Source organism: Mycobacterium sp. IDUB_39 (assembly GCF_055419205.1).
Genome location: NZ_JBVAXF010000003.1, coordinates 568,517 through 624,702, shown reverse-complemented (window position 1 = coordinate 624,702; position 56,186 = coordinate 568,517). Strand labels below are relative to the sequence as shown.

Genomic DNA, 56,186 nt, shown 5'->3' with positions numbered 1-56,186 from the left:
GTGGCGATGGGCATCACGGCGCTGGCGACGGTCGCCTGCGAGGCGGCGGGACTGCTGAGCCTGGACACGGTGCGGAACGTGAAGGAGGTTGACTTCATCTTCCAGGTGGGGCCGCTGTCATTCGTCGTCGCGCTACTCGCGGGCGCGGCTGGAATGCTCTCCCTGGTGTCGGCGAAGTCGGCCGCGCTCGTTGGCGTGTTCATCTCGGTCACAACCGTTCCGGCGGCGGGGTTCGCGGTCGTGGCAGCAATTCTCGGGGACTGGGACGTGGCGGCGAAGTCCGCGGCCCAACTCGCCGTCAACCTCGTCGGGATCACTGTCGCAGGCGTTCTGGTGTTGGTGATTCGACCCCGCGGCCGGCTTGTCCCGCACTCGGCCCCGAGATAGCGGGGGTCGGCCGTGCACCAGCGTGGGCGCGCCCGACATTGCTGATTCGCGCCGGGTGCGTACCGTTCTGCGGTGATGGTGCTTCGAGCTAGCGGCTCTTCCGAGCCGAACCCCGTCGGTCGCCGTGCCGTGGCACCCGCCACCGAGGACGTCCTGACCGGCTACCAGTCCGCGCGGGCGCAACGCGCGCTGTTTGACGTGCGCGGCGGTTCGGGCAGCGGATACGACGAATTCGTCGACGAGGCAGGCGATGTTCGGCCGGCCTGGGCAGACGTCGCCGAGTGCATCACCGAGCGCGGACGCGGCGGCCTCGCCGTCTTGCGCACCACGGTGCGTCAACTGGTCGACAACGACGGCATCACCTTTGGCCACTCCGACCAGCACGGTTCGGCGATCGGCGGTCGCGGCGACGACGACGCGGGAACCCCCGGTCCGTGGCACCTGGACGCTCTGCCGCTGGTGATCTCGGCGGCCGACTGGGATCAGCTGGAGTCGGGTCTGGTGCAGCGGTCTCGACTGCTCGACGCCGTACTCACCGATCTGTATGGAGCACGCCGGTCCATCACCAGCGGTGTGCTGCCCGCCCAATTGCTCTTCGCCCACCCCGGCTACGTCCGCGCCGCACGTGGCATCGAGGTGCCGGGACGCCACCAACTGTTCCTGCACGGCTGCGATGTCAGTCGAAGCGGATCTGGGGCCTTCCTCGTCAACGCCGACTGGACGCAGGCGCCGTCGGGGGCGGGTTACGCCATGGCCGACCGTCGTGTGGTGGCGCACTCCATCCCCGACCTCTACGAGCGGATCGGGCCGCGGCCGGTATCGCCGTGGGCACAGGCCCTTCGTCTGGCACTCATCGACGCGGCGCCGGAGTCCGCTGAGGAGCCCGTGGTGGTGGTGCTCAGCCCCGGCATCCACTCTGAGACCGCATTCGACCAGGCCTACCTGGCCAGCGTGCTGGGCTTCCCGTTGGTGGAGAGCGCCGATCTGGTGGTGCGCGACGGGAAGCTGTGGATGCGCTCGCTGGGCACGCTGAAACGCGTCGACGTCGTCCTGCGAAGGATTGATGCGGAGTACGTCGATCCGCTGGACCTGCGTCCCGACTCGCGACTGGGTGTCGTCGGGTTGGTCGAGGTGCTGCGACGCGGTGCGGTCACGATGGTCAACACACTCGGCAGTGGCGTCCTGGAAAGCCCTGGGCTGCTGCGATTTCTGCCGGAGTTGGCCGAACTGCTGCTGGACGAGACGCCCACGTTGGGCACCACGCAGGCGTACTGGGGTGGTATCGACCTGGAGCGAGCCCATCTGCTGTCGCACCTGTCGTCGTTGGTCATCAAAAGGGTCGACGGTGGCGAACCGATTGTCGGACCGGCGCTATCGGCGGCCGGGCGGGCGGACCTGAGTGCCCGCATCGCAGCGACACCGTGGCGGTGGGTGGGCCAGGAACTGCCCGAGTACTCGTCGGCGCCCACCGACTTCGACCCGGGTGGGCTGTCGGCGAGCAACGTCGGCATGCGCCTGTTCACCGTGGCCCAGCGCGGCGGATACGCCCCGATGGTCGGCGGGCTCGGTTACCTCGTCGCGCCCGGTCACGCCGGCCACGAGCTGCAGACCGTTGCGGCCAAGGACATCTGGGTACGTGCGACTACCCGCATCACGGCCGAGCGCACTCCGACGCCGCCGGCCGATCTGCTTGAGCTGGATGTCGCCGCCGGGGCGGCTCCGGCGCTGGATGTCGCCGCCGGGGCGGCTCCGGCGATGACGCCGAGTCCGACCCGCGCCGTCAGTTCGCCGCGCGTGTTGTCGGATCTGTTCTGGCTCGGCCGCTACGCCGAACGGGCCGAGGCGATGGCACGCCTGCTCACCGTGACCCGCGAGAGATACCACGAATTCCGGTATCGCCGCGAGATGGCGGGAAGCGAGTGTGTGCCGGTACTCCTGACCGCGCTGGGTGAACTGACCGGAACCGACACCGGCGCCGACGGTGACGACGCCGATATGGTCGCGACGGCGCCCACGACGCTGTTGTCACTGACCGCCGACCGACACCGTGCCGGCGCACTGGCGCAGTCGGTCGAACGTCTCGGCCTGGTGTCACGGGCCGTGCGCGACCAGATGTCCAACGACACGTGGATGGTGCTGGCAGGGGTGGAGCGGGCGGTGCTGCATCCCGCAGGCGGCCGGCCCGACTCGCAGACCGAGGGGGAGACCTACCTGGCGGCGGCGCACAGCCAGACGCTTGCCGGCATGCTGGCGCTGTCAGGGGTCGCGGCCGAGTCGATGGTGCACGACGTCGGCTGGACGATGATGGACATAGGCAAGCGCATCGAACGAAGCGCGTGGCTGACGGCCCTGCTCGGCGCCACACTGACCACGGTGCGCAATCCCGCTGCTGAGCAGACGATTACGGAGTCGACGCTGGTCGCATGTGAGTCGTCGGTGAGCTACCGCAGGCGCACGCTCGGTCAGGTCAGCGTGGCCGCTGTCGCCGACCTGCTGCTCTTCGATGCCGAGAACCCGCGGTCACTGGCCTTCCAGTTCGAGCGCCTGCGCACCAACTTGCGGGCACTGCCGTCATCGTCGGGATCGACGCGTCCCGAGCGGCTCACCGAGGACATCGCGGCGCGCCTGCGCCGCGTCGGCCCCGAGGGGCTCGAGGTCGTCACCGCCGATGGCAGGCGTGCCGAGCTGGCCGACCTGCTCGACGGTCTCTCGGCGGACCTGCGTGAGCTGTCCAACCTCATCACGGCCGCCCACCTGTCGCTGCCCGGTGGCATGCAGCCGCTGTGGGGACCCGACGAGCGAAGGGTCATGCCGTGAGTCTCACCGACGGACCATCGCCCGGCGCCGCCCGTGGTTACGAGATCACCCACCGCACGACCTACCGCTACTCCGACGACGTCACCAGCTCCTATGGCCGGGGGTTCCTGACGCCGCGCGACTCCACCGGGCAGCGGTGCCTGTCACACCGACTGCACATCGATCCCGAGGCCGCCGACAGGTCCACCAGTCGTGACGGCTACGGAAACGTCAGCTCCTACTTCCATGTGAGCGAACGACACCGGACGCTTTCCATCACGAGTCACTCGGTGGTGGAGGTCGACCCGCCGCCCGCCGAGTTGTACGGCGCCGGTTCGGCCGAGGCGCCGTGGGAGATCGCCCGACCCGTCGGTCCCGACGGCGCCCTGGCCTCCGAGTTCACCCTCGATCTGCAGCCCCCCGAGATCACCGAGGAGTTGCGGGCCTACGCCGCACCCAGTTTCATCCCGGGCCGGCCACTGATTGAGGTACTGGCCGATCTCAACTCGCGAATCAACACGGATTTCGCCTACCGCTCGGGCTCGACGACGGTGTCCACGCGGGTCGCCGAGGTTTTGGTGGCTCGGGAGGGGGTATGTCAGGACTTCGCCCGGTTGGCGATCGCCTGCCTGCGCGCCAATGGTATGGCCGCCAGCTATGTCTCCGGATATCTCGCGACGGATCCGCCGCCTGGAAGGGAGCGCATGGTGGGTGTCGATGCGACACACGCGTGGGCCGCGGTGTGGACACCTCAAAACCAGTGGCTGGGGCTGGATCCGACGAACGACCAGATGGTCGATGAGCGCTACATCGTGGTTGGCTTCGGCCGGGACTACGCCGACGTGCCGCCACTGCGGGGCATCATCTACACCGACTCCACGAGCAGCGTCATCGACGTCTCGGTGGACGTCGCGCCGTTGCGGGAAGGTGTCCGAGGTGCGTGACTTCACCTGTCCCAACTGCGGTCAGCGGTTGACGTTCGAGAACTCGATCTGCCTGAACTGTCGCAGCAAACTGGGCTTCTCGATCGACGACAGGGCCCTGCTGGTGATCGTGCCGGGACCGGAGAGCGAACACGCCGGGGCGGTGGATGAGAGTCAGTACCGGCTGTGTGCGAATCTGCATGTGGCCGAGTGCAACTGGCTGGTCAAGAAGGGGCCGGTCGCGGCGCTGTGCACGTCGTGCGCGTTGACCAGAACCCGCCCCAATGACGGGGATCGAAAGGCACTGGCCGCCTTCGCCGACGCCGAGCGCGCCAAACGCAGGCTGATCTTCGAACTCGCCGAACTCAAGCTGCCGATTGTCGGCCGAGCGCAGGACCCGGAGTTCGGGCTGGCCTTCGACCTGCTCTCCAGCGAGACCGAGACGGTATCCACGGGGCACCACAACGGGGTCATCACGCTGGATCTCGCCGAGGGCGACGACGTCCACCGCGAGCAGTTGCGCATCGCACTGTCCGAGCCGTACCGGACGCTGCTCGGCCACTTCAGGCACGAGATCGGGCACTACTACTTCTACCGGCTGGTGGACGGATCGGCCGAACAGACCGCGCGTTTCGTCGAACTGTTCGGCGACCCCAATACCGACTACCAGAGCGCATTGGACCGCCACTACAGCCGGGGTGCTCCAGTCGGTTGGGAGAGGGATTACGTCTCGTCGTACGCCAGCATGCACCCCGCGGAGGACTGGGCCGAGACGTTCGCCCACTACCTGCACATCCGCGACGCGCTGGATACCTCCGCGGCCTTCGGGTTCGCCCCGGCGGGTGCCACCTTCGACCGACGGGTACTGGGCCCCAGCGGATTCGACACCATCATCGAGATGTGGCTACCGCTGTCGTGGGCGCTGAACATGGTGAACAGGTCGATGGGCAGGGAGGACCTCTACCCGTTCGTGCTCCCGCACGCGGTGCTCGAGAAGATGCGCTTCATTCACACCGTGATCGACGAGATGGCCTAGCCGTCAGGGCGGTCGCCTGGCCGCGACACTCCGACAGGGGCCCGGTGTTGACCTCGAGCAAACGGTAGAGCAGCATTTCGCTCCATGACTCGTACTCTTGGCATCCGCGTCGGCGCCGGGCTGTTCGTCGGTGCCGCGGCGCTGTCGCTGACTGCCTGCAGTGCCACCATCAAGCCGGAGGGCGCCGCGCAGTCGATAGTCGATCTGGTGTCAAAGCAGACCAAGTTCAAGCCAACCGACGTCACGTGCCCCAATGACGTGAAGGCCGACGTCGGCGTCGAGTTCAACTGCACCTTCACCGGGCCCGAGAACACGCCCTACACCGCGCACATGAAGATCCTCAAGGTCGAGGGCGAGCAGGTCGTCTTCGATATCAACACCGAGCCCGCGGGGTAGCGCTCAGCTGTCATGCTCCGCCGGCGAGGGCGCGCGTCCCGCCACACCGGCCGTCAACAAGTCGCGCGCCTGCCTGCTGCCATCCAGCGCCCGGCTGATGCGTTCGGTGATCTCCCAACCGTCGCCGGCGCGCCGCAGCCGGAAGTGGTTGGCACCCGCACGATAGACACGAAAGCCCTTGTCGGCCCTGACGAACAGCGCCGAGTCGCACACCGCGACTGCGACGTCGCCGTTCACGGTGACCACCGCCGGGCCGAGAAAGTGGCAGCAACCGTGCTCGATGAGCCGCTGATGGTCGTCGGAGCGCACCATCGCGGCGACGTCGGCGCGACTGTGCATCGACCAGCCCGCGACCTGGTAGCCGCCGTCCACCGCCCACAGTGCTGCCGTCCCATCGGCGTCGCCGGCGTCCACGAGCGGACCATAGGCCGCGATCATCCGCTCGATGGCGCGTTCGTCCTCCAAGCGACGCAGCCGCGCCTCGAGTTCGGCGAACCGGTCGTCTTCGGTCATGATGCCCGTCCTTGCAGGTTGTCGGATATCTCGCGCAACGCCGCCAACTGATCGCAGTACTGTGACGCTGACTGGGCAGTGATCGCACAGGTTGTGGTGGTGGCTCCGAGGTCGACGAGCTGCGAAAGCCTGCGTGCGGCCTCCTCGGGTGCGCCAATCGGGTCCAGCGGCCCGCACGGCAGAGCAATGTCGAATCCGGGCGGAAGGTCAACGGCGGAAAGTAATTCCGCGGTTTGCCTCGCGCTCAGCCCGAACGGCATCCAGCCGTCGGCGAGCGTCACCGCGCGGCGCAGTGACCGCCGGGTCCGGCCGCCGACCCAGATCGGTACGTGTTGCTGGACGGCACACGGATCCATCACGACCGAGTCGAAGGCGTAGAACTCGCCGGCGAAGACGGGTCTGGTGGTCGACAGCGAGGATCGCAGTGCCCGCAACGCATCGTCGGCGCGCGGACCCCGATCATCGAACGACGCACCCAGGAGACCGAACTCGGCGGCCAGCGAGCCGACCCCGACACCCAGCGTCAGCCGGCCCCCGCTGAGCCGGTCGAGCGTGCCGTAGCGCTTCGCGATCTCGAGTGGGTGGTGGTAGCCGAGCACCACGACAGCGGTGAGGAGGCGGATGCGGGTCGTGCGCGCGGCGAGATAGGCCAAGGTGGCCAAGGGATCCCAGTACGTCGAACCGCGTTGCCCTGCGTCGTCCTCGGGCACGATGACGTGCTCCGGGCAGGTCAGGTAGTCGAATCCGAGGGCGTCGGCGGCCTCGGCGATGCGCACGATGTCCTCGACCGCACCGTCGCGCTCCCAGGCCGATGCGGCCCCGGGTAGTTGCATGACGACCGGTGTCGAGAGTCCGATCCGCATCAGCCGGGACCGATCAGCCGCTGCATGAACTCGTGGGTTTCCAGGACCACCTTGGCCCGGTCGGGATTGTTGCGCCGGGCAACGTCGCGGTCGTTGCCTGCCGCCACGAACACCGGCCCATTGGCCAACTGTGCGAGGCCTTCGCGTGCGACGTCGGCGGGGTCGGCCACGCGCAGCCCAGGCACGTCGAAGTTCAACCCCACGCGTTCCATCGCGGGTGTGCGTGTGACGCCGAGGACGAGTTCGAGCACGTCCACGTCGAACTCACGCAGCTCCAGCCACAGACTCTCGGCGAATATTCGGCCGAACGCCTTCACCCCGCCATAGACGGTGTGCCGCACGGACCCGAGATAGCCCGCCATCGAGCCGACGAGAAGCAGACCGCCACGCCGCCGCTCGCGCATCGGCCCGCCGAAGTGCGACACCAGGCCCATCATCGTCGTCACGTTCAAGTCCACGACACGGCCGAAGTCCGCCGGGGTGGCGTCGAGGAACTCCGCACTGCACGTGTTGGCACCTGCGTTGTAGATCAACAGCCCGACTTCGAGGCCCGCGGTCGCCGCGGCAACCTCATCGCACGCCGACGGGGCGGCCAGATCGACCGACAGCGTGCGGACCTCGACACCGGCCTGCCGGCAGCGGGTCGCCGTGTCCTCCAAGGGACCGGCCTTGCGGGCGAGGAGCACGAGGTTGATACCCGCCTCGGCGAGCAGCCGGGCGAACTCGGCGCCCACGCCCTCGGATCCGCCCGCGATCACGGCCCAGGGCCCGTACTTGGATGCGTCAATCACCCCACGATCGTCGCGCACCGGGAGATCGGGCGGCACATCGGGCGCGCCGCGTGTGTGGTCAGCCCGTCAGTCGCAGGTAGGCCCGCCCCCGCGGGGACAGTCGGTACCCGACGTCGAGGCTGATCGTCAGCCCGAGACCCTTGAGTTGGCGTACCCGGCGTTTGAACCTCGGGACATCCAAGCCGAGGCGTGCGGCCAGGTCGGGGGCGCGGACTGCCTCGTTGTCGGAGATGAGCCGCAGGTACTCGCGTGTCCACGGCGCGCCGCCGCCATCCCAGCGGTCCAGCCGGGAGGTGATGGTGTCCACGTCGGCCGAGTTCAGGTCGTCGTCGGCGGCCAGCTCGGGGCGTTCGTCGGGAGCCAGAAACGACACCGCGATCGCATAGGTGTGCCTGGCCGGCCTGCGGTCGAGGTCGGCCTGCGCCGCCTTGGCACTGGGATAGCCCGCGGCCTTGGCCTGAACTGCCGTTACACGATGGGAGCCGGGAAACTCCGCGATGTCATCGATGCGGATGGTGCCCACCGGAGTGCGCTGCGTACCACCGACTTTGGCGCGCGGCGCGTCCCATCGGCGCAGCACCAGCGTGATGGTGCCGTCGACGATGCCATCGGCGGTCGCCCGGTTCAACAGCATGCGCTCGATGGTAGGGAAGGGGGTGTGGCGGTGCCCGACTTCGGCGCCGATGGTCCATAGGATCGTGCGGTGGCAGATCGATACGGCTCCGACATCCTCGCCCGCGACCCGCACGGTCCCAAGCGCACGCGGTCCACCGAACGCGTCATCGAGATGGGTCTCGTGGTGGAGGACGTGGCGACCGGGTACGTCGGCGCCGTGGTGCACGTCGAGTTCGGGCGGATGCAGCTCGAGGATCGCAAGGGCAGGCGCAAGTCCTTCCCGGTCGGCCCGGGCTACCTCATCGACGGCAAGCCGGTCATCCTCAACCCGCCGCTGCGGCGACCCCCGCCGGCCGCGCCGACCAGGACCGCATCGGGATCGGTCGCCGTGCACGGGGCCAGGGCGCGCACCGCGCTCCCCAGCCGGATCTACGTCGAGGGCCGCCACGACGCCGAACTCGTCGAACAGGTGTGGGGCGATGACCTGCGCATCGAGGGCGTCGTGGTCGAGTACCTCGGCGGCGTGGACGATCTCGTCGGCATCGTCGCGGAGTTCCGGCCAGGACCGGGGCAGCGGCTGGGCGTCCTCGTCGACCACCTGGTGGCGGGGTCCAAGGAGGCCAGGATCGCCGAGGCCGTGCGCCGGGGTCCCGGCGGCGAACACACCCTCGTGGTGGGGCACCCGTTCATCGACATCTGGCAGGCGGTCAAGCCGGCCCGGATCGGCGCCAAGGCGTGGCCCGTCATCCCGCGCGGTATCGAGTGGAAGCACGGTGTCTGTGAGGCGATGGGCTGGCCACACGCGCAGCAGGCCGATATCGCCAGGGCGTGGCAGCGGATCCGGGGGAGTGTGCGCGACTGGACCGACCTCGAACCCGATCTCATCGGCCGCGTCGAGGAACTCATCGACTTCGTGACGCAGCCCGCCTCCTAGGCGGCGTGGTAAGCCTGAACTGTGTCTGACGGACTGTTCGACGTCTCCGATCCCGACCCGGATGTGGCCGCGGCATCGTCGACGTTGTCGCCGCTCGCGGTCCGTATGCGCCCCGCCGGGCTCGACGAGGTGGTCGGCCAGGACCACTTGCTGAGACCTGGTTCACCGCTGCGGCGTCTCGCTGAGGGCTCGGGCGCGGCGTCGGTCATCCTCTACGGTCCGCCCGGCACCGGGAAGACCACGCTGGCATCGTTGATATCGCATGCGACCGGCAGACGCTTCGAGGCGCTGTCCGCGCTGTCGGCTGGGGTCAAGGAGGTCCGTGCCGTCATCGACGTCGCCCGGCGCGCCGCGGTGCACGGCGAGCAGACCGTTCTCTTCATCGACGAGGTCCACCGGTTCTCCAAGACCCAGCAGGACGCGCTGCTCGCCGCGGTGGAGAACCGCGTGGTGCTGTTGGTGGCGGCGACGACGGAGAACCCGTCGTTCTCGGTCGTCGCGCCGCTGCTGTCGCGGTCACTGATTCTGCAGTTGCAGCCGCTGGCCGCCGATGACATCCGCGCCGTGGTGCAGCGTGCGATCGCCGACCCGCGTGGTCTGAACGGCACCGTCGACGTCGACCCCGACGCCGTCGAGCTGGTGGTGCAGTTGGCCGCGGGTGACGCGCGGCGCGCGCTGACCGCACTCGAGGTGGCCGCCGAGGCGGGTGATCGAGTCACGGTCGAGGTCATCGAGCAGTCCCTGGACAAGGCGGCCGTGCGCTACGACCGCGACGGTGACCAGCACTATGACGTCGTCAGCGCGTTCATCAAGTCGATCCGCGGCTCGGATGTCGATGCCGCACTGCATTATCTGGCCCGGATGTTGACTGCGGGGGAGGACCCCCGATTCATTGCCCGTCGGTTGATGATCCTGGCCAGCGAGGACATCGGGATGGCCGATCCGACGGCGCTGCCGACGGCCGTCGCCGCCGCGCAGACCGTGCAGTTGATCGGCCTGCCGGAAGCGCAGCTGACGTTGGCGCACGCCACCGTGCACCTGGCGACCGCGCCGAAGTCCAACGCGGTGACCACGGCGCTGTCCGCGGCGATGGGGGACATCAAGGCGGGTAAGGCCGGGCTGGTCCCGCCGCATCTGCGCGACGGCCACTACTCGGGCGCCGCTGCCCTGGGCAACGCGCAGGGGTATGCGTATCCGCATGACGATCCCGGTGGTGTTGTGCCCCAGCAGTATCCACCCGATGAGCTGGCCGGTGTCGACTACTACCGGCCGACGAGCCATGGCATCGAACGCGAGATCGGCTCCCGGCTGGAGAAGTTGCGCGCGATCGTGCGACGGGTCCGCCGCTAGGCCATCACCCATCCCGCCGAGACTGCTGTGAGATCGCGGTCTGTGCGGCTTTCGTGATCTCACAGCAGTCTCGGCGATGGTCTTGACACGTGGTGACGTTGCTCCTACCGTTGTAATCAACTAAATGGTTGATCAACGATCGGGTTGAATTTGAGTGATGGCGGAGATGTCGAGAGTGGTCTGGACCGGGCCTTCCTGGCTCTGGCTGACCCGGTTCGGCGCGCCATCGTGGCGCGGTTGTCCCGCGGGCCGGCGACGGTCAACGAGTTGGCCGAGCCTTTCGACATCACGAAACAGGCGGTGTCCAAGCACATTCAGGTGCTCGAGCTGGCAGGCCTGGTCACCCGCAGCCGGGATGCCCAGCGCAGGCCGGTGCACCTGGACCCGGCCGCCCTCGAGCGGCTGACGTCGTGGATCGACCGCTACCGCCTCGACGCCGAACGCAACTATCGCCGCCTGGACGACCTATTGGCGGCAATGACGACCGAAGAAGTGAATGAAGTGAAGAGAAAGGCAGGATCACGATGACGAACGCACTGCACCTGGTGGCGCCGGTGGACACGCTGGCCATGGAGTTCACCCGCGAGTTCGCGGCACCCAGGGACGCGCTGTTTCGCGCGCACGCCGAACCCGATCTGGTCAAGCAGTGGCTCGGGCCCCACGGCTTGGAGATGACCATCGAGCACTGGGATTTCCGTACCGGTGGCGGCTACCGATACGTGCACTCCAGTGCGGAGGGAGCCTTCAGCTTTAACGGGGTCTTCCACACCGTTCGCGAGAACGACCTCGTCATCCAGACCTTCGAGTTCGAGGGTGCGCCCGACATGGTGAACATCGAGTTCATGTGGTTCACCGATCTCGGTGACGGCCGCAGCGGGCTGCGGGGCCGCTCCATCTGCCCCAACACCGAGGCGCGCGACGCGCTGTTGGCATCGGGCATGGAGGGCGGCATGACGCAGAGTTTCGAACGTCTCGACGCCCTTCTGGCCTGACGCCCCCGCCGCGCGCCGGGTGTCAGCGGCGCAGTAGTCCAGTGCGCCGGCGCCCGGTCGCGGCGGACACCAGTGCGACGCCCAGCGCGGCCACAACTACCTGCACCAGAAGTTCGAGCCAGTCGATACCGCCGGTGACGGTGGGAATGCCCATGGCGCGCGCCAGTGCTGTCCCGAGGAACGCTGCGACGATGCCGACGAGCACCGTGACGAGCACGGAGATGTGCTGCTTGCCCGGCACGACGAGGCGGCCAAGTACGCCGACCACGATGCCGATGAGTATTGCGGTGATGACACCGGTAATGGTCATGTCTTCCTCCAGCGGATGAGTGGTGAGAGTGCAATACCCATGCGGCGTCGGGATAAACAGAGACGTCAATTGACTCGCCGGCCGTACGCTCGTCGGTGTGCAGACCGATGTGCTCGAGGTGGACACGACGCGGCGGCGGACGGTGGATGTGACCGAGGAGGTGCGGTCCTTCTGCGCCGGCCGCGGTGACGGCCTGTGCAACGTCTTCGTGCCGCACGCGACGGCCGGCTTGGCCATTGTCGAGACGGGCGCCGGATCCGATGACGACATGGTCGAGGCGTTGGAGCGTCTGCTTCCCCGTGACGACCGCTACCGCCACGCGCACGGTTCGCCGGGCCACGGCGCCGACCACGTGCTGCCCGCGATAGTCGCTCCGTCGGTGACGTTGCCTGTGCAGGGCGGCCGACTACTGCTTGGCACCTGGCAGAGCGTCGTACTGGTCGACCTGAACCGCGACAACTCACAACGTTCGGTGCGGTTGAGCTTCGTCCGGGGCTGAGGCTTCCCCGCTGCGGCACGCGGGGGACCAGCGGTTCGTTGGCCTGGCAGCGCCTCTTCGGGGCAACATTGATGGACCGGTACTGTAATGCGGTCGACAAGCAATTCGACCCACTCCAACGATGAAGGACAGCAGCACGTGCAGACACACGAGATCAGGAAACGCTTCCTCGATCACTTCGTGAAGGCGGGCCACACCGAGGTGCCCAGTGCGTCGGTGATCCTTGACGATCCCAACCTGCTGTTCGTCAACGCCGGTATGGTCCAGTTCGTCCCGTTCTTCCTCGGAGCCCGCACCCCGCCGTGGGATCGTGCGGTGAGCGTCCAGAAGTGCATCCGTACTCCGGACATCGATGAGGTCGGCATCACCACCCGGCACAACACGTTCTTTCAGATGGCTGGCAACTTCGCCTTCGGGGACTACTTCAAGAAGGGTGCCATCGAGTTCGCCTGGACTCTGCTGACCAACCCGGTGGATCAGGGTGGGTACGGGTTCGATCCCGAGCGGATCTGGGCGACGGTCTATCTCGATGACGACGAGGCGATATCGCTGTGGCGCGAGGTCGCCGGTCTGCCGCTGGAGCGCATCCAGCGTCGCGGCATGGTCGACAACTACTGGTCGATGGGCATTCCCGGCCCGTGTGGCCCGTCGTCGGAGATCTACATCGATCGCGGACCCGAGTACGGCATCGAGGGTGGCCCGGAGGCCAACGAGGACCGCTACATCGAGATCTGGAATCTCGTCTTCATGCAGAACGAGCGCGGCGAGGGCCCGGGCAAAGAGGGCTACGAGATCCTCGGGCCGTTGCCGCGCAAGAACATCGACACCGGCATGGGTGTCGAGCGCGTCGCCTGCCTGCTGCAAGAGGTGGACAACGTCTACGAGACGGATCTGCTGCGTCCGGCGATCGACCTGATCGCAGGTATCGCGCCCCGCGGCTACGGTGTCGGCAATCACGCCGATGACGTGCGCTACCGCGTCATCGCCGACCACAGTCGCACCGCGGCGATCATCATCGGTGACGGCATCAGCCCGGGCAACGACGGCCGGGGCTACGTGCTGCGCCGCCTGCTCCGCCGCGTCATCCGGTCGGCCAAACTGCTTGGCATTGACACTCCGATCGTCGGCGACCTGATGATCACCGTGCGCGATGCGATGGGTCCGTCCTACCCCGAACTGGTCACCGACTTCGACCGAATTCACCGCATCGCGGTCGCCGAGGAGACGGCGTTCAACCGAACCCTGGTATCGGGATCGAAGTTGTTCGACGACGCGGCCGGCGCCACCAGAGCCTCCGGCGCGACAGTGCTCTCGGGCACCGACGCGTTCGCGCTGCACGACACCTACGGTTTCCCGATCGAACTGACGCTGGAGATGGCGGCCGAATCCGGGCTGTCGGTCGACGAGGAGGGATTCCGCGGCCTGATGGCCGAGCAGCGGCAGCGAGCCAAGGCCGACGCCGCGGCGCGTAAGCATGCGCACGCAGACCTCAGCGCCTACCGCGACCTGGTGGATGCGGGTCCGACGGAGTTCACCGGTTTCGACGAATTGACTTCGCAGGCAACGATTCTCGGCATCTTCGTGGACGGCAAGCGCGTTCCGGTGATCTCGCACGACATCGAGGGCGGCGCGGTCGACCGTGTCGAACTGGTGCTGGACCGCACCCCGCTCTATGCCGAGTCCGGTGGCCAGATCGCCGACATCGGCTCCATCACGGGGACCGGATCCAGCGGCGCGGCCAAGGCGGCCGTCACCGATGTGCAGAAGATCGCGAAGACGCTCTGGGTGCACCGCGTGAACGTCGAGTCCGGTGAGTTCGTCGAGGGCGACATCGTCTCGGCCGCGGTCGATCCGAAGTGGCGTCAAGGCGCCACCCAGGGCCACTCCGGCACCCACATGGTGCACGCCGCGCTGCGACAGGTGCTGGGCCCCAACGCGGTTCAGGCCGGATCGCTCAACCGGCCCGGTTACCTCCGATTCGACTTCAACTGGCAGGGACCGCTTTCCGACGATCAGCGGACCCAGATCGAAGAGGTCACCAACGAGGCCGTCCAGTCCGACTTCGAGGTCAACACCTTCAACACCGAACTCGACAAGGCCAAGGCCATGGGCGCGATGGCGCTCTTCGGCGAGAACTATCCCGATGAGGTGCGCGTCGTCGAGATCGGTGGCCCCTTCTCCATCGAACTGTGCGGTGGTACCCACGTGCACAACTCGGCTCAGATCGGACCGGTCACCATCCTCGGTGAGTCATCGGTCGGATCGGGTGTGCGGCGCGTCGAGGCGTACGTCGGCCTCGACTCGTTCAAGCATCTGGCCAAGGAACGCGCACTGATGGCCGGCCTGGCCTCATCGCTGAAGGTGCCCTCCGACGAGGTGCCCGCCCGTGTGGCGAACCTGGTGGAGCGGTTGCGGACCGCTGAGAAGGAACTGGACCGGGTGCGCCTGGCGAATGCGCGAGCGGTCGCGGTGAACGCCGCCGCTGGCGCGGAACTGGTGGGTAAGGTCCGTGTCGTGGCACAGCGGATGGCCGGGGGTATCTCGGCGGCCGATCTGCGCAGTCTCGTTGGTGACATCCGCGGCAAGCTCGGCTCCGAGCCCGCTGTCGTCGCCCTGATCGCCGAGGGTGAGGGTGACACGGTGCCGTATGTGGTCGCGGTGAACCCCGCCGCGCAGGACCTCGGCCTATCCGCCAACGATCTGGTCAAGACCGTCGGAGCGGCGGTGAACGGACGTGGCGGCGGTAAGGCCGACCTGGCTCAGGGCTCCGGCAGTGGTGCCTCGGGAATCGACGCGGCCCTGGCTGCCGTGCGTGCCGAGGTAGGCCGGAGCTAACTGGGTGACCCATCCCGACGATCGCCAACCGGACCGGCCCGGGCCGTCTGACCCCGGACGTGGGCCACGTGTTGGCATCGACGTCGGCACCGTCCGGATCGGTGTCGCCGTCAGCGATCCGGACGGGATCCTTGCGACGCCAGTGGAGACGGTGCGCCGGGACAGGACGGACAAGCACGTCCGTCGGCTGGTGAGGCTCATCGAGGAACTGGGCGCCGTGGAGGTGGTGGTGGGATTGCCGCGGACGCTGGCCGACCGAACTGGACCGTCGGCGCGCGATGCCATCGCTGTCGCGGATGCACTTGCCGCGCGTATCGCACCCATCCCGGTGCGCCTCGCAGACGAACGATTGACCACCGTGACTGCACAGCGCTCCCTGCGTGAAGCAGGGGTGCGCGCGAAGGGACAGAGGGCGATGATCGACCAGGCCGCAGCTGTTGGCATCCTCCAGAATTGGCTGGACCAGCGGCGCCACGTGCAGGCCGATCACAGCGGTGCTGACGATGTCTGACGATTGGGGCCGCGACCGGCCGCAACCGACGGCGGTGGGAGCGCCTCGACGCGGCATGAGCCGCACCGAGAGAGCCCGCGCCAGCCGCAACAATCGGCGTCGCCGTACCGTCACCGCGCTCTCGATCACGGCGCTGGTCGTCGTGGTGGTCGGCGCGGTGTTCCTCGGCTCGCGGATGTGGCACGGACTGTTCGGCACGAGTGACGACTACACGGGCGCCGGTGTCGCCGACGTGATCGTCGAGGTGCACAACGGCGACTCGACCACGGCGATCGGACAGGCGCTGCAGGAGAAGGGTGTAGTGGCGACCTCGCGGGCGTTCGTCGACGCCGCCTCGGGTAACGCCGCCATCTCGGCCATTCAGCCCGGCTTCTACAAGGTGCGCACCGAGATTCCCGCTGCCGATGCGGTCAAGCGATTGGCCGATCCCAAGAGTCGTGTGGGTCTGATGGTGATCCCGGAGGGCCGCCAACTCGACGACACCGCGGATGTGCGGACGAACGCCGTCACCGACGGCATCTTCTCGCTGATCTCCAAGGCGACGTGCGTGAGTCTCGACGGGACCGAACAGTGCGTCGGTGACGATTCCCTCAAGGACGCCGCCTCATCCGGGGAACCGTCGGCGTTGTCGATCCCGAAGTGGGCGGTCGAACCGATCAAGGCGGTCGGTGATGATCACCGCCGCATCGAGGGTCTCATCGCACCGGGTACGTGGAACGTCGACCCGTCGGCGTCGGCGCTGGAGATCCTCTCGGAGCTCATCGCGGCCAGTGTCGCGCAGTACGAGGCCAATGGCTTGCTCGCGGCAGGAGCCGCGGAGGGCCTGTCGCCGTACGAGATCCTGACCGTCGCGTCGCTGGTGCAGAAGGAGTCCATGCCGGACGACTTCGCCAAGGTGGCCCGCGTGATCTACAACCGGCTGATCGCCGCCGATCACCGGCGGCTCGAGTTTGACTCGACGGTCAACTACTCGCTGGACCGCCAGGAGGTGGCCACCACCGACGGCGACCGCGCCAGAGACACTCCGTGGAACACCTATGTCCGCGAGGGGCTTCCGGCGACACCGATCTGCTCACCGGGGCTGCCCGCGCTGGCTGCCGCCGAGCACCCGGAGCCGGGGGACTGGCTCTACTTCGTGACCGTGGATCTGCAGGGCACCACATTGTTCACCCGTGACTACCAGCAGCACTTGGCCAATATCGAAGTGGCCCAACGCAATGGTGTGCTCGACAGCGCCCGCTGAGCGTGCGGTGACGCGCACGATCCGGTGGTGCGCGGTGGCGGGTCGGCGATGACGGCCCGTAGGGCCGCGGTGCTCGGCTCGCCGATCGCCCACTCGAGATCGCCGCAGCTGCACCTGGCGGCCTACGCGGCGCTGGGACTCGTGGACTGGACCTATGAGCGCATCGAGTGTGGTGCCGATGAACTGCCCGCGCTCGTCGGCGGATTCGGCCCGGAGTGGGTCGGGGTGTCGGTGACCATGCCGGGGAAGTTCGCCGCGCTGCAGTTCGCCGACGAGCGGACGGCGCGCGCTCAACTGGTGGGGTCGGCCAACACGCTGGTCCGCACCGACACCGGGTGGCTGGCGGACAACACCGATGTCGACGGCGTGACTGGTGCGCTGCGTGCCCTGATCGAGATGACGTGGGGCCGGGCCGCGGTCCTCGGCTCCGGTGGTACAGCGCCCGCCGCCGTGCTGGGGTTGGCCGAACTCGGCTTCCCTGACATCTCGATCGTGGCGCGCAATCCCGACAAGGCCGACCCGCTGGTGGCGTTGGCCGAGCGGGTCGGGGCCACGGCGCGCTGGGTCGAATTGGGCACTGCGCTCGACCGGCTGGACGTTGTCGTCAGCACCATTCCCGCCGATGTGGTGGCGGCCCACGCACCGTCAATCGTCGGGGTCCCGCTGCTGCTCGACGCGATCTACGACCCGTGGCCCACACCGCTGGCATCGGCGGTGGAGTCGGCCGGCGGCCGCGTGGTGAGCGGACTGGCGATGCTGCTGAACCAGGCGTTCGCCCAGGTTGAGCTGTTCACCGGCCAACCGGCGCCGAAAGAGGCGATGAGTAGGGCCCTTTCCGCGGATTAGCCTTTTCAGATGGGGGCGGCGCCTGCGGTGGGGTGTGTGGTCGTGCTGGTCTGGCTCACCGCCTTGAGCGTCTACGACATTCGCCAGCAGCGGCTGCCCAACGCCCTGACACTTCCGGGAGCGGTGGCCGTGCTGGTGATCGCGGCGGCGACCGGTCGCGGGCCTGCGGCGCTGGCCGGGGCGGCCGCGTTAGCCGGGTGCTATCTGGTCGTGCACCTGATATCGCCCGCCGGCCTTGGCGCGGGCGACGTCAAGCTCGCCATCGGCGTGGGAGCGCTGTGCGGGGCGTTCGGACTCGATGTGTGGCTGTTGGCCGCGCTTGGGGCCCCGCTGCTGACGGGGCTGTGGGCCATCGGTGCGGCCATGCGCCGCGGACCCGGTTTGCGTCGCGCGGCGGGTGTTCCGCACGGACCGGCAATGTGCGTGGCGACCGCCACAGCCGTCGCGGTGGCCATCACCTGAGCCATACGGTGGACACACCATGTCAGCTCGCCTCGCCCAACCGTCGGATCTCCCCGCCATCGCGGAGATCTACGAGCACTACGTGACCGGCAGCGTCGCGACGTTCGAGGTCGATCCGCCCGACGCCCAGGAGTGGCTGCGACGGCTCGGCACGATCACCGAGGCGGGCCTACCGTTCCTGGTCACTGAACGCAATGGTGCCGTCGCCGGGTACGCATACTGCGCGCCGTGGAAGGCCCGGCCGGCCTACCGCGCCACCGTCGAGGACTCGGTCTACGTCGCGCCGTGGGCTGTCGCGATGGGGTGTGGCACCGAGCTGATGGCGGCCCTGCTCGAGGCGTGCAGGGATGTGGGGGTCAGGGAGGTGATCGCGGTTATCGCCGACAGCGGCGACCCCGCCTCGGTGCGCCTGCACGGCCGATTCGGTTTCGTCGAGGCCGGGCGCCTGTCCCGCGTCGGCCACAAACACGGCCGCTTCGTCGACACCGTCCTGCTGCAGTGCAGCCTGGCGCGGGACGCCTCGGCATGACGGATTACGTCAGGTTCGGCGTGTCATGGGAAGATGGGACGCGTGTTGCGATGGACCACTGCTGGTGAATCTCACGGCCGCGCGTTGGTGGCCGTGGTTGAGGGCATGGTCGCCGGTGTCGGCGTTACCACTGAGGATATTGCGGGGCAGCTGAGGCGGCGACGCCTGGGCTACGGCCGCGGGGCCCGGATGAAGTTCGAGGCCGACGAGGTCACGATGCTCGCCGGGATCCGGCATGGGCTCACGATGGGCGGTCCGATCGCCATCGAGATCGGCAACACCGAGTGGCCCAAGTGGGAGACCGTGATGGCGTCGGATCCCGTGGATCCCGCCGAGCTCGACGTGGCGCGTAATGCCCCGCTGACCCGCCCCCGACCTGGTCACGCCGATTACGCGGGCATGCTCAAGTACGGGTTCGACGACGCCCGGCCGGTTCTCGAGCGCGCCAGCGCCCGCGAGACCGCAGCCCGAGTCGCTGCAGGCACCATCGCGAGGGCCTTCCTCCGCGAGGTACTCGGCGTTGAGGTGCTCTCACACGTCATCTCCATTGGCGCCTCCGCGGCGTACGACGGTCCGCCGCCGCGGCCCGAGGACCTCGCCCGGATCGACGACAGCCCGGTGCGGGCTTTCGACGAGGCCGCCGAGAAGTCGATGATCACCGAGATCGAGGACGCGAAGAAGGACGGCGACACCCTCGGTGGCGTCGTCGAGGTGGTCGTCGACGGCCTCCCCATCGGACTTGGTTCGTTCACCAGTGGCGAGGATCGGCTCGACAGTCAGCTGGCCGCCGCGCTGATGGGAATTCAGGCCATCAAGGGCGTCGAGATCGGTGACGGCTTTCAGACCGCACGACGCCGCGGCAGCGTCGCCCACGATGAGATCTACCCCGGACCCGACGGCGTCCTTCGCTCGACGAATCGCGCGGGCGGGCTTGAGGGCGGTATGACCAACGGCCAGGCCCTGCGCGTGCGGGCCGCCATGAAGCCGATCTCGACGGTGCCCCGTGCGCTGGCGACGGTCGACATGGCCACCGGCGACGAGGCTGTCGCCATCCACCAGCGCTCCGATGTGTGCGCAGTGCCCGCCGCAGGCGTGGTGGCCGAGACCATGGTCGCCCTTGTGCTCGCGCGCGCCGCACTGAGGAAGTTCGGCGGGGACTCGGTGGCTGAGACGCGGTCCAACGTCGACGGCTACCTGCGCGCTGTCGCGGCCCGGTCGGGCGCCGACCGCGGGATCGATCCGGCGGCGCGGGCGTCGGGCTGATGGCACCCAAGGCCGTGCTGGTGGGCATGCCCGGATCGGGCAAGTCCACCATCGGGCGGCGCTTGGCCAAGGCGCTCGGTGTGCCGCTGTTGGACACCGACGCCAAGATCGTCGAGACCACCGGCCGCAGCATCGCCGACATCTTCACCGACGGTGAGGCGGAGTTCCGTCGCATCGAGGCCGAGGTGGTGTGCGCGGCCCTGGCCGAACACGACGGCGTCGTCTCCCTCGGCGGCGGCGCGGTCACCTCGCCGGCCGTGCGAGAGGCTCTCGCCGGCCACACCGTGGTGTACCTCGAAATCAATGCGGCCGAGGGGATTCGGCGTACCTCGGGTGGGACGGGCCGTCCACTGCTGGCCGGCACCGATCCCGAGGAGACGTTCCGCAAGTTGATGGCGGAGCGTGTGCCGTTGTACCGCGAGGTCGCCACCATGCGGGTCAACACCAACCGCCGTAACCCCGGTGCGGTCGTCCGTCACATCGTCGCGCGTCTGGAGTGCAACTCCGTCGAGCAGCAGCCGCCGCGCAAGCGGCGCAGGCCGGCGTGGCGGCGATTGCCCACTGTTCTCAATCCCGGTCCCATCACCGAGGCCCCGCCGAGTCCATCGGCCCTGGCCCGCCAAGCGGAAGCGCGTAATGACTGAACCCGTGACCGTCGACGTCCAGGTCGACCGGCCGTACCCCGTGATCATCGGCACCGGCCTGCTCGCCGATCTGACCCGGATCCTCGCCGATCGCCACAGGGTGGCGATTCTGTACCAGCCCACGTTGGCTGCGACCGCAGAGGCGATCCGTAGTGCCTTGGCGGACAACGGTGTCGACGCTCACCGCATCGAGATTCCGGACGCCGAGGCGGGCAAGGAACTGCCCGTTCTCGGGTTCATCTGGGAAGTGTTGGGCCGCATCGGGATCGGTCGCAAGGATGCCGTCGTCAGCCTCGGCGGGGGAGCGGCGACCGATGTCGCTGGCTTCGCCGCCGCCACCTGGCTGCGTGGCGTCGACGTCGTGCACGTTCCGACCACGCTGCTCGGCATGGTGGACGCAGCGGTGGGCGGGAAGACCGGCATCAACACCGACGCGGGTAAGAACCTGGTCGGGGCGTTTCATCAACCGCTCGCCGTACTGGTCGACCTTGCGACGCTGGAGTCGTTGCCGCGCAACGAGATCGTGGCTGGCATGGCCGAGATCGTCAAGGCCGGTTTCATTGCCGATCCCGTCATCCTTGACCTGATCGAGGCCGACCCCGAAGCCGCGCTCGACCCCTCCGGCACCGTGCTACCCGAGCTGATCCGCCGTGCCATCGCGGTCAAGGCTGAGGTGGTGGCCGCCGATGAGAAGGAATCGGAGCTCCGCGAGATCCTCAACTACGGCCACACCCTGGCCCACGCGATCGAGCGGCGCGAGCGCTACAAATGGCGGCACGGGGCGGCCGTCTCGGTCGGCCTGGTGTTCGCCGCCGAACTCGGCCGGTTGGCCGGACGGCTCGACGATGCCACCGCCGACCGGCACCGGGCCATCCTGACCTCGCTGGGGTTGCCGGTGGACTACGACGCCGACGCCTTCCCTCAGCTGCTGGAGCACATGGCGGGCGACAAGAAGAACAGGTCCGGTGTGCTGCGCTTCGTGGTGCTCGACGGGCTGGGCAAACCAGGGCGTCTCGAGGGGCCCGATCCGTCGTTGTTGGTGGCCGCCTACTCGGAGATCGGGGTTCGATGAGCGCTCGCGCGAAGAGCATGAGTGCGATGAGCGCTCGCGCAGCGACAGTGCATGTGGTGAACGGACCCAACCTGGGCCGGCTCGGCCGGCGGGAGCCCGCGGTCTACGGCAACACCACCCACGACGACCTGGTCGCGATGATCGAGCAGGAGGCCGACGAACTCGGCCTGACGGTTACCGTGCGGCAGTCGGACAGCGAGGCCGAACTACTGGGCTGGATTCACGATGCCGCCGACGCGGGTGAGGCGGTGATCCTCAATGCCGGTGCGTTCACACACACGTCGGTGGCGCTGCGGGACGCCTGCTCGGAGTTGACCGCCCCGTTGATCGAGGTGCACATCTCGAATGTCCACGCCCGGGAGGAGTTCCGGCACCACTCGTACCTGAGTGCGGTCGCGACCGGCGTCATCGTCGGTCTCGGCGTGCAGGGGTATCTGTTGGCCCTGCGCTACCTCGCCGCTCAAGCCTGACGGTCGCCGTTCGGCGTCTCGTCGGTGCCACCCGATGAGCCGACCGCGGCGGTCGGCTGTGCGTCGTCGCGGACGGCCTCGAAGACATCGGTGTCGGCACGGTCGGTGTCGGTGCCCTCCCGCTGCCGCTCCAGGGGCGCCGAGTTGCGGTCAATGAGGTAGCGGCCTACGGCCACACCGGCGATGGCGGTCAGGAAGGTCACCAGCGCGGTGAACGCGGCGAAGGTGGTGATCTCGTTGAGGAGAGCCTCGGCGTAGACGTTGTTGTAGAAGAGCGAGATGAACCACGCCACGAACCCGCTGACGACGCCGGCGAAGAGTCCGGCGAGCAGCCACGTCATCGCGAGGTCACCACGACGGTCGGGGTCGGGATTGGCTGCCGCGTCAGCACGGCCGTCGAGGATGCCCCAGACGAACGAGGCGAGGCCGAACAACACCACCAGCGTCACACTGATCAGAAGTGCCTGGGTTTCCCAGGCGTTGATCAACGCGCCTTGAAGCAATCGGACGACGACCATCAGGGCGGCGAACACCAGTCCGCGCAGCAACCACTTGCTCATGAGGGCACACCCTAGCGAGTACGGTCATGCACCGTGACGATTTCCCAGCGCAGGGAGAGGTTGCGTCGCCGACTCGCCGCGGTCGAGCTGGACGCAATGTTGATAACAGACCTGGTCAACGTGCGTTATCTGTCCGGATTCACCGGTTCCAACGCGGCATTGTTGATTCGTGTCGACGACGACACACCCGTGTTGGCGACCGACGGGCGCTACGTGACGCAGGCCGCGGCGCAGTCCCCGGACGCCGAGGTCGTCATCGAACGGGCATGCGGCCCGTATCTGTCGGCGTGCGCCGCTGAACGCGGAGTGCGCAGGCTCGGCTTCGAGAGCCACGTCGTCACCGTGGACGGGTTCGCCACCCTTAAGCATGCAGCGGGTGCCGTCGAGTTCGTCCGTGCCGCGGGCACCGTCGAGGCGCTGCGCGAGGTCAAGGATGCCGGCGAGATCGCGATGCTTCGCCTGGCCTGCGAGGCCGCCGATGCCGCGCTGGCCGATCTGGTGGCGGCGGGCGGGCTGCGGCCGGGCCGCACCGAGAAGGAGGTCGCCCGCGACCTGGAGTCCCGGATGCTCGACCACGGCGCTGACGGGGTGTCGTTCGAGACCATCGTGGCGGCGGGGCCCAACTCGGCGATCCCACACCACCGTCCGACCGACGCGACACTGGCCGCGGGTGACCTGGTCAAGATCGACTTCGGTGCCCTGGTGGCGGGCTACCACTCGGATATGACGAGGACCTTCGCGCTGTCGCCCGTCGCGCAGTGGCAGCTCGACGTCTACGACCTGGTGGCCACGGCTCAGCGGCTGGGGCGAGAGGCGCTGGCGCCGGGGGTGTCGCTACGCGACGTCGACAGTGCATCGCGGCAGGTCATCGCCGATGCCGGGTACGCGGAGAACTTCGGCCACGGGCTCGGACACGGGGTCGGACTGCAGATCCACGAAGCGCCGGGAATCAGCGCGTCCTCCGCCGGTACACTGCTTGCTGGTTCTGCCGTGACCGTGGAACCCGGTGTATACCTGCCCGGCTACGGCGGTGTCCGCATCGAGGACACACTGGTCGTGGGCAGTGCGAACACACCCGCACCCGAATTGCTTACCCGGTTCCCCAAGGAACTGGCCATCCTTTAGGAGTTGTACCCAACGTGGCTTCGACCGCAGATTTCAAGAACGGACTCGTCCTGCAGATCGACGGCCAGCTGTGGCAGATCACCGAGTTCCAGCACGTCAAGCCCGGCAAGGGGCCGGCATTCGTGCGCACCAAGCTCAAGAACGTGGTGTCCGGCAAGGTTGTCGACAAGACCTACAACGCCGGTGTGAAGGTCGAGACCGCGACCGTCGACCGGCGCGATGCCACCTACCTGTACCGCGACGGCAGCGACTTCGTGTTCATGGACTCCGAGAACTACGAGCAGCACCCGCTTCCGGAGGCGCTGGTCGGGTCCTCCGCCGACTACCTGTTGGAGAGCATGCCGGTCCAGATCGCGTTCCACGACGGCGTGCCGCTGTACCTCGAGCTTCCCGTCACCGTCGAGCTGGTGGTCAGCCACACCGACCCGGGTCTGCAGGGTGATCGCTCCAGCGCGGGCACCAAGCCGGCCACCATGGAGACGGGTGCCGAGATCCAGGTGCCGCTGTTCATCAACACCGGTGACAAGCTCAAGGTCGATTCCCGTGACGGCAACTACCTGGGTCGGGTGAATGCCTGACCGCCGATCCGACCGGGGTCGGCATCAGGCCCGCAAGCGGGCCGTAGAAGTCCTGTTCGAGGCCGAGGCGCGTGGTATGACCGCCGCAGAGATCGCGGACTCACGAACCACCCTGGCCGAGAGCGACGCCGAGACCTCGGGCCTGAACCCGTACACGGTGACCGTCGCGCATGGCGTCACCGAGCACGCCGCCCACATCGACGACCTGATCTCGGCGCACCTGCAGGGCTGGACCCTGGAGCGGCTTCCCGCTGTCGACCGCGCGATCCTGCGCGTCGCGGTGTGGGAGCTGCTGCACGCCGAGGACGTTCCCGAGCCGGTCGCTGTCGACGAGGCCGTCGAGCTGGCCAAGAAGCTGTCAACCGATGACTCCCCGGGCTTCGTCAACGGAGTGCTGGGCCAGGTCATGCTCGTCACCCCGCAGATCCGTGCGGCGGCCGCCGCGGTACGCGGAGCCGCAGCCCCACCTGAGGCATAGCGGACATCTGGTCTCACGCCGAGTGCCCCGCGATCCACTTACGCGCGCGGTCGAGGATGGCGTGGGGGTCGAACGTGTCGGCGGTCCACGTCGTGGAGCGAACGGACCCGCGGGGGGCGTAGCGCGACATGATGTCGACGTGATGGGGCAGGACGATGAACCGCTCCAGGTCGTCTTCGCTGGCCCAGATCGAGATCGAGCCGCTGCGCGCGGCGGCAGGCACCGACCAGAGCCACAGGCCGACAGCTCCGGGCATGGCGTACCAGCCCATGCGCGTGCGCATTCCGTTGACGGCGACAGCCGGAAGCGTATGCAGATGATGTACCGCGAAGTCGGTGACGCTGACCACGACGGGAGCGTCTGCAGGATCGTGCGGCCCAGGCATCCACGGTGTCAGCAGCGGGGCGGACGACGAGGTGTGAGCGGTTTTCGTGTGGGCCATGACTCAAGGTTGTCCGTAGAATTGGCATGTGTCACGATCCAATTCTGACCGCGATAAACAGACCAATTCTGTGGATCCCGGTTATCCGCTGGATGTCTTGCTCGCATTGGATCGCTCCGAACGCCGGGGGTTGCGCGAGCAGCTGCAGCAGCAGTTGAGGTCGGCCATCCAGCAGGGGCAGCTGGCCCCAGGGACATTGCTGCCACCGTCACGCACGTTGGCCCGGGATCTCGGCGTCGCCCGCAGTGTGGTGGTTGATACGTATGAATATCTCGCCGCAGATGGATATCTGGGCGGTCGGCAGGGATCTGGCACGCGGGTGTTGCCCATTGCCCAACCGGTGTTCGCACCGCCAACCGTCAGGACCGAGCCCGATCGTGCGGTCCGTTTCATCGGTGGGCTGCCCGACCCCGCATTGTTTCCGCGAGCGGAATGGCTGCGGCATTACCGCGCGGCGCTGAACGATGTGCCGAACCGTGGGCTTGGGTATCCGGGACCGCATGGGGCGCAGCAGTTGCGGGAGGCGTTGACCAACTACCTCGGTCGGGTGCGCGGCGTTGCGGCCACCCCCGACAGAGTCGTGGTCACCGGCGGCCTGACCCAGGCTGTGGTCCTGATCTGTCGAGCGCTGCGGTCTCGCGGTGTCGAGGCGGTTGCCGTCGAAGACCCTGGCTTCGGGTTTCATCGGGCAGCCATCGCCAACACCGGGCTGCGGGTGGTGCCGATACCGGTTGACGACGACGGACTGGACGTCGCCCGCCTAGCCCGCCACCACGACGTCGGCGCCGTCGTGGTGGCGCCCGCGCACTCCTATCCGACAGGAGCGGTGCTCAGCGCCTCGCGCCGCACCGCGCTGGTCAATTGGGCAGAACGCCACGACGGCGTGGTCATCGAGGACGACTACGACGCGGAGTTTCGCTACGACCGGGCACCCATCGGAGCGCTCCAGGGACTTGCGCCAGAACGAGTCGCGTACGCGGGGTGTGCGAGCAAGATGCTGACGCCCGCGCTGCGCCTTGGCTGGATTGTCTTGCCGGGCTGGCTTGTTCAGGATGTGGTCCGGGAAAAGCTGCTTGATGACATGGGTACCACCATGCTCGAACAATTGGCGCTCGCACGCTTCATTGAATCCGGCGGATTGGCTCGGCATCTTCGTCGTGTACGCCCAGTCTATCGCCGCCGACGCGACGCCACCCTCGAGGTGCTCTCGACGGCGCTTCCGGGAGCGGTACCCACCGGCGTGGCAGCGGGCCTGCATCTGTATGTACAACTGCCGAACGGGTGCGACGAATCGAGCCTCATCGAGGCGGCACGCCAGCGGAGCGTCCTCATCGAGGGAGCTAGCGAGCACTGGTCCGATCCACGTTCGGCGCTACCGGCGTTGGTGCTTGGCTACGGTGCGATCGCCGAGTCCGCGATCCGCGACGGGCTGGCGACCCTCGGGTCGATCTACCGCGGCGCTGTGAGCGACTAGGCGGTGTCGCGGACGAATCCGGCGATCACCTCGCCGAGTTCCTCACCGCGCTGCTCCTGGACGAAGTGGCCCGCGCCCGTGATCGTGTGATGGCGCATTCCGCGGGCGCCAGGCACCCGTTTCTGAAACACCGTCTCCCAGCCACGGGTGGCGGGGTCGCCGTCCGAGTACGCGGTGAGGAACGGACGGTGCCACTGTTCGAGAGCCGCCATGGTGGCTCGCCCGATCGCGGCGCCCGGGTCGTTGCGCGTGAGTGGCACCAGTGCCGTCATCTGGCGCAGGCCGGCCTGGTGCGCGCGGTCGGGAAACGGTGCGTCGTACGCGGCGAGCACCCCAGCATCGAGCGGCCCGGCCACGGCGTTCAGGAACAGGCTGGGCGTGACGTCGGGGGAGCGCTGATGAAGTCTCCGCTCCTGAAGGGGGCGGTTTCCGTACTGGCTGCCGTTGTTAGGCGGCGGTTTTCCGGTTTTGACGCTTCGCAGCCTGCCAAGTGGCGTTGGGCTCCACGTCCTGCGAGGCCACTTCCTGGCCCCGGTGTTTGATCACGATCGCGGCATTGGTGTCAGCGTTTCCGATCCACCCGCATGAGGGGTTCGCACATCGGAACACCGCTTGGCTTTCGCGTTGCCCCTCCGCGGTGGACCCGCATCGGTGACACGTCTGTGACGTGCCGTGTGGCCGGACCCGGATTACCCGCGCCCCTGCTTGATCTGCTTTGTAGGTGAGCAGTGTCAGGATCTGTGTCCATCCCTGATCGAGGATGGACCGGTTCAACCCGGACTTCTGTTTGACGTTCACCCCCGGGTCCTCGATGGTGCCTCGTGCGCTGTGGGTCATGTTCTTCACCCGCAGGTCCTCAACCACCAACATTGCCACCCCGGTAGCGACCAGTGCAGCGCTCACCTGGTGGGCGAAGTCATACCGGCGCCGGGCTTGGCGGGCTTTGACCGCCGCGAGCTGGGTGTAGGTGTGCAGGAGTCTGCGGCTTGATCTGTGGCCGCGGGGTCTTCCTGCCCGCTGCCGGGCGGCCCTACGTTCGAGCCGGTACAGACGCTTCCTCTCTCCCGATCCGAGGGTGGCGGCTTGATCGATGAACGCCCCGTCCGACAGCGCCAGCGTGTGGGTCACGCCGCGGTCGATACCGACACTGCCCCTTTCAACTCGCCGCGCACAGGGTGTGACAACCCGGTTTTCACCCCGAACCACCAGCATCCAGCCGGTCGCCTCCCGCACTACCCGCGCACCCGTGACGCGTTCAGGCATCGCACGGTGCAGCCGGACCTTCACCGCCCCTACCTTCGGGATCGCGGCCGTGGCCCACTTACTGTTGAGCCGGGTGAGGTTCAAGTCCCGCGCTTGTGGCACGTCAACTGCGCGGCGCGCCCTGCGCGTCTTCCAGGTCGGCCGCCCATGGGTGCCGTTCCAATAGTTCGACCAGGCCTGCTTATAGGCCCTGAGCACCTGCTGGGCAGCCTGCGCGGGCAGGATCGCGAGCCAGTCGATGTCGTTGCGGGCCTGCCGGATCGCGGCATCGGACTCCGCCCACGACGGCCACCGCTTCGATGCCGCGTGAAACGTGTGGTGTGCGTGGATCAAATTCCACAAGGCCCGGGCAGCGCCAGCCTGCCGGGCCAGCACCTGCGACTGCGCCGGCGATGGCGCCAGCGGGTACTTCACACACCGCTTGATCACCATCAACTCGCTCACAACGGCAGTATCGGCCACACCTCTGACATTGCGCTGACGTCGAAGCCCAGCTACCCGACTACAACGGTGAACACGACCACATCCATCTGCTGGTGCACTACCCACCAAAAGTCGCACTATCGACGTTGGTCAACAGCCTGAAAGCCAGTCGACGTGGCGTGCGAACGTGTAATCGGTTGGCTCCGTGAGCTTGTCGGATCGACCGAAACCGATGTTGTCGGGCGCGATGACGCGCAGACCCGCTCCGGTCAGCGCGGGAATCACGCTGCGATACAGATATGACCACGTGGGCTGGCCGTGCAGGAGCAGGACGACCCGACCGTCGGACGGGCCCGTGTCGACGTAGTGCATCCGCAGTGGTGCGATCCGACGAGTCTCGACCTCGAGGTAGTTCGGCGGGAAGGGGAAACCCGGCAGATCGGCGAAGCGTTCCTCTGGGGTCCTCAGCACGCTCATCGCACCCGCTCCTCGCAGTGGTGTCGCCGAGTCGGCTACGACTCGAGCGCCTGATAGGTCCGCTTGACCCACTTGGGCTGCGCGGACTGCAGCTTCAGCAGCGACGTGTTGCCCGCGACGGCCGCTGCCGCGGAGTCGGGGCTGAGGTCGGGCATGTTCTGGACGAGGTAGATCATCACGCGGTCGACAGAGGGGTCGGCCTGCCACCAGGTGCCGTACGCGCCGGGCCATCCGAATGTGCCGAGTCCACCGGGACCGAACAACTGGCGGGACTGCGCCGGATCGGTGACCACCGACAGGTTCAGCCCGAAGCCGCGCCCGCGCCAGAACGGCATCCCCAGGAAGGGGTGGCGCTTCTGCTCGGTGGTGAGCCGGTCGGTGCGCATCAGGTCGACGGACTTCTCCGACAGGACCCGGACCCCGTCGAGTGTTCCGCCAGCGAGCAGCATCCGTGCGAAGGCCAGGTAGTCGTCGGCGGTTGACCACAGCCCCGCGCCACCGGCGCAGAACGTCGGCGGTGTCACCGGAGCCGGGCCCATGACATCGTCGCGGAGCGTGCCATCGGCTTCAACCTTGTACATCGTGGCGGCCCGTCGACGGCCCTCGTGGCTGACCGCGAAACCGCTGTCGGACATGCCGAGCGGCTCGAAGATCCGGGTGGCCAGGACGTCACCGAGAGGCCTGCCCTCGATACGGGACAGTGCGATGCCGAGGACGTCGGTGGCGTGGCTGTAGGTCATGCGATCGCCGGGCTGGTGGGCCAGCGGCAGCGCTGCGAGCTCGTTGAGCCAGCGGTCCTGGTCCTGGCGGAACATCAGTTTCCCGTACGCCCGGCTCAGTGGCGCTCCCACCGAGAACGCGTATGCCAGCCCGCTGCGGTGGGTCATCAGATCGTCGAACGTGATGGGCCGCTGCGCGGGCACGGTCCGTTCCAGCGGCCCGGCCGGGTCTGCCATCACCCGCATGCCCGCGAGTTCGGGCAGCCACTCGGTGACGGGGTCCGACAGCGTGAACCGGCCCTCCTCGAGCAGCGACATCGCGGCAGCCACCGTGACGGGCTTGCTCATCGAGGCGATGCGGAAGATCGTGTCGCGCTGCATCGGCAGTTTCGCGGAGACGTCGCGGTGGCCGAGTTCGTTGACCTGCAGCACGCTGCCGCCCTGCCACACCATCGTGACCGCGCCGGCGAGCAGCCCTGCGTCGATCACCTCTTGGATGGATGCCTGGTTCCCGTCGAGCTTCATTCGGCTCAGCGTAGCCAGCGTTCCCGCGACGGTGGCCTCGGCCGGGGTGCGCCCGCGCTGGTGATAGAGTCTGCCGCAGTTTGGCATCCTTTAACGATCCGTCCGGTGAGGCGGAGAAGGAGGTCCGGGTCAACCATGTCTGGCTCAGTCACCCCCAGTCCCGACCGGGAATTGTTGTCCCCGTCGGATGTGAACCGGACCGTCTCCCGCATCGCACACCAGATCATCGAGAAGACCGCCCTCGACGGCGCCGACGCGCCTCGGGTGGTCCTGTTGGGCATTCCGACAAGAGGCGTCACGCTGGCGACACGGTTGGCGCGCAACATCACCGAGTTCTCCGGTGTCGAGGTCGCCGCCGGGGCACTCGACGTGACCCTCTACCGTGACGACCTCATGTCCAAGCCGCCAAGAGCGCTGGCCGTGACGACGATCCCCGACGGTGGCATCGACGGCTCGATCGTCGTACTCGTCGACGACGTGCTCTACTCCGGGCGCACCGTGCGAGCCGCACTGGACGCGCTGCGCGACGTTGGACGGCCACGCGCCGTGCAACTTGCGGTGTTCGTGGACCGCGGCCATCGAGAGCTGCCGATCCGCGCCGACTACGTCGGCAAGAACGTCCCCACCTCCCGCACCGACAACATCATGGTGCGGCTGGCCGAGCTGGACGACCAAGACGGGGTGTGGATCGCGAGTACCGGAGGTCCGACGAGATGACCAGACACCTGCTCGCCGCGGGCGACCTGACACGCGATGAGGCCACCGCGATCCTCGACGACGCCGATCGGTTCCGCGAGGCGCTGCTGGGCCGCGAGGTCAAGAAGCTGCCGACACTGCGCGGCCGCACCATCATCACGATGTTCTACGAGAACTCGACTCGCACGCGGGTGTCATTCGAGGTCGCGGGCAAGTGGATGAGCGCCGACGTGATCAACGTCAGTTCCTCGGGCAGCTCTGTCGCCAAGGGAGAGTCGCTGCGCGACACGGCACTCACGCTGCGCGCGGCGGGTGCGGACGCCCTGATCATCCGCCATCCCGCATCCGGTGCGGCCCAGCAGTTGGCCGAGTGGACCGCTGAGCCGGACGGCCGGCGGGCAGGAGCGGAGCGACTTGGGGAATTGACCGGGGGACCTGCGGTGATCAACGCAGGCGACGGCACCCATGAGCACCCGACGCAGGCGCTGCTCGACGCGTTGACCATTCGCCAGCGGCTGGGATCGATCGAGGGCAAGCGGGTCGTCATCGTCGGCGATGTGCTGCACAGTCGGGTGGCGCGGTCCAACGTGCTGCTGCTCGCGACGCTGGGCGCCGAGGTCGTGCTGGTCGCACCGCCCACGCTGCTTCCGGTCGGGGTGTCGACCTGGCCCGTGACGGTGTCGCACGATCTCGATGCCGAACTGCCAGCCGCCGACGTCGTCCTGATGCTGCGGGTACAGGCCGAGCGTATGAACGGCGGCTTCTTCCCGTCGGCACGGGAGTACTCGGTCTTCTACGGCCTCTCGGACAAACGGCTTGCCACGCTGTCCGAGGGGGCAGTGGTCCTGCACCCCGGCCCGATGCTGCGCGGTATGGAGATCGCATCGTCGGTCGCCGACTCGTCGCAGTCCGCGGTGCTCCAACAGGTGTCCAATGGTGTCCACGTCAGGATGGCGGTCCTGTTCCATCTTTTGGTGGGCGCGGGCAGTGAAGCGGTAGAGGTGAGTGCATGACATCTGACAATCCCGGGTCGCCGCTGCCGCTCCTGATTCGGGGCGTCCGCTTGTACGGCGAGGGTGACGCGGTCGACGTGCTCGTCGACGGCGGTCAGATCGCAGAGATCGGTCCCGACCTGGCGGTGCCCGACGGCGGTGTCGTCGTCGACGCGCACGGCCAGGTGCTGCTGCCCGGCTTCGTCGACCTGCACACGCATCTGCGCGAACCCGGCCGCGAGTACGCCGAGGACATCGAGACCGGTTCTGCCGCAGCAGCGCTCGGCGGATACACCGCCGTCTTCGCGATGGCCAACACCGACCCCGTCGCCGACAGCCCGGTGGTCACCGACCACGTGTGGCACCGCGGCCAGCAGGTCGGCCTCGTCGACGTGCACCCGGTCGGAGCGGTCACCGTCGGATTGGCGGGCAAGCAGCTCACCGAGATGGGCCTGATGGCAGCCGGCGTGGCCCGGGTCCGGATGTTCTCGGACGACGGCATCTGCGTGGACGACCCGCTGCTGATGCGACGTGCGCTGGAGTACGCCACGGGACTCGGGGTGCTCATCGCCCAGCACGCCGAGGAGCCGAGGCTGACCGTCGGCGCCATCGCCCACGAGGGTGCCAACGCGGCCCGGCTGGGTCTCGCGGGCTGGCCGCGGGCCGCCGAGGAGTCGATCGTGGCGCGCGACGCGCTGCTGGCCCGCGACGCCGGAGCCCGCGTGCACATCTGCCACGCATCGACGGCGGGCACCGTCGAACTCATCAGATGGGCCAAGGAACAAGGCATCTCGATCACCGCCGAGGTGACGCCGCACCATCTGCTGCTGGACGACACCCGGCTGGTGAGCTATGACGGACGCAACCGGGTCAACCCCCCGCTGCGCGAGTCCAGCGACGCCGTGGCGCTGCGGCAGGCCCTCGCTGACGGTGTGATCGACTGTGTGGCAACCGATCATGCGCCCCACGCCGCACACGAGAAGATGTGCGAGTTCGCCTCGGCTCGGCCCGGCATGCTGGGCCTGCAGACGGCGCTGTCAGTGATCGTCGAGACGATGGTGGCACCAGGCCTGATGACGTGGCGCGACGTCGCCCGGGTGATGAGTGAGGCCCCAGCCGCGATCGTGGCACTACCCGATCAGGGCCGACCGCTGGAGGTGGGCGAGCCGGCCAACCTGACCGTCGTCGATCCCGACGCCACCTGGACGGTCAGCGGCGCCGACCTGGCCAGCCGTTCGGACAACACGCCGTACGAAACCATGACGCTGCCCGCCACGGTCACGCTGACGGTGTTGCGCGGCAAGGTCACTGCGCGGGATGGGAAGAGTCCGGCGCAGGAGAGCGCAGCGACCGGGGGGTCAGCACAGTGAACACCCCGACGCTCGTCATATCACTGATCATGGCCGCGGTGCTCGTGCTGTTGATCGCCTTCTTCATCCGGCAGATGATGCGCGGCTGGCTGCAGCGCGCCCAACGGCAGGTCGAGATGATCGGTGCGCTACCGCCGCTTCCCGATACGGTCGGCCCGGCGATCATCCCGGCGACTCGGGGTCTGTACGTCGGCAGCACCATTGCGCCGAGCTGGCAGGACCGCATCGCGGTGGGCGATCTCGGCTTCCGCAGCAAGGCTGTGCTCACCCGCTACCCGGAGGGCATCATGGTGCAGCGCACCGGAGCCGGCCCCATCTGGATTCCCGACGAGTCGATCACCGCGCTGCGCACCGAGCGCGGTATCGCAGGCAAGGCACTCACCTATGACGGCATCCTGGCGATTCGCTGGAAGCTGCCGTCGGGCACCGAGATTGACACTGGGTTTCGCAGCGATGACCGCCGTGAACTCGCCAACTGGATTCAGGAGGAGACAGCGTGACGGCCAGCGGGCAGCGAAGCGCATCGCGCAGAGGTGGAGTGGCCGTACTGGTCCTCGAGGACGGCAGAGTTTTCACCGGCACCCCGTTCGGTGCGATTGGGCAGACTCTGGGCGAGGCGGTGTTCTCCACCGGAATGTCCGGCTATCAGGAGACACTGACCGACCCGAGCTATCACGGGCAGATTGTGGTCGCCACGGCACCGCAGATCGGCAACACCGGATGGAACGGTGAGGACAGTGAGAGTCGCGGAGACAAGATCTGGGTGGCCGGCTACGCCGTGCGCGACCCGTCGCCGCGGGCATCCAACTGGCGCGCCACCGGGACACTCGATGACGAACTGATCCGCCAGGGGATCGTCGGCATCGCCGGTATCGACACGCGGGCGGTGGTACGCCACCTGCGCACCGCCGGATCGATGAAGGCCGGTGTGTTCTCCGGTGACGCCCTGGCGCCGACCGACGAGCTGCTGGATCGAGTGCGGGGCCAGGCGTCGATGCTCGGTGCCGACCTTGCCGGCGAAGTCAGCACCGACGAGGCCTATGTGGTGGAACCCGAAGGCGCCCAGCGGTTCACCGTCGCCGCGCTGGACCTCGGCATTAAGACCAACACACCGCGCAACTTCGCCCTCCGGGGTATCCGCAGCCACGTGTTGCCGTCGGCGGCAACGTTTGACCAGATCGCCGACCTCAAGCCCGACGGGGTGTTCCTGTCGAATGGGCCGGGGGACCCCGCGACCGCCGACCACGTCGTCAGCGTGACGCGGCAGGTGCTGGAGGCGGGGATTCCGCTGTTCGGCATCTGCTTCGGCAACCAGATCCTCGGTCGGGCGCTGGGCCGGTCCACGTACAAGATGGTGTTCGGCCACCGCGGCATCAACATTCCCGTGATGGACCACACCACCGGCAGGGTCGCCGTCACCGCACAGAATCACGGTTTCGCGCTGGAGGGTGAGGCGGGCGAGGAGTTCGACACGCCGTTCGGCCGGGCCGTCGTCAGCCACACCTGCGCCAACGACGGTGTCGTCGAGGGCATCAAGCTCGTCAACGGCCGGGCCTTCTCGGTGCAGTACCACCCGGAGGCGGCTGCGGGACCACACGACGCGAACTATCTGTTCGACCAGTTCGTCGACCTCATGGCAGGAGAGAAGTAGATGCCACGTCGCACAGATCTCAACCACGTCCTGGTGATCGGTTCGGGACCGATCGTGATCGGACAGGCCTGCGAGTTCGACTACTCGGGCACCCAGGCCTGCCGCGTACTGCGCGCGGAGGGCCTGCAGGTCAGCCTGGTCAACTCGAACCCGGCGACCATCATGACCGACCCCGAGTACGCCGACCACACCTACGTCGAGCCCATCACGGCCGAGTTCGTCGAGAAGGTCATCGCCCAGCAGGCCGAGCGCGGCAACAGGATTGACGCGGTGCTGGCCACGCTCGGCGGCCAGACAGCCCTGAACACCGCCGTCGCACTGTACGAGGGCGGCGTGCTCGAGAAGTACGGCGTCGAGATGATCGGCGCCGACTTCGACGCCATTCAGCGCGGCGAGGACCGACAGAAGTTCAAGGACATCGTCGCCAAGGTCGGTGGCGAGTCCGCCAAGTCGCGGGTCTGCTTCACGATGGACGAGGTCCGCGACACCGTCGCGGAGCTGGGTCTGCCGGTCGTTGTTCGGCCCTCCTTCACGATGGGTGGGCTCGGCTCGGGCATGGCGTACAGCGTCGAGGACGTCGAGCGGATGGCAGGCGAGGGCCTGGCCGCATCGCCCACCGCCAATGTGCTCATCGAGGAGTCGATCTACGGCTGGAAGGAGTTCGAGCTCGAGCTGATGCGCGACCACCGGGACAACGTCGTGGTGGTCTGCTCGATCGAGAACTTCGACCCCATGGGCGTGCACACCGGCGACTCGGTGACCGTCGCGCCCGCCATGACGCTGACCGACCGCGAGTACCAGAAGATGCGCGACCTGGGCATCGACATCCTGCGTGAGGTGGGCGTCGACACCGGCGGCTGCAACATCCAGTTCGCGATCGACCCGGCCGACGGCCGACTGATCGTCATCGAGATGAACCCCCGGGTGTCGCGCTCGAGCGCGTTGGCGTCCAAGGCGACGGGCTTCCCGATCGCGAAGATCGCCGCCAAGCTGGCGATCGGCTACACGCTCGACGAGATCGTCAACGACATCACCAAGGAGACGCCGGCCTGCTTCGAGCCGACGCTGGACTACGTCGTGGTGAAGGCGCCGCGGTTCGCGTTCGAGAAGTTCCCCGGCGCCGATCCCACGCTGACCACCACCATGAAGTCGGTGGGCGAGGCGATGTCGCTGGGCCGCAACTTCATTGAGGCGCTCGGCAAGGTGATGCGGTCGCTGGAGACCGACCGCGCCGGGTTCTGGACCGGCGCCGACCCCGAGGGCACGGTCGACGACCTGCTGCTGCGTCTGCGCACGCCCACCGATGGCAGGCTCTACGACATCGAGATGGCGCTGCGGCTGGGCGCCAGCGTCGAACGGGTTGCCGAGGCGTCCGGGGTCGACCCCTGGTTCATCGAGCAGATCAACGGTCTGGTGGCGCTGTGGGCCGAGCTTCGGGATGCCCCGGTGCTCGACGAGGATCTACTGCGCAGGGCCAAGCACAGCGGCCTGTCCGATCGTCAGATCGCCGCGCTGCGTGCCGAACTCGCCGGTGAGATGGGTGTCCGTTCGCTGCGCGAGCGCCTCGACATCCACCCCGTGTACAAGACGGTGGACACCTGCGCCGCCGAGTTCGAGGCCAAGACGCCGTACCACTACAGCAGCTACGAACTCGATCCGGCCGCCGAGACTGAGGTGGCGCCGCAGATCGAGAAGCCCAAGGTACTGATCCTGGGCTCCGGGCCGAACCGGATCGGTCAGGGCATCGAGTTCGACTACAGCTGCGTGCACGCGGCGACCACGTTGAGCGAGGCGGGTTTTGAGACCGTCATGATCAACTGCAATCCCGAGACGGTGTCCACCGACTACGACACCGCCGACCGGCTGTACTTCGAGCCGCTCACCTTCGAGGACGTGCTCGAGGTCTATCACGCCGAACAGCGCTCCGGCGCAGGCGGCCCCGGTGTTGTCGGGGTGATCGTGCAGCTCGGCGGACAGACCCCACTGGGTCTCGCGCAGCGGCTGGAGGACGCCGGGGTGCCGATCGTGGGCACGCTGCCCAAGGCGATCGACCTGGCCGAGGACCGCGGCGCGTTCGGTGAGGTGCTCAACCGGGCCGGGCTGCCCGCGCCGAGGTTCGGCACCGCGACGAGCTTCGATCAGGCCCGCAAGATCGCCGCCGAGATCGGCTATCCGGTACTGGTCCGGCCCTCGTATGTGCTTGGTGGGCGCGGTATGGAGATCGTCTACGACGAGGCCACGCTCGAGGGCTACATCACCCGCGCCACCCAGCTGTCGCCCGAGCATCCGGTGCTGGTCGACCGCTTCCTCGAGGACGCCATCGAGATCGACGTCGACGCGCTGTGCGACGGCAGTGAGGTCTACATCGGCGGTGTGATGGAGCACATCGAGGAGGCGGGCATTCACTCCGGTGACTCCGCGTGCGCGCTGCCGCCGGTCACACTGGGCCGCCAGGACATCGAGTCCGTGCGACGGGCCACCGAGGCGATTGCGTTCGGCGTCGGCGTGGTCGGCCTGCTCAACGTGCAGTACGCGCTCAAGGACGACGTGCTCTACGTGCTGGAGGCCAATCCGCGGGCGAGCCGCACGGTGCCGTTCGTGTCCAAAGCCACCGCCGTGCCGCTGGCCAAGGCGTGCGCCCGCATCATGCTCGGCGCCACCATCGCCCAACTCCGCGAGGAGGGCGTGCTGGCGAAGACCGGTGACGGTGCCAGTATCGCGTCCAATGCTCCGATCGCGGTGAAGGAGGCGGTACTGCCCTTCAACAGGTTCCGCAGGACCGACGGGTCGCAGGTCGACTCGCTGCTGGGGCCCGAGATGAAGTCGACGGGCGAGGTCATGGGTATCGACCGCGACTTCGGCACGGCGTTCGCCAAGAGTCAGACCGCGGCGTACGGCTCATTGCCTGCCACCGGAACGGTGTTCGTCTCGGTGGCCAACCGGGACAAGCGCTCGCTGGTCTTCCCGGTCAAGCGGCTGGCTGACCTTGGGTTCCGGGTGTTGGCCACCGAGGGCACCGCGGAGATGCTGCGCCGCAACGGCATTCCCTGCGACGAGGTGCGCAAGCACTTCGAGGAGGCGACACCGGATCGGCCCGCGATGTCGGCCGTCGAGGCCATCCGAGCCGGTGAGGTCGACATGGTGATCAACACGCCGTACGGCAACTCGGGGCCCCGCGTCGACGGCTACGAGATCCGTTCCGCGGCGGTGACGATGAACATTCCCTGCGTCACAACCGTTCAGGGTGCATCGGCGGCGGTGCAGGGTATCGAGGCCGGCATCCGCGGAGATATCGGCGTCCGGTCGCTGCAGGAGTTGCACAGCGCACTCGGCGCAACGAAGTGAGCGGGTTCGGGGCGCGACTGGCCGCGGCGGTCGCCGATCGTGGGCCGTTGTGCCTAGGCATCGATCCGCACCCCGAACTTCTCATGGCGTGGGGGCTGAGCGCCGACGCCACCGGCCTGCGCGCCTTCTCCGAGATCTGCGTCGAGGCCTTCGCCGGGTTCGCCGTCGTCAAACCGCAGGTCGCGTTCTTCGAGACGTATGGCGCGGCAGGGTATGCCGTGCTGGAGGACATCATCACCGCGCTTCGCGACGCGGGGGTTCTGGTGCTCGCCGACGCCAAGCGTGGTGACATCGGCACGACCATGGCGGCCTACGCCGCCGCATGGGCCGGTGAATCGCCGCTGGCGAGTGACGCCGTGACCGCGTCGCCCTACCTGGGCTTCGGGTCGCTGCGTCCGCTGCTGGACACCGCGGTGGCCAATGACCGCGGTGTGTTCGTGCTGGCCGCCACGTCCAATCCGGAGGGTGCGCAGGTGCAGCGCGCGATCTCCGATGGGCGGACGGTGGCGCAGTCGATCGTCGACCAGGTCGCGGCCGAGAACTGCGGCGCGGGTGCGGGATCGGTGGGTGTCGTCATCGGAGCAACACTGTCCGACGTACCCGACCTGGCCAACCTGGGCGGGCCGGTTCTGCTGCCCGGCGTCGGGGCGCAGGGGGGACGGCCCGAGGGGCTGGCCGGCCTCGGCGGTGCCGCCCCGGGAACCCTTTTGCCCGCGGTGTCGCGCGACGTGCTGCGGGCCGGTCCCGACGTCGCGGCGGTCCGGGCCGCGGGGGAGCGGATGCGCGACGCCGTCGCTCACCTCTGCCCGTAGGTGAACGGTGGGCGGATCGCCCGTGGGCGACCCGCCGCACCGTGCATCGGGTGGACCTGCTGGCCGTTCCAGTTGAACGGTTGGTGATCCGAGCGCGCCTGATCGATGCCGCGGTTGTCGCACGCGGGGGTGCCCGTACTCGCCATCTCGTCGGGCGGCCGGTTGGCCACGCCGCAACGACGCTAGGGCGGCGACGTGAGTCAGCTCTTTGGCTGCGATGTGTGCACGCTGTGCAAGCGGTAACGGATTGAAATCCGTTGACCGTCAAGAAGTTTGCGGAAGGCGCGCGGCCAGGAAGAATAGTGCGAACGGCAGCGTCAACTCGATGACCAGCATGGCCGAGTAGAACGCGTTCGGCGGTCCGGAGATCGCGACTGACGCCAGCCGGGCCAGCCCGCCCAGCAGGAACGCCGCCGCCAGCAGGGTGATTGGCCTTTGCTTGGCGGCGACGTCGGGCACGCACCAAAGGAAGGCCAGGCCGTAGCAGAGCAGGAGTGCGGCGAAGAATCGATGCTCACCCTCCGCGGTGGCGTTGAGCGGGCTGCCGCCGATGACGGCCGCACCGCCGAGGATCAGGTGCGCCACCGCGATGCCGACGATGGTCGCACCGGTCAGCGTCAGCAGAATCTGAGTCGTCCGTTGCATCGCAACCACTTCCCTCACGCGTCTACTACGCAACGTAGTTGAACGGGTGGGTGGTTGGCAATGACGTGCGGCCGGCGATGTCGCCATCACCGGCCGCACGTGCCTCATTCAAGTTCGGGTCAGGCTGCCTGCTGGGGCCGCCCCGTCGGGGCCTGTCAGGGCCGCGTGGGTCCAGGACGTCGGAAACCGCCCGCCAAGCCAGCTGCGGCGCTCGTGGAGGGCCGGGAGGGCGTGCTGAGACCGATCGGCACCGGACAGGCGCAGGTCATGGCCTTGGTTCTCATGGGAGACGTCCTTCCTTGGCACGCGGGGGGCACGTGCCGGGCCGGTAGCCCCCGACAGCCGCACGCTATCCAGCGCGGCTGTGGAAGTGCTTTGGCCAGCGTGTGAGGTCTCCGGGCGTGGCCAGAGTGACGTATGAAACGGGAGTGGCGGATGGGGTGTGGAGGATTGACACCTGAAGCGCTCCGACACGCCCGAGACGCGGTGACCAGCGAAAATTTCTCGACAGGACACCCGAACCGGGCCCGCCGTTGACTGTGAATGTCGCGGTCGAGATCTTCGACAGCCGTCCAATTTCGCGAAAACCCGCTGTACGCAGGCACGTCACAGTTCCTCCAGCCCGACGCGTCGGCGCCAATCTCCGGGATCGAGCCCGGCACGGCGATTCGCGCGGGCACTACACGCTGGGGATTCGGCCCAATAACGCGGGGGGTGGGGTTAGCTTTCGTCAGCCAGCGTGGGTACGGTCGTCGACGCTGGCTGGTTCTACCAGTCAAGACACAACAAGATGACGGCGAGATACGGAGGAAACCCGTGGCCCTTCCCCAGTTGACCGACGAACAGCGCGCGGCAGCGTTGGAGAAGGCTGCTGCCGCACGTCGAGCGCGAGCTGAGCTCAAAGATCGGCTCAAGCGCGGCGGCACCAACCTCAAGCAGGTCCTCAAGGATGCTGAGTCCGATGAGGTCTTGGGCAAGATGAAAGTCTCCGCACTTCTGGAGGCCCTTCCCAAGGTCGGCAAGGTCAAGGCACAGGAGATCATGACCGAACTGGAGATCGCTCCGACCCGCCGCCTGCGCGGCCTCGGCGATCGCCAGCGCAAGGCCCTCCTGGAGAAGTTCGACTTCACCAGCGATTAGGCACAGAGTTTGAATGCCGGCCGAGGGGCCGGACGGCGATGACGCGTGTCGTCGTGCTGTCCGGTCCCTCTGCCGTCGGCAAATCCAGCGTGGTGCGATGTCTCCGCGATCAGATTGCTGACCTGCACTTCAGCGTCTCCGCCACGACCCGGTCGCCAAGGCCGGGCGAAGTGGACGGAGTCGACTACTTCTTTGTCACACCTGAGCAGTTTCAGCGGTTGATCGATGACGGTGAGCTGCTGGAGTGGGCCGAGATCCACGGTGGACTGCATCGATCAGGCACCCCAGCCGGCCCAGTCCGGGAAGCCGTTCGGGCCGGGCATCCGGTTCTGATCGAGGTCGACCTGGCCGGTGCGCGGGCGGTTAAAGCCGCGATGCCGGAGGCACTGAGCGTGTTTCTCGCCCCCCCGAGCTGGGAGGCGCTCGAAAGCCGACTCGTCGGCCGCGGCACCGAGAGCGCCGAGGTCATGGCACGTCGGCTCGACACCGCAAGGGCCGAGCTGGCCGCCCAGGACAGCTTCGACACGGTGGTTGTCAACGCTCAATTGGAGTCAGCGTGTGCCGAATTGGTATCCTTGCTGGTGGGCCACTGATCACCCGGGCGCCAGCGGACACCCGGACCCCACCCGAAACATCCAGCCCCAAATGAAATGCCAGGAGAATTCTTCGTGAGCACCCCTGTCGAGAGCCCCGACTCCGACGCCACCATTGCCTACGACACACCGTTGGGTATCACCAACCCCCCGATCGATGAGCTGCTCGACCGCGCATCGAGCAAGTACGCCCTGGTCATCTACGCGGCCAAGCGTGCACGTCAGATCAACGATTACTACAACCAGCTCGGCGACGGCATCCTCGAGTACGTCGGACCGCTGGTTGAGCCGGGTCTGCAGGAGAAGCCGCTGTCGATCGCGATGCGTGAGATTCACGCAGACCTCCTCGAGCACTCCGAGGGTGGCGAGGGCTAGGTCCCGCGCGCAGGTGACTGGCCTCCTGGGCGAAGAGCGCACATGACCGAGCCGAAGCGGATCGTCGTTGGCGTCGCCGGAGGAATCGCGGCCTATAAGGCGTGCACGGTCGTCCGCCAGCTCACGGAGGCGGGTCACTCCGTACGGGTCGTCCCGACTGAGTCGGCGCTGAAGTTCGTCGGTGCCGCCACCTTCGAGGCGTTGTCCGGCAATCCCGTTCACACGGGCGTCTTCGAGAACGTCGACGAGGTACCGCACGTTCGCATCGGGCAGAACGCCGACCTCGTCGTCGTCGCACCGGCCACGGCGGACCTCCTTGCCCGTGCCGTCGCCGGACGTGCCGATGATCTGCTCACTGCCACGCTGCTGACGGCGCGCTGTCCGGTGATGTTCGCTCCGGCGATGCACACCGAGATGTGGTTTCACCCCGCCACCGTCGACAACGTGGCCACGCTGCGTCGCCGGGGTGTCGTGGTGCTTGAGCCGGCGTCGGGACGGCTCACCGGCGCCGACAGCGGCGCAGGTCGTCTGCCGGAGGCAGAGGAGATCTCCACCCTGGCGCACCTGCTGCTGGAACGCGGTGACGCTCTTCCGTACGACATGTCGGGTGTGAAGGTCCTCGTCAGCGCCGGTGGCACCCGAGAGACGATCGACCCGGTCCGGTTCATCGGCAATCGCAGTTCCGGCAAGCAGGGATATGCCGTGGCCCGCGTCGCCGCACAGCGCGGGGCCGAGGTCACCCTGATCGCAGGGAACACCGCGGGTCTGGTGGATCCCGCCGGCGTCGAGGTCGTGCACATCGGTTCGGCCAGCCAGTTGCAGGACGCCGTGTCCAAGCATGCACCCGACGCCCACGTCCTGGTGATGGCCGCCGCGGTCGCCGACTTTCGGCCCACACACGTTGCCACCAGCAAGATCAAGAAGACCCATGACCCCGGGACCGCCTCGGATGCGCCGATCATCGAACTCACGCGCACCGACGACATCCTGGCGGGGGCGGTTCGGGCGCGCTCGGACGGCCAACTTCCGAACATGCACGCGATCGTCGGCTTCGCCGCCGAGACGGGTGACGCGAACGGCGACGTGCTCTTCCATGCCCGCGCCAAACTGAAGCGCAAGGCCTGTGACCTCCTCGTCGTCAACGCGGTCGGGGAGGGCCGGGCATTCGAGGTGGACAGCAACGACGGCTGGCTGCTGGCCTCCGACGGCACCGAGGTTGCGCTGGAGCACGGGTCGAAGACGTTGATGGCCAGCCGCATCGTGGATGCGATCGGAGCCTTCCTGCAACACCGCGGCGGGTGACCAGACGCACCGAACATCCCGCGGCTAAGGGTTGCGCGTCACACCTGCGCACGCTTGGCTGCAACAGGTCACCGAGCCGCCCCGGCGGCGACATAAGGCGAAGCTATGATTTGCCTAACTAAGTATCGGAAAGGGATTAGACAGTGAGCAAAGCCCGGCTGTTTACCAGTGAGTCGGTCACCGAAGGCCACCCCGACAAGATCTGTGACGCCATCAGCGACTCGGTGCTCGACGCGCTGCTCGCTCAGGATCCCAAGTCCCGCGTTGCGGTGGAGACCCTCGTCACCACCGGCCAGGTTCACGTCGTCGGCGAGGTGACGACGTCGGCCAAGGAAGCCTTCGCCGATATCACCAACACTGTGCGGGAGCGCATCCTCGAGATCGGGTACGACTCGTCCGAGAAGGGCTTCGACGGCGCGACCTGTGGCGTCAACATCGGCATCGGCGCGCAGTCTCCCGATATCGCCCAGGGCGTGGACACCGCCCACGAGACCCGCGTCGAGGGTGCCGGCGATCCGCTCGACCTGCAGGGCGCCGGCGACCAGGGCCTGATGTTCGGCTATGCCATCAGGGACACCCCCGAACTCATGCCGCTGCCGATCGCGTTGGCCCACCGGCTGTCCCGCCGGCTCACCGAGGTCCGCAAGAGTGGCGTGCTGGACTACCTGCGTCCGGACGGCAAGACACAGGTCACCGTGCAGTACGACGGCGTCACGCCCGTCCGTCTGGACACCGTGGTGCTGTCCACACAGCACGCCGACGGAATTGACCTGCTGACCACCCTCACCCCCGACATTCGGGAGAAGGTCGTCAACACCGTCCTGGCCGACCTGAATCACGACACCATGGACACCTCCGACTTCCGGCTGCTGGTCAACCCGACCGGGAAGTTCGTGCTCGGCGGGCCGATGGGTGACGCCGGCCTGACAGGCCGAAAGATCATCGTCGACACCTACGGCGGCTGGGCTCGCCACGGTGGCGGCGCCTTCTCCGGCAAGGATCCGTCGAAGGTGGACCGCTCCGCGGCATACGCGATGCGCTGGGTGGCCAAGAACGTCGTCGCGGCCGGCCTGGCCGAGCGCGTCGAGGTTCAGGTGGCCTACGCCATCGGAAAGGCCGCCCCCGTCGGCCTTTTCGTTGAGACCTTCGGCACCGAGACCGTCGATCCGGCCCGGATCGAAAAGGCCATCACCTCGGTCTTCGACCTGCGTCCCGGCGCGATCGTCCGCGACCTCGATCTGCTGCGTCCGATCTACGCGCCGACCGCGGCCTACGGCCACTTCGGTCGCACTGACATCGACCTGCCGTGGGAGCAGCTGAACAAGGTCGACGAGCTGAAGGCCTCCGTCTAGCCTCTTCTGCCGAGCAGTCGCAAAGCCCGTGAAACTCCTGAGTTTCACGGGCTTTTGCGACTGCTCTCGCGATTCTGTGTCTGTTAGCCGCTAGGCCTCCAGCCTGGCCCGGATACTTGCCAGCCGTTCTCGGAGCTCGGCTTCGTCGATGACGCCGCGCTGTAGCAGCGAGTGCGCCAGGGCCATCAGTTGGTTCTCGGGGTAGGGCAGGCTGGCGAACTTGGTCGCCGATAGCTCGTCCTCCTCATCGCGGCGCTCCTTGAAGGTGAAAGCGAGCTGATCGTCTGTGCTGCAAGAGCTATCGAGCGCGTCGCAGAGTCCGTCGAGGCTGCTCTTCCAGGGTGGTAACGGGTTCTCGACGCCGTACTTCTCGGCCATGATCGGCCAGGACTGGTTGCGCTCCGCGATCTCATCGAGCACCTCGACGGAGTTGCTCTCCGCCGAGTGGGGCTTCCGCTGTGCAGTCATGATGTCGTCTCGTGATCACTCGACGATCGGACGGACGGCCGGGCGAGTCACCGTGGTGACGTTGGTGGTGACGCCGGGCTTGGGCAGAGCGACCCCTATCAGGCTGTCCCGAGTGACGATCTCGGTCAGCTGGTCCTCGGTCCAGCCCTCGGTGCCCTCCGGACGCATCGGCATGACCATGAAGCGGTGCTTCTGGTTGGAGTCCTCGACCCGGACTTCGACGTCATTGGGCAGTTCCAGGCCGAACTCGGCGAGCACCGGCCGTGGCCACCGAACGATGCGACGGCGATAGTTGGGGGTGCGGTACCACTCCGGGGAGTTGCCGAGGATGGGCCGCGGATAGCACGAGCACAGCGCGCAGACGATCACGTTGTGCACCTCGGGGGTGTTCTCCAGAACCTTGAACGCGTAGAAGTCACTGGGAGTGCCGAACCCGGTCGGTTCCAGCCAGTCGACGCCGACCTCCTTGCTGGCGGTGAGGGCGTCGCTGAGCACCAGCTTCTTGTACTCCGGGTTCAGCCACGATTTGGCGACCATCCGGGCTCCCGGGGTAGGCCCTATCTGCTCGGAGTACTCAGTGAAGGCACGATGCTGCTCGGCGGTGAACAGACCCTTTTCGATGCACAGCTCGCGCAGGGCGATCTCGAGAACCTCGAAGTCGGTGATCTCATCGACCATTGGCTTGACGGTGCGATCGTGATCGTGATCGTGATTGTGGTCAGACATGAGTTCGGTGTATTCCTTTCGGGCTACGCATGATTGGGTGCCAGGAGGCTGGATCAGCCGGCGGCCTGCAACCAGCGCTCGGGGATCTCGGTCTGCAGGGTGTCCTTGCTCGGCCCGCTGTAGTTGTCCCACAGGTCGGACTGTTTGAACCGGACGATGTAGAACCACTCCGCCGGGACGTCCTCGCGACCCCACGTCTCATCCTCTGGGGCTGGGCTCTCATAGCTGACGTTCGCGATCACCCCTTCCGCTCCCCGCACGTATTCCGGTGTGCGGGTGTAGAACAGCGCTGGCAGCTCCCGTACTTTGACCCGGTCGCCGCGCTTGAATCGGGCCTCGCCGGCCGTGCCGGCATACATCCCCGGATCACCCTTGCCGAGCGCCTCGACGTGGTTGCGGTTGCGCGCGACATTGGAGCCGTCACCAACGAACTTGGGCTGGGCGTCGGGAACGCGCCCGTTGAGGCCGCCCTCGTAGCGGTCGGATACCTCGGCCAGGCGATCGGTGAGTTCGCCCCACGTGATGTATCGCTTCTCGATCAGCAGCTTGCCCACCGACCACAGCCAGCGGCAGTAGTAGGGAAGGCCCAGGTAGATCGGAAGTCCCACGTCGACGTTGGCGATCCGCCTGCGCTCCTCCGAGACCCAGATGCCGCCCCAGCCGAGAACTTCGCAGAGCACGTAGGTCATCAGCTCCCACTGCTCTTCTTCTTTGTTCGCAAACGTCTCGGGCACATTCAGCTGGCCACCCTGGTCATGGTTGGTCTTCATGTACGCGAGAAAATGCTCATGCGTAACCATGTCCGGAGCGGGCCACTCCGGGACCTCCGGATACGTCGCCTTGAGCCTGGAGATCAGGGCCAGTCGCTTCTCCCGCTCCGCGGCACTACTCATGAGGAGTCCTTTCGTGGCGTGTTCAATTTTTTTAGGCCATCTAGAGACAGCTCTGGGTGTCGTGTGTCGGGCTTCCCGAACGCCATTCACCCGCAACGGGTTTCGTCGGATGGTTCGGCATCGTCCCAGAGCGCGTACTGCAACCCCAAAATATTCCTACCACTCAACCCAGCCGACTATCGCCGAATCACTCAGCCGGCATTCCGGAGGCCGCCACGTCATGCGGCTTGGGCGGCGGGGCTACGCGCTGAAGTCGTAGTCCCGGATCGGGAACCGTCGACTCCGCACGTAGGCCTCCACCGTGGTGGCCGGCCGCAGCGGGACGTCGCCGTTCTTGTCGAAGTAGTAGCTGTTGGCGAGCTGGCAGCTGTCCTGCCAGAAGATCTGCCGGTGCCGCTTTCTCATCATCTCCGCGAAGTACCGGTCGTTGGCCTGCTGCGACACCTCGACGCGCGTGGCCTGCTCGTCGGCGGCGCGGAGCAGACACCGCACGATGTGGTGCGTCTGGTACTCGATGAGCGCGAAGTAGGACCCTCCCACGTAGCCGTACGGTCCCATGACGGTGAAGAAGTTGGGGAAGCCCGGGACGCTGACGCCCTCGTAGGCCTGCATCCGGTTCTGGTCCCAGAAGTCGGCGAGGGATTGGCCGCCGCTGCCGGTGACCTCGAACGTCAGCGCGTCGACGTCCATCACCTTGAACCCGGTGGCCAGGATCAGCACGTCGACGTCGTGGGTCACGCCGTCGGCGGTGGTCACGCCCGACGCGGTCACCCGGTCGATGGGCTCGGTGACGAGGTCGACGTTGTCGCGGTTGTACGTCGACAGGTAGGTGTTGTGGAAGCCGGGGCGCTTGCAGCCCACGGCGTAGCGCGGTGTCAGCTTGTCGCGCGTGACGGGGTCAGCGACCTCGCGCCGCAGGTATGACCGGCCCAGTTTGTCGGCGCGATCGGCGAGCGGGAGGACTCCGTAGTACTGCCCGGCGATCGGGAACGTGATCTCGACGTAGACCTGGCTGATCAGCCGCTGGATGATCTTGCCGCCGGGGATCCGCATCGCCCAGCGCGCCGGTGCGGGGATCGGCACGTCGAGCTTGGGGAAGCACCAGATGGGGGTGCGCTGAAAGACGGTGAGCCGCTCCACGTTGGGCGCGATCTCCGGGATGATCTGCACCGCGGATGCGCCGGTGCCGATGACGGCCACCCGCTTGCCGGTCAGGTCCTGCTCGTGGTCCCACCGCGCGGTGTGCATCGTGATGCCCGCGAAGTCCTCGACGCCGGTGATATCGGGTGGTTTCGGCACGGTCAGCACCCCGCTGGCGTTGACCAGAAAACGTGCCGTCAAGGACTCGCCGGTCGCGAGATCGATTCGCCAGCAGTCGGTCTCATCGTCGAACACGACCGCGGCCACCTGCGTGTCGAACCGTATCCTGCGGCCAAGTCCGTACTTGTCGACGCACCGATCGGCGTACGCCTTGAGTTCACGGCCTGGCGCATAGGTGCGGGACCAGTCATTGCTCTGCTCGAAGGAGAACTGGTAGGAGAACGACGGGATGTCCACGGCGATACCGGGATAGGTGTTCCAGTACCAGGTGCCGCCGGGCTCGGCGCCCGCCTCGATGATCAGATAGTCGTGCAGGCCTGCGCGGTCCAGCTGGATCGCGGTGCCGATACCCGAGAATCCGGCGCCGACGATGATGGTGTGGAATTCCGGTGCCGCCCCCGGCTCGAACCCTGATGTCGCCACGAGCTGCCTCCGTGTCCGTCGATCACGCTCAACCTACGCCGTTCGGAGAGTATCCGGTACCGGGGGTACCGCACGGCCGGTTCGGCGATCTTCGATCGACTACGCCGGGTGCAGCGCGGCCCTCAGCGCGGCCAGGCCGCGATCGGTGGCCTCCGCGGCGACCGGGGACGCCAGCGCCAGGCTCATGTAGCCGTGGACCATCGTCGGCTCGTTGCTCAGCTGCACGGGAACGCCTGCCGCGACGAGCAACTCGGCGTAGCGGATGCCGTCATCGCGCAGCGGATCGTGCTCGGCCGTACTGATGTATGCGGGTGGCAGGTCTGCCAGCGTCTCGGCGTTGGCGGGCGCGAAGTCGGTGGGCAGTGACGCCGGGTTGCTCGTGTCCAGATCAGGCACGTACCAGGTCAGGAATGCTGCGATCACGTCTGAATTGAGGATCGGGGCGTCGGCGTTCTCCGTGAACGACGCGGCCGTGGTGTCGCCGACCACGCACGGGTACCACAGCAGTTGGAACACCAGCGGTGGTCCGCCCGCGTCACGCGCCCGCAGCGTCATGACGGCAGACAGGTTGCCACCTGCCGAATCGCCTGCCACCGCCATGCGCGACGCGTCGCCGCCGAGTTCGGCCGCGTTCTCGCCGACCCACTGCAGCGCCGCCCAGGCGTCGTCGATGCCTGCGGGGTACGGGTGCTCGGGGGCCAGGCGGTAGTCGACCGACACCACGATGGCCTCGGCGCCGATCGCATGCGCCCTCGCCACGTGGTCGTGGGTGTCCAGATCGCCGAGCGCCCAGCCGCCGCCGTGGTAGAAGACCACAACGGGCAGGTTTGTGTGGTCGTCGATGGGCGGCCAGTAGATGCGAACCGGGATGTCGGCGATATCGCCGTAACCCACCGTGCGTTCCTCGATCCGCATGTCGGGCAGCAGCTCTCGCGGCGGCTGCACCGCGCGCAGTTTCTCCCGGGCGACCTCGACGCCATCGGCGATGGTGAACTCCAACTGCATGGAGTCCAGCAGCGCCTTGAGCGCGGGGTCTATGTCGGGCCGTGCTGTCGGGTCATCCGCCATATGACCTACGTTAGCGCGGCACGCAATGCGTCGAGGGCACGTTTGACAGCCTCGCTGGCCGCGGGCACGACACCGTCGTAACCGATGTAGCCGTGCACCAGGCTGGCGGCATTGTGCACCTGCACCGGCACGCCCTCCGCGGACAGCAGTTCGCCGTAGCGGGCGCCGTCATCGCGCAGCGGATCGTGGCCCGCGACGGCGATATAGGCAGGTGGCAGGCCCGCGAACGAGTCGGCGCGTGCGGGTATCAGCGTGGGGGGCGCGGTCTTGAGGTCGACGTGGCCGGCGTACCACCGAGAGAAGCCGCCAACGGATGCGGTGCTCAGGATGGGCGCGTCCGCATTCTCGGCGAACGACGGCAGGGAGGTGTCCCACGTCGTCGCGGGGTACCACAGCAACTGGAACCGCAATGCGGGCGCTCCGGCGTCACGCGCCATCAGGGCGACGACCGCCGCCAGGTTGCCCCCTGCCGAGTCACCGGCCACCGCAACGCGCGTCGGGTCGGCACCAAGCTCGGCGGCGTGCTCGGCGACCCACTGCGTGGCTGCCCACACGTCCTCGACGGCGGCCGGGTAGGGGTGTTCGGGGGCGAGTCGGTAGTCGACCGAGACCACCAGTGCCCCGGTCCCCACCGCGTGTTGACGGCCTGCACTGTCGTAGGTGTCCAGATCGCCGACGACCCAACCGCCGCCGTGGAAGAACATCACCACAGGGGGTGTCGGCTCGGCAGGCTCCGGTGGCCAGTACAACCGGATCGGGATCGGGCCCGCCGGACCGTCGATCGTCCTGTCCTCGGTGCGTACCTCGGGGTGCAGCGGTACCCGCGGCACGTCGCGGAACCGCTGGCGGCAGGCGTCCGGGCCGCCGTCGATCGTCAACTGGAACGGGACGGCTTCGAGAACCTTCTCCAATATCGCGTCGAGGGGTACCGGGCTGGCGAGGGAGTCGTCGGCAGACATGAACTCACCGTACGCAAGCCCCTGACCGCGCATCCCCACCGCCAAGTGAGGACGGCGACCGGTGTCCGCATAATCTGAGATCCCATGCCATCGCCGACCCGAAATCCGTTCCGTGTCTGCGTGGGCGTTGCGGGCGTCGCCGCCGCGTTGGCCGCGGCCGCGGGGGTGGGGGCGCACTTCTTCGGGCCCGTGAGCACGATCGTCACGCTGACCGCAGCGTTCACGCCCCTTTTCGTCCTGCTCGCGGTGGCGGCGGTCCTGATGCTGGTCGCGGCCCGCCTCTGGATGGCGGCTGGCGGCGCGTTGCTGGTGTCAGTGCTGGGAGCGGGCACCCAACTGCCGCTCTACATCGGCGAGGACCCACCGACGGCCACGGACGCGCCGACACTGAAGCTGCTACAGGCCAACATCCTCTACGGCGGGGCCGACGTCGGCGCGCTGGTGGACCGGGTGCGCCGGGACGGCGTGGACCTTCTCACCGTCTCCGAGCTGACGGTGGCGGCGCGCGACCGGCTGGAGGCGGCGGGTGTGTCGGAGTCGCTGCCGTACTCGTACACGAGCGCGCGAAGCGGCGGTTCGGGCGAGGGCATCTACTCGCGGCACCCGCTGCGGGAGACCGAGGAGTTGTCGGGTCTGCCGCTGGCCAATCTTCGTGCGACCGTGGACGTTCCCGGTGCCGTGCCGTACGCCGTGTACGCGCTGCACCCCACGCCGCCCTATCCGGGACCGGTGCGGCAGTGGGCCGCCGACCTGGATCGGCTGCGCGCCATCCTGGCCGACGAAACGAGACCGTTGCTTGTTGGAGCGGACTTCAACGCGACCTACGACCACGAGCGGTTCCGGGCGCTGCTGGCGGCCGGAGCGCGTGACGGTTCGGCGCTGGTGGACGCCGCCAAGTACACGGGTTCCGGAATCGTCACGACCTATCCGGCTGACCGGAGGTTTTCGGCCGTGGTGGCGATCGACCGGATCCTGACGCGAGGGGGTACCCCGCTGTCATTCGAACGCGTGGACATTCCCGGCTCCGATCACCACGGTGTCATGGGCGAGGTCCTGCTGGCCGCGTCGGCGCATCGCTGACGTGGATTGCCGCACCCGGTTTAGTACGTTCGTCCGATGACGACGATTGACGGCCCGGCCCCCTCGAGCGTGCACCGGGCCCGCCGACTCTGGATCGCGGCCGCCGTGGTCGCCGCGACCTACGGTGTCTTCCTCATCGTCACCGCGGTGCGTGTGCCGTCCGGTGCCGAACTCACCGGACAGTTCGCGCTGCAACCCGCGGTGAAGGCGCTGACGGCGGTGCTGCTCGCGGTCGCCGCGCTCGGTCACCCGATCCGACGGGAACGTCGCTGGCTGATCGCCGCGCTGCTGTTCTCCGCGGCGGGGGACTACCTGCTCGCGATGCCGTGGTGGGAGCCGTCGTTCGTGCTTGGGCTCGGCGCCTTCCTGATCGCCCATCTGTGCTTCCTTGCCGCGCTCATTCCGCTGGTGCGGCGCAGTACGGGGCGACTGGCGGGCTGTGCGGTGCTGGTCGTCGCCACGCTCGGCCTGTTGGTCTGGTTCTGGCCCCGGCTGATCGCCGAGGGCATGGCCGTTCCGGTGACGCTCTACATGGCGGTACTGGGTGCCATGGTGTGCGCGGCGCTGCTCGCCGACCTGCCCACCAAGTGGACAGCGCTCGGAGCCGTCTGCTTCGCGGTGTCGGACGGCATGATCGGCATCGGCAAGTTCGGCCTGGCCGTCGGCTCCAACCCGGAGGCGCTGGCGGTGGCCATATGGTGGGCCTACTCCGCCTCGATCCTGTTGATCACCGCGGGATTTCTCTTCGGCCGCGAGCCGGTGGCGTCGGTCGGTACTGCTAAACCGGCTCAGTGAGCACCACCAGGGAGGCCGCCGAGCACGAGCCGATCGCGCGCGTGCTGCCGATGCTGTCGGTGCCTCATCTGGACCGTGAGTTCGACTACCTCGTCACCACCGAGCAGTCCGACGACGCACAACCCGGCGTCCGCGTCCGGGTGCGCTTCCACGGGCGTCTCGTCGATGCGTTCATCCTCGAAAGGCGTTCTGACACCGATCATGTCGGCAAGCTCGGCTGGCTGGACCGGGTGGTGTCGCCCGAGCCAGTGCTGTCCGCCGACGTGCGACGTCTCGCCGAGGCGGTCGCCGCGCGTTACGCGGGCACTCGACCTGACGTGTTGCGTCTTGCGGTTCCACCGCGACACGCCAACGTCGAGAAGCAGGTGGTCGTCGCCCCGCCGCCGGCTGTCGCGGTGCCGGTCGATGACACCGCCTGGTCGGTCTACGGGCGTGCCGCGGGGTTCCTCGGCGCGCTCGGTGAGGGCCGCGCCGCACGTGCGGTGTGGCAGGCGCTGCCGGGGGAGCAGTGGGCCGATCGGCTGGCCGAGGCCGCCGCCGTGGTCGTGAACTCCGGCCGTTCGGCGCTGGCGGTGGTCCCGGACCAACGAGACGTCGATGCGTTGCACGCGGCCGCCGTGCGTCACGTCGACGCCACCGCGGTGGTGGCGTTGTCGGCGGGTCTGGGGCCTGCGGAGCGCTACCGCCGGTGGCTGGCGGTGCTGCGGGGACACGCCCGTTTCGTCATCGGCACCCGCAGTGCGGTCTTCGCGCCGGTGGCCGACCTCGGCCTGGTCATGGTCTGGGACGACGGTGACGACAACCTGGCCGAGCCGCGGTCGCCCTACCCGCACGCCAGGGAGGTCTCGATGCTGCGCGCACACCAACTGCGCTGCGCGGCACTGATCGGCGGCTACGCACGCACCGCCGAAGCCCAGGCGCTGGTGCGCACGAGGTGGGCGCATGACCTGGTCGCCACGCGTCCGACCGTGCGGGCCAGGACACCCCGGGTCACCGCCATCGATGACAGCGCATTCGAGCAGGAGCGTGACGCCGCGTCGCGCACCGCCCGGATGCCGACCATGGCGTTGGACGCCGCCCGCGGGGCCCTGCGCGCCGAGCGGCCTGTCCTCGTCCAGGTGCCACGTCGTGGCTACGTGCCGGCGCTGGCGTGCGGCCGGTGTCGGAACATCGCCCGGTGCCGACACTGCACCGGACCGCTGTCGCTGCACGAACGCGATGCCGCAGGCGCGGTGTGCCGGTGGTGTGGTCGCGAGGAACTCGGGTTGCGCTGCGCGCGTTGCGGTTCCGATGCGGTGCGCGCAGTGGTCGTCGGCGCGCGACGTACGGCCGAGGAGCTCGGCCGCGCGTTTCCCGGCGTCGCCGTGGTGACCTCCGGGGGCGACGCGGTGCTCGCCGAGGTGCCGGGCACCCCCGCCCTGGTGGTCGCCACACCGGGTGCGGAACCCATCGCCGAGGGAGGCTACGGCGCGGCGCTGCTACTCGACGGCTGGTCGCTGCTCGGCAGACAGGATCTGCGCGCAGCCGAGGACGCGTTGCGCCGCTGGATGGCTGCGGCCGCGCTGGTGCGCCCGCGGGGCGATGGCGGCATCGTCGCGGTGGTCGCCGAGTCCGCGATCCCCACCGTGCAGGCCCTGATCCGGTGGGATCCCGTCGCGCACGCCGAGCTGGAGTTGGATGCCAGAGCCGAGGTCGGGCTGCCGCCCGCGGTGCACATGGCCGCGATCGACGGCAGCGGGCGGGCCGTGGCCGCGCTGCTCGACGCTGCCGACGTGCCGGACGGGGCCGACATCCTGGGACCGGTCGATCTGCCGCCGGGTGCGCGGCGTCCCGCAGGCGAACCGAAGCCCAGTGCCGCTCGGGCAAATGCCGCCGCCGGGGTGGCTCCGGCCGACGACCCCGTCATCCGGATGCTGGTGCGGGTGCCCCGCGACGGTGGTCTGGCTCTGGCCGCGGCATTGCGCAAGGCGACGGGTGTGATGAGCGCGCGCCACGATCAACAACCAGTTCGTGTGCAAATCGATCCCTTGCACATAGGGTAGGGCGAATCCCAGGCGACCTGGGACGACGCGGATCCGGTCCAGGTGGGGCCGAGCCGATCGAGGGGTGACATGCGGCGGGTAATCGGCTGGTTGATCCTGGTGGGTCTCATCGCCATCGGGCTGCTGTGGCCGCTTGTCGGTAGCGGCGCATCGGCGGCCGGGCCGGCGAACGATCCGGTGATGATCACCAACTTCGACGCCGACTTCGCAGTCACCGAGGACGGCACTCTCGACGCCGTCGAGACGATCACCGGCGAGTTCCCCAGCGGGCGGCACGGCATCTTTCGCTACTGGGATGTGGCCAACCAGAACAGCCCTCATGTCCGGCAGACCCCGGAGATCACATCGATCCTGATGGACGGCGAACCCGCCGGGTACGAGCTGCTGTGGGAGGACGGCGAACGCTTTCGGGTGGCCAAGATCGGCGATCCCGACAGCACGCTGACTCCCGGCGAACACACCTACGAGATTCGCTACACCATTGCCGGCGTGCTCGATCCCGGTGGCACCGGCGAGAACCGGCAGTTCGCGCGTTCCGTCGGCGAGCCCAACTCGGAGTCGACGTTCTACTGGAACGTCATCGCACCGTCGTGGAACAACTGGATCGAGCGGGCGAACGTTCACCTCACCCTGCCCGCCGATGTCACCGGTGCGCAGTGCTCGGTCGGTTACGGCGTCGGAGATGCCTGCGCCGGCCTCAGCGTCGACGGAAACACCGTTGAGGTCACCGCCACGGACCTGGCACCGCGCACACCGGTCACGCTGCGCGCCGGGATCGACCTACCGACACCCGCGCGCGCCACCCTGCCGTGGTCGTGGACCTGGGACCGGATACTCGGTCAGTCGGTGATCACCGTCGTCTGGCTCCTCGCGCTGTCCGTCGCCGGAGGCGCGATGGCCTACCTGTGGTACCGGACCACTGTCGAACCCGAGCCCGGCTTCCCAGTGCAGTACGGACCACCAGCTGGTCTTGGCCCAGTGCAGATCGAGTACATCCGCACCGAGAGCGTGCCAAGCAACGGCTTGACCGCGACGCTGTTGTACCTGGCTGAACGCAAACTGGTCGACCTCAAACAGACAAGCGCCGACCAGTGGGTCATCCGTGGGATCGCGCAGCGAAGCGCGTGGGCGGATGTGGATCCCGTCAGCATCGCCGTCGGCTCCACGCTGAAGGTGATGAGTTCGGGGGCCGAGTTCGAGGCCAAGCCGACGAAGAGGGCCGGCGAGAAGCTCAGCAAGGCCAAGTCGGACATGGCCGCGGCGGTGAAGAAGTGGGCGCTCGACGACGGTCTGATCGTGAAGCGCAAGAAGGAACTGTGGGTGCGCACGGCCAACGCGCTGGCACTGATCCTGGCCGTCTTCGGATTCCTCCGGTGGGGTTTCCCGACCACCTTGTGGGGCCTGCCGTTCGCGGTGTTCTTCGCCTTCACGGTGAAGTCGTGGGCTGACGGCGTGGGCATGCGGCGCACGGCGGCGGGACGCCAACTGTGGTCGCAGGCCGGGGGATTCCACCGACTGCTGTCCACCGACTCCGCCGAGACGCGATTCGACTTCGCGGCCCGCAAGGACCTGTACACCGCCTACATCCCGTTCGCGGTCGCCGCGGGCGCCGCGGCACTGTGGGCCAAGAAGTACCAGGACGCGACCGGCGCGGTTGCCCCGCAGCCCGATTGGTACGGTTCCTCGTCCACTACCAGCTCGAGTCTCTCCGACCACTCGGGTGGGCCTGACTTCGACAGCTTCGACTCGGCGCTATCGTCGTCGATCGGCGCCTACACCGCGTCGCAGGCATCAT

General features: G+C 67.8%; 57 protein-coding genes and 3 pseudogenes (2 of these 60 running past the window's edge). 41 read left to right on the top strand and 19 right to left on the bottom strand.

Annotation, left to right across the window (positions count from 1 at the left end):
• The 5 genes from ACZY0X_RS14950 to ACZY0X_RS14930 all read left to right on the top strand — a co-directional run.
• A protein-coding gene (locus ACZY0X_RS14950; protein WP_463771445.1) for a DUF389 domain-containing protein crosses the window boundary here: on the top strand, positions 1-387 show its 3' portion. 543 nt of this gene lie to the left of the window's left edge; 387 of the gene's 930 nt are visible here — the last part of the coding sequence; its start codon lies beyond the left edge, outside the window; its stop codon occupies positions 385-387.
• A 75-nt stretch (positions 388-462) separates the two neighbouring features.
• On the top strand, positions 463-3,204 hold the full coding sequence (locus ACZY0X_RS14945) for a circularly permuted type 2 ATP-grasp protein (RefSeq protein ID WP_463771444.1): 2,742 nt from the start codon (positions 463-465) through the stop codon (positions 3,202-3,204).
• On the top strand, positions 3,201-4,127 hold the full coding sequence (locus ACZY0X_RS14940) for a transglutaminase family protein (protein ID WP_463771442.1): 927 nt from the start codon (positions 3,201-3,203) through the stop codon (positions 4,125-4,127). Before ACZY0X_RS14945 ends, ACZY0X_RS14940 begins: the two co-directional genes overlap by 4 nt.
• Positions 4,120-5,142 carry a zinc-binding metallopeptidase family protein gene (locus ACZY0X_RS14935; protein WP_463771440.1) on the top strand — a complete coding sequence of 341 codons (1,023 nt, stop codon included), beginning with the start codon at positions 4,120-4,122 and terminating at the stop codon, positions 5,140-5,142. The genes ACZY0X_RS14940 and ACZY0X_RS14935 overlap by 8 nt, the downstream gene beginning before the upstream one ends.
• 84 nt (positions 5,143-5,226) lie before the next feature.
• Positions 5,227-5,538: a DUF4333 domain-containing protein gene (locus ACZY0X_RS14930; RefSeq protein WP_463771438.1), complete on the top strand. Its 312-nt coding sequence runs from the start codon at positions 5,227-5,229 to the stop codon at positions 5,536-5,538.
• Between the two features lie 3 nt (positions 5,539-5,541).
• On the opposite strand, the gene ACZY0X_RS14925 is transcribed toward ACZY0X_RS14930, so the two are convergent.
• The 4 genes from ACZY0X_RS14925 to ACZY0X_RS14910 are packed head-to-tail and all read right to left on the bottom strand — an operon-like array spanning position 5,542 to position 8,339.
• Complete coding sequence (locus tag ACZY0X_RS14925) at positions 5,542-6,051, bottom strand: nuclear transport factor 2 family protein (RefSeq protein WP_463771437.1); 510 nt, start codon at positions 6,049-6,051, stop codon at positions 5,542-5,544.
• Positions 6,048-6,914, bottom strand: coding sequence for an LLM class F420-dependent oxidoreductase (locus tag ACZY0X_RS14920; protein WP_463771435.1), 867 nt, complete (start codon positions 6,912-6,914; stop codon positions 6,048-6,050). The genes ACZY0X_RS14925 and ACZY0X_RS14920 overlap by 4 nt, the downstream gene beginning before the upstream one ends.
• A complete protein-coding gene (locus ACZY0X_RS14915; RefSeq protein ID WP_463771434.1) occupies positions 6,914-7,705 on the bottom strand; it encodes an SDR family NAD(P)-dependent oxidoreductase in 792 nt (263 codons plus the stop codon). Before ACZY0X_RS14915 ends, ACZY0X_RS14920 begins: the two co-directional genes overlap by 1 nt.
• A gap of 58 nt (positions 7,706-7,763) precedes the next feature.
• Entirely contained in the window at positions 7,764-8,339 is a 576-nt protein-coding gene (locus tag ACZY0X_RS14910) for a hypothetical protein (RefSeq protein ID WP_463771433.1), read from the bottom strand.
• Positions 8,340-8,408: 69 nt separating this feature from the next.
• On the opposite strand from ACZY0X_RS14910, the gene ACZY0X_RS14905 reads away from it, so the two are divergent.
• The 4 genes from ACZY0X_RS14905 (at position 8,409) to ACZY0X_RS14890 (ending at position 11,596) form a co-directional block, all read left to right on the top strand.
• The gene (locus tag ACZY0X_RS14905; RefSeq protein WP_463771431.1) at positions 8,409-9,254 is read left to right on the top strand and encodes a DUF3097 domain-containing protein; all 846 of its coding nucleotides are present in this window, start codon (positions 8,409-8,411) and stop codon (positions 9,252-9,254) included.
• A 21-nt stretch (positions 9,255-9,275) separates the two neighbouring features.
• Positions 9,276-10,604: a replication-associated recombination protein A gene (locus ACZY0X_RS14900; RefSeq protein WP_463771430.1), complete on the top strand. Its 1,329-nt coding sequence runs from the start codon at positions 9,276-9,278 to the stop codon at positions 10,602-10,604.
• Positions 10,605-10,754: 150 nt separating this feature from the next.
• On the top strand, positions 10,755-11,132 hold the full coding sequence (locus ACZY0X_RS14895; protein ID WP_463771428.1) for an ArsR/SmtB family transcription factor: 378 nt from the start codon (positions 10,755-10,757) through the stop codon (positions 11,130-11,132).
• Complete coding sequence (locus tag ACZY0X_RS14890; RefSeq protein ID WP_463771427.1) at positions 11,129-11,596, top strand: SRPBCC family protein; 468 nt, start codon at positions 11,129-11,131, stop codon at positions 11,594-11,596. Before ACZY0X_RS14895 ends, ACZY0X_RS14890 begins: the two co-directional genes overlap by 4 nt.
• Positions 11,597-11,618: 22 nt before the next feature.
• On the opposite strand, the gene ACZY0X_RS14885 is transcribed toward ACZY0X_RS14890, so the two are convergent.
• Positions 11,619-11,906: a GlsB/YeaQ/YmgE family stress response membrane protein gene (locus ACZY0X_RS14885; protein ID WP_463771425.1), complete on the bottom strand. Its 288-nt coding sequence runs from the start codon at positions 11,904-11,906 to the stop codon at positions 11,619-11,621.
• 109 nt (positions 11,907-12,015) lie between these two features.
• On the opposite strand from ACZY0X_RS14885, the gene ACZY0X_RS14880 reads away from it, so the two are divergent.
• From ACZY0X_RS14880 to aroQ, 11 genes and pseudogenes are all read left to right on the top strand, one after another.
• Positions 12,016-12,405 (top strand): secondary thiamine-phosphate synthase enzyme YjbQ, encoded by a 390-nt coding sequence (locus ACZY0X_RS14880; RefSeq protein ID WP_463771608.1) that lies wholly within the window; start codon positions 12,016-12,018, stop codon positions 12,403-12,405.
• Positions 12,406-12,543: 138 nt separating this feature from the next.
• Positions 12,544-15,240 carry an alanine--tRNA ligase gene (gene alaS, locus ACZY0X_RS14875; RefSeq protein ID WP_463771424.1) on the top strand — a complete coding sequence of 899 codons (2,697 nt, stop codon included), beginning with the start codon at positions 12,544-12,546 and terminating at the stop codon, positions 15,238-15,240.
• 4 nt (positions 15,241-15,244) lie between these two features.
• Positions 15,245-15,751, top strand: a complete 507-nt coding sequence (ruvX, locus tag ACZY0X_RS14870) for a Holliday junction resolvase RuvX (RefSeq protein ID WP_463771423.1) — start codon at positions 15,245-15,247, stop codon at positions 15,749-15,751.
• A complete protein-coding gene (gene mltG / locus ACZY0X_RS14865; protein WP_463771421.1) occupies positions 15,744-16,994 on the top strand; it encodes an endolytic transglycosylase MltG in 1,251 nt (416 codons plus the stop codon). Before ruvX ends, mltG begins: the two co-directional genes overlap by 8 nt.
• Positions 16,995-17,042: 48 nt before the next feature.
• On the top strand, positions 17,043-17,840 hold the full coding sequence (locus tag ACZY0X_RS14860) for a shikimate dehydrogenase (protein WP_463771420.1): 798 nt from the start codon (positions 17,043-17,045) through the stop codon (positions 17,838-17,840).
• Positions 17,841-17,849: 9 nt separating this feature from the next.
• Positions 17,850-18,302, top strand: coding sequence for a prepilin peptidase (locus tag ACZY0X_RS14855; protein ID WP_463771418.1), 453 nt, complete (start codon positions 17,850-17,852; stop codon positions 18,300-18,302).
• A 19-nt stretch (positions 18,303-18,321) separates the two neighbouring features.
• Positions 18,322-18,831 (top strand): N-acetyltransferase family protein, encoded by a 510-nt coding sequence (locus ACZY0X_RS14850; RefSeq protein ID WP_463771417.1) that lies wholly within the window; start codon positions 18,322-18,324, stop codon positions 18,829-18,831.
• Between the two features lie 42 nt (positions 18,832-18,873).
• Positions 18,874-20,094: a chorismate synthase gene (aroC, locus tag ACZY0X_RS14845; RefSeq protein WP_463771607.1), complete on the top strand. Its 1,221-nt coding sequence runs from the start codon at positions 18,874-18,876 to the stop codon at positions 20,092-20,094.
• Positions 20,094-20,618 (top strand): annotated as a pseudogene (locus tag ACZY0X_RS14840) (shikimate kinase); the annotation flags it as partial. The gene aroC and the pseudogene ACZY0X_RS14840, both read left to right, overlap by 1 nt.
• A 112-nt stretch (positions 20,619-20,730) precedes the next feature.
• On the top strand, positions 20,731-21,810 hold the full coding sequence (aroB, locus tag ACZY0X_RS14835) for a 3-dehydroquinate synthase (RefSeq protein WP_241399276.1): 1,080 nt from the start codon (positions 20,731-20,733) through the stop codon (positions 21,808-21,810).
• 26 nt (positions 21,811-21,836) lie between these two features.
• A complete protein-coding gene (gene aroQ, locus ACZY0X_RS14830; protein ID WP_241399275.1) occupies positions 21,837-22,280 on the top strand; it encodes a type II 3-dehydroquinate dehydratase in 444 nt (147 codons plus the stop codon).
• On the opposite strand, the gene ACZY0X_RS14825 is transcribed toward aroQ, so the two are convergent.
• Entirely contained in the window at positions 22,271-22,840 is a 570-nt protein-coding gene (locus ACZY0X_RS14825) for a B-4DMT family transporter (RefSeq protein WP_463771415.1), read from the bottom strand. The genes aroQ and ACZY0X_RS14825 overlap by 10 nt on opposite strands.
• A gap of 33 nt (positions 22,841-22,873) precedes the next feature.
• Here ACZY0X_RS14825 and ACZY0X_RS14820 point away from each other — a divergent pair, with 33 nt between their 5' ends.
• From ACZY0X_RS14820 to nusB, 3 genes are read left to right on the top strand one after another with little or no spacing between them, the layout of a single operon-like run.
• Positions 22,874-23,965 (top strand): aminopeptidase P family protein, encoded by a 1,092-nt coding sequence (locus ACZY0X_RS14820; protein ID WP_463771414.1) that lies wholly within the window; start codon positions 22,874-22,876, stop codon positions 23,963-23,965.
• Positions 23,966-23,979: 14 nt separating this feature from the next.
• Positions 23,980-24,543, top strand: coding sequence for an elongation factor P (gene efp / locus ACZY0X_RS14815; RefSeq protein ID WP_463771412.1), 564 nt, complete (start codon positions 23,980-23,982; stop codon positions 24,541-24,543).
• Positions 24,536-25,021, top strand: coding sequence for a transcription antitermination factor NusB (nusB, locus tag ACZY0X_RS14810; protein WP_463771411.1), 486 nt, complete (start codon positions 24,536-24,538; stop codon positions 25,019-25,021). Before efp ends, nusB begins: the two co-directional genes overlap by 8 nt.
• 13 nt (positions 25,022-25,034) lie before the next feature.
• Here nusB and ACZY0X_RS14805 read toward each other — a convergent pair whose 3' ends face one another.
• Positions 25,035-25,463, bottom strand: coding sequence for a hypothetical protein (locus ACZY0X_RS14805; protein WP_463771410.1), 429 nt, complete (start codon positions 25,461-25,463; stop codon positions 25,035-25,037).
• 28 nt (positions 25,464-25,491) lie between these two features.
• Here ACZY0X_RS14805 and pdxR point away from each other — a divergent pair, with 28 nt between their 5' ends.
• Positions 25,492-26,937 (top strand): MocR-like pyridoxine biosynthesis transcription factor PdxR, encoded by a 1,446-nt coding sequence (gene pdxR, locus ACZY0X_RS14800; protein ID WP_463771408.1) that lies wholly within the window; start codon positions 25,492-25,494, stop codon positions 26,935-26,937.
• Here pdxR and ACZY0X_RS14795 read toward each other — a convergent pair.
• Positions 26,934-27,293, bottom strand: a complete 360-nt coding sequence (locus tag ACZY0X_RS14795) for an alpha/beta hydrolase family protein (protein WP_463771407.1) — start codon at positions 27,291-27,293, stop codon at positions 26,934-26,936. The two genes, pdxR and ACZY0X_RS14795, sit on opposite strands and share 4 nt — an antisense overlap.
• Positions 27,294-27,384: 91 nt before the next feature.
• Complete coding sequence (locus ACZY0X_RS14790; protein ID WP_463771606.1) at positions 27,385-28,632, bottom strand: RNA-guided endonuclease InsQ/TnpB family protein; 1,248 nt, start codon at positions 28,630-28,632, stop codon at positions 27,385-27,387.
• Positions 28,633-28,673: 41 nt separating this feature from the next.
• Here ACZY0X_RS14790 and ACZY0X_RS14785 point away from each other — a divergent pair.
• Positions 28,674-28,787 (top strand): annotated as a pseudogene (locus ACZY0X_RS14785) (transposase); the annotation flags it as partial.
• On the opposite strand, the pseudogene ACZY0X_RS14780 reads toward ACZY0X_RS14785, so the two are convergent.
• A pseudogene (locus ACZY0X_RS14780) lies at positions 28,783-29,100 on the bottom strand (alpha/beta fold hydrolase); the annotation flags it as partial. The pseudogenes ACZY0X_RS14785 and ACZY0X_RS14780 overlap by 5 nt on opposite strands.
• 35 nt (positions 29,101-29,135) lie before the next feature.
• The gene (locus ACZY0X_RS14775; protein WP_463771405.1) at positions 29,136-30,344 is read right to left on the bottom strand and encodes a serine hydrolase domain-containing protein; all 1,209 of its coding nucleotides are present in this window, start codon (positions 30,342-30,344) and stop codon (positions 29,136-29,138) included.
• Between the two features lie 135 nt (positions 30,345-30,479).
• On the opposite strand from ACZY0X_RS14775, the gene pyrR reads away from it, so the two are divergent.
• The 7 genes from pyrR to pyrF are packed head-to-tail and all read left to right on the top strand — an operon-like array spanning position 30,480 to position 39,210.
• On the top strand, positions 30,480-31,061 hold the full coding sequence (gene pyrR, locus ACZY0X_RS14770; protein ID WP_463771404.1) for a bifunctional pyr operon transcriptional regulator/uracil phosphoribosyltransferase PyrR: 582 nt from the start codon (positions 30,480-30,482) through the stop codon (positions 31,059-31,061).
• Positions 31,058-32,053 (top strand): aspartate carbamoyltransferase catalytic subunit, encoded by a 996-nt coding sequence (locus ACZY0X_RS14765; protein ID WP_463771402.1) that lies wholly within the window; start codon positions 31,058-31,060, stop codon positions 32,051-32,053. Before pyrR ends, ACZY0X_RS14765 begins: the two co-directional genes overlap by 4 nt.
• A 23-nt stretch (positions 32,054-32,076) precedes the next feature.
• On the top strand, positions 32,077-33,402 hold the full coding sequence (locus tag ACZY0X_RS14760) for a dihydroorotase (RefSeq protein ID WP_463771604.1): 1,326 nt from the start codon (positions 32,077-32,079) through the stop codon (positions 33,400-33,402).
• On the top strand, positions 33,399-33,902 hold the full coding sequence (locus tag ACZY0X_RS14755; protein WP_463771401.1) for a PH-like domain-containing protein: 504 nt from the start codon (positions 33,399-33,401) through the stop codon (positions 33,900-33,902). Before ACZY0X_RS14760 ends, ACZY0X_RS14755 begins: the two co-directional genes overlap by 4 nt.
• Positions 33,903-33,940: 38 nt before the next feature.
• A complete protein-coding gene (gene carA / locus ACZY0X_RS14750) occupies positions 33,941-35,053 on the top strand; it encodes a glutamine-hydrolyzing carbamoyl-phosphate synthase small subunit (protein ID WP_463771603.1) in 1,113 nt (370 codons plus the stop codon).
• On the top strand, positions 35,054-38,398 hold the full coding sequence (gene carB, locus ACZY0X_RS14745; RefSeq protein ID WP_463771400.1) for a carbamoyl-phosphate synthase large subunit: 3,345 nt from the start codon (positions 35,054-35,056) through the stop codon (positions 38,396-38,398). It abuts the gene before it with no gap.
• Positions 38,395-39,210: an orotidine-5'-phosphate decarboxylase gene (pyrF, locus tag ACZY0X_RS14740; protein WP_463771398.1), complete on the top strand. Its 816-nt coding sequence runs from the start codon at positions 38,395-38,397 to the stop codon at positions 39,208-39,210. The genes carB and pyrF overlap by 4 nt, the downstream gene beginning before the upstream one ends.
• On the opposite strand, the gene ACZY0X_RS14735 is transcribed toward pyrF, so the two are convergent.
• Positions 39,195-39,380 carry a hypothetical protein gene (locus tag ACZY0X_RS14735; RefSeq protein ID WP_463771397.1) on the bottom strand — a complete coding sequence of 62 codons (186 nt, stop codon included), beginning with the start codon at positions 39,378-39,380 and terminating at the stop codon, positions 39,195-39,197. The two genes, pyrF and ACZY0X_RS14735, sit on opposite strands and share 16 nt — an antisense overlap.
• 94 nt (positions 39,381-39,474) lie before the next feature.
• Complete coding sequence (locus ACZY0X_RS14730; RefSeq protein ID WP_463771395.1) at positions 39,475-39,855, bottom strand: DUF4345 domain-containing protein; 381 nt, start codon at positions 39,853-39,855, stop codon at positions 39,475-39,477.
• Between the two features lie 816 nt (positions 39,856-40,671).
• Between ACZY0X_RS14730 and mihF the strand changes: the two genes are divergently transcribed.
• From mihF to metK, 5 genes are all read left to right on the top strand, one after another.
• Complete coding sequence (mihF, locus tag ACZY0X_RS14725) at positions 40,672-40,995, top strand: integration host factor, actinobacterial type (protein WP_029116997.1); 324 nt, start codon at positions 40,672-40,674, stop codon at positions 40,993-40,995.
• 38 nt (positions 40,996-41,033) lie between these two features.
• Positions 41,034-41,588 carry a guanylate kinase gene (gene gmk, locus ACZY0X_RS14720; protein WP_241399212.1) on the top strand — a complete coding sequence of 185 codons (555 nt, stop codon included), beginning with the start codon at positions 41,034-41,036 and terminating at the stop codon, positions 41,586-41,588.
• 75 nt (positions 41,589-41,663) lie between these two features.
• Positions 41,664-41,963, top strand: coding sequence for a DNA-directed RNA polymerase subunit omega (gene rpoZ / locus ACZY0X_RS14715; protein ID WP_463771394.1), 300 nt, complete (start codon positions 41,664-41,666; stop codon positions 41,961-41,963).
• A gap of 42 nt (positions 41,964-42,005) precedes the next feature.
• Positions 42,006-43,265 (top strand): bifunctional phosphopantothenoylcysteine decarboxylase/phosphopantothenate--cysteine ligase CoaBC, encoded by a 1,260-nt coding sequence (coaBC, locus tag ACZY0X_RS14710; protein WP_463771392.1) that lies wholly within the window; start codon positions 42,006-42,008, stop codon positions 43,263-43,265.
• Positions 43,266-43,408: 143 nt separating this feature from the next.
• Positions 43,409-44,617 (top strand): methionine adenosyltransferase, encoded by a 1,209-nt coding sequence (gene metK / locus ACZY0X_RS14705; RefSeq protein WP_463771391.1) that lies wholly within the window; start codon positions 43,409-43,411, stop codon positions 44,615-44,617.
• 90 nt (positions 44,618-44,707) lie between these two features.
• On the opposite strand, the gene ACZY0X_RS14700 is transcribed toward metK, so the two are convergent.
• The 6 genes from ACZY0X_RS14700 to ACZY0X_RS14675 form a co-directional block, all read right to left on the bottom strand.
• Positions 44,708-45,085, bottom strand: a complete 378-nt coding sequence (locus ACZY0X_RS14700; RefSeq protein WP_463771389.1) for a thiocyanate hydrolase — start codon at positions 45,083-45,085, stop codon at positions 44,708-44,710.
• A gap of 15 nt (positions 45,086-45,100) precedes the next feature.
• A complete protein-coding gene (gene scnC / locus ACZY0X_RS14695) occupies positions 45,101-45,811 on the bottom strand; it encodes a thiocyanate hydrolase subunit gamma (RefSeq protein WP_463771388.1) in 711 nt (236 codons plus the stop codon).
• Positions 45,812-45,864: 53 nt separating this feature from the next.
• Complete coding sequence (locus ACZY0X_RS14690; RefSeq protein WP_463771386.1) at positions 45,865-46,704, bottom strand: SH3-like domain-containing protein; 840 nt, start codon at positions 46,702-46,704, stop codon at positions 45,865-45,867.
• Between the two features lie 240 nt (positions 46,705-46,944).
• Entirely contained in the window at positions 46,945-48,447 is a 1,503-nt protein-coding gene (locus tag ACZY0X_RS14685; protein WP_463771385.1) for a flavin-containing monooxygenase, read from the bottom strand.
• Positions 48,448-48,546: 99 nt separating this feature from the next.
• Positions 48,547-49,515, bottom strand: coding sequence for an alpha/beta hydrolase (locus ACZY0X_RS14680; RefSeq protein WP_463771383.1), 969 nt, complete (start codon positions 49,513-49,515; stop codon positions 48,547-48,549).
• A 5-nt stretch (positions 49,516-49,520) separates the two neighbouring features.
• On the bottom strand, positions 49,521-50,474 hold the full coding sequence (locus ACZY0X_RS14675; RefSeq protein ID WP_463771382.1) for an alpha/beta hydrolase: 954 nt from the start codon (positions 50,472-50,474) through the stop codon (positions 49,521-49,523).
• 84 nt (positions 50,475-50,558) lie between these two features.
• Here ACZY0X_RS14675 and ACZY0X_RS14670 point away from each other — a divergent pair, with 84 nt between their 5' ends.
• The 4 genes from ACZY0X_RS14670 to ACZY0X_RS14655 form a co-directional block, all read left to right on the top strand.
• Complete coding sequence (locus ACZY0X_RS14670) at positions 50,559-51,554, top strand: endonuclease/exonuclease/phosphatase family protein (RefSeq protein WP_463771381.1); 996 nt, start codon at positions 50,559-50,561, stop codon at positions 51,552-51,554.
• 36 nt (positions 51,555-51,590) lie between these two features.
• Positions 51,591-52,349, top strand: coding sequence for a lysoplasmalogenase (locus ACZY0X_RS14665; protein ID WP_463771379.1), 759 nt, complete (start codon positions 51,591-51,593; stop codon positions 52,347-52,349).
• Positions 52,346-54,391 (top strand): primosomal protein N', encoded by a 2,046-nt coding sequence (locus tag ACZY0X_RS14660; RefSeq protein WP_463771378.1) that lies wholly within the window; start codon positions 52,346-52,348, stop codon positions 54,389-54,391. The genes ACZY0X_RS14665 and ACZY0X_RS14660 overlap by 4 nt, the downstream gene beginning before the upstream one ends.
• Positions 54,392-54,460: 69 nt before the next feature.
• Positions 54,461-56,186, top strand: partial view of a DUF2207 domain-containing protein gene (locus ACZY0X_RS14655; RefSeq protein ID WP_463771377.1) — the 5' portion only. The gene runs 83 nt beyond the window's last position; 1,726 of the gene's 1,809 nt are visible here — the first part of the coding sequence; its start codon is at positions 54,461-54,463; the stop codon falls past the right edge of the window.

Excerpts from the sequence above, each read along its gene's own strand:
- ACZY0X_RS14945 (WP_463771444.1), top strand. The coding sequence starts at position 463 with ATGGTGCTTCGAGCTAGCGGCTCTTCCGAGCCGAACCCCGTCGGTCGC.
- ACZY0X_RS14930 (WP_463771438.1), top strand. The coding sequence starts at position 5,227 with ATGACTCGTACTCTTGGCATCCGCGTCGGCGCCGGGCTGTTCGTCGGT.
- ACZY0X_RS14925 (WP_463771437.1), bottom strand. The coding sequence starts at position 6,051 with ATGACCGAAGACGACCGGTTCGCCGAACTCGAGGCGCGGCTGCGTCGC.
- ACZY0X_RS14920 (WP_463771435.1), bottom strand. The coding sequence starts at position 6,914 with ATGCGGATCGGACTCTCGACACCGGTCGTCATGCAACTACCCGGGGCC.
- ACZY0X_RS14910 (WP_463771433.1), bottom strand. The coding sequence starts at position 8,339 with ATGCTGTTGAACCGGGCGACCGCCGATGGCATCGTCGACGGCACCATC.
- ACZY0X_RS14890 (WP_463771427.1), top strand. The coding sequence starts at position 11,129 with ATGACGAACGCACTGCACCTGGTGGCGCCGGTGGACACGCTGGCCATG.
- ACZY0X_RS14885 (WP_463771425.1), bottom strand. The coding sequence starts at position 11,906 with ATGACCATTACCGGTGTCATCACCGCAATACTCATCGGCATCGTGGTC.
- mltG (WP_463771421.1), top strand. The coding sequence starts at position 15,744 with ATGTCTGACGATTGGGGCCGCGACCGGCCGCAACCGACGGCGGTGGGA.
- ACZY0X_RS14860 (WP_463771420.1), top strand. The coding sequence starts at position 17,043 with ATGACGGCCCGTAGGGCCGCGGTGCTCGGCTCGCCGATCGCCCACTCG.
- ACZY0X_RS14855 (WP_463771418.1), top strand. The coding sequence starts at position 17,850 with ATGGGGGCGGCGCCTGCGGTGGGGTGTGTGGTCGTGCTGGTCTGGCTC.
- ACZY0X_RS14850 (WP_463771417.1), top strand. The coding sequence starts at position 18,322 with ATGTCAGCTCGCCTCGCCCAACCGTCGGATCTCCCCGCCATCGCGGAG.
- aroB (WP_241399276.1), top strand. The coding sequence starts at position 20,731 with ATGACTGAACCCGTGACCGTCGACGTCCAGGTCGACCGGCCGTACCCC.
- aroQ (WP_241399275.1), top strand. The coding sequence starts at position 21,837 with ATGAGCGCTCGCGCAGCGACAGTGCATGTGGTGAACGGACCCAACCTG.
- ACZY0X_RS14825 (WP_463771415.1), bottom strand. The coding sequence starts at position 22,840 with ATGAGCAAGTGGTTGCTGCGCGGACTGGTGTTCGCCGCCCTGATGGTC.
- nusB (WP_463771411.1), top strand. The coding sequence starts at position 24,536 with ATGCCTGACCGCCGATCCGACCGGGGTCGGCATCAGGCCCGCAAGCGG.
- ACZY0X_RS14805 (WP_463771410.1), bottom strand. The coding sequence starts at position 25,463 with ATGGCCCACACGAAAACCGCTCACACCTCGTCGTCCGCCCCGCTGCTG.
- ACZY0X_RS14790 (WP_463771606.1), bottom strand. The coding sequence starts at position 28,632 with ATGGTGATCAAGCGGTGTGTGAAGTACCCGCTGGCGCCATCGCCGGCG.
- ACZY0X_RS14775 (WP_463771405.1), bottom strand. The coding sequence starts at position 30,344 with ATGAAGCTCGACGGGAACCAGGCATCCATCCAAGAGGTGATCGACGCA.
- pyrR (WP_463771404.1), top strand. The coding sequence starts at position 30,480 with ATGTCTGGCTCAGTCACCCCCAGTCCCGACCGGGAATTGTTGTCCCCG.
- ACZY0X_RS14765 (WP_463771402.1), top strand. The coding sequence starts at position 31,058 with ATGACCAGACACCTGCTCGCCGCGGGCGACCTGACACGCGATGAGGCC.
- carB (WP_463771400.1), top strand. The coding sequence starts at position 35,054 with ATGCCACGTCGCACAGATCTCAACCACGTCCTGGTGATCGGTTCGGGA.
- ACZY0X_RS14730 (WP_463771395.1), bottom strand. The coding sequence starts at position 39,855 with ATGCAACGGACGACTCAGATTCTGCTGACGCTGACCGGTGCGACCATC.
- gmk (WP_241399212.1), top strand. The coding sequence starts at position 41,034 with ATGACGCGTGTCGTCGTGCTGTCCGGTCCCTCTGCCGTCGGCAAATCC.
- coaBC (WP_463771392.1), top strand. The coding sequence starts at position 42,006 with ATGACCGAGCCGAAGCGGATCGTCGTTGGCGTCGCCGGAGGAATCGCG.
- ACZY0X_RS14700 (WP_463771389.1), bottom strand. The coding sequence starts at position 45,085 with ATGACTGCACAGCGGAAGCCCCACTCGGCGGAGAGCAACTCCGTCGAG.
- scnC (WP_463771388.1), bottom strand. The coding sequence starts at position 45,811 with ATGTCTGACCACAATCACGATCACGATCACGATCGCACCGTCAAGCCA.
- ACZY0X_RS14690 (WP_463771386.1), bottom strand. The coding sequence starts at position 46,704 with ATGAGTAGTGCCGCGGAGCGGGAGAAGCGACTGGCCCTGATCTCCAGG.
- ACZY0X_RS14680 (WP_463771383.1), bottom strand. The coding sequence starts at position 49,515 with ATGGCGGATGACCCGACAGCACGGCCCGACATAGACCCCGCGCTCAAG.
- ACZY0X_RS14675 (WP_463771382.1), bottom strand. The coding sequence starts at position 50,474 with ATGTCTGCCGACGACTCCCTCGCCAGCCCGGTACCCCTCGACGCGATA.
- ACZY0X_RS14670 (WP_463771381.1), top strand. The coding sequence starts at position 50,559 with ATGCCATCGCCGACCCGAAATCCGTTCCGTGTCTGCGTGGGCGTTGCG.
- ACZY0X_RS14665 (WP_463771379.1), top strand. The coding sequence starts at position 51,591 with ATGACGACGATTGACGGCCCGGCCCCCTCGAGCGTGCACCGGGCCCGC.